This is a genomic window from Paenibacillus sp. PastF-3 (genome assembly GCF_029893135.1).
GTDB classification, from domain to species: Bacteria; Bacillota; Bacilli; order Paenibacillales; family Paenibacillaceae; genus Paenibacillus_AQ; species Paenibacillus_AQ nitricinens.
The window spans coordinates 57,672-110,087 of record NZ_JARXWM010000022.1 but is presented as its reverse complement, the minus strand read 5'-3'; the positions used below and the strand labels follow the sequence as shown (position 1 = coordinate 110,087).

The window sequence follows — 52,416 nt, the reverse complement described above, 5'->3', positions numbered from 1 at the left end:
TGTTCACGCAGCGTCCACTCAAGTGCACACGTTGATCCTAGTCAAAAAAAGGAGGCGTCCCCGAAGCCAGTACTTGGCTTTTGGGACAGCCCCTTTATGTTCAACTATCTTGTCCCTAGAGCGCAATGGTTTTTCAGGCACATTTGTTGAAATTAAGCGGAAAATTCATCAATAATTTCTACAACTTTGATTTTTCCGTTAATCAGCAGCTCAGGAAGTTCGTTATTTATATTACCTTTCCAATATTCTCTTGCTTGTTCGATTTTTCGGGAGAAAGGAATTCCATCTTCCTTTGGTAAAAGACTGCCGTCACCTTCAAAGATAGCCCCAATAACCCGAAGTTTCACTATCTGCAAAACCCTTCGATGGTAAGAATCAAAAAGTTCTTTCCATTTCAGAGCGTCTTGATAGCTTTTCGCAGCGTATAAGCAAGACAATCGTGAAGGATATTCAGGATATTCTTGCAGTCTAACCATTTCAACTATTACTTCTCTAATAGCTCTGATAGTTTGCTCCACATATTTAAAGGCTACATCTGCATTCTCTTTATCTAACTTCAAGCCTTCATTTGTATAATGACCGTGTAAGATTTGAACAAAGTCTTCACTTTTGGAATTCAGCTGTTCATTCTCAAAAAAGAAGTGATACAAGGTATTTTTTTGGTTTTTGTCAAAGCTAATTGTTTGACCTAGGGCCATCTTCTTCCTAGTTACAATGTGATAAACATACAATTCTCTTCCTTGCATAGCCTGCCCCCTATTAAACATTGTTAACAAAGGTGAATTCGGCATTTACTAGCATTATCCTGCCCGTTAGTTGAATAAAGGGCTACCTCTCGGCAACCCTCTCATTTATTGAACTATAGTTCCTCGTTAGTTCAACGTCAATTACCTTGATTAGGTTTCTAACTTATGAATCGAATACTTCCCTATTTGCTTTAACAACATTTTGAATGGAAAATCACCATCTGAAGCTTTGTTTATGGGATAGGTCATTGCCAGCGACCGCTATAGCAATGCGTCCATCCGTCCCTTCAGGAGTCCCATGATGCTCTAGCGTATAGGCTAAGAAATTGTTGAATGCTTTAATGATTGGTCTTCCTAAATGACGCTCTTGGGACTAGATGGAATTCTGCTGTTCCAGCCATCTCAAAATCGCTTTATTTGATTCCTCCGGCTTTTCTTCCTGGATCCAATGACCGCAATCCAGATTGACCACTTCCACATTGGGCACGAACTTTGTCAGGTTTTCAGACTTCGCAACCATATCCCGATCGCCGTAGATCATGAGGGTCGGCTGCTGGATGATTGGGTTCACCTCCGCCAATAAGTGCCAGTTGCGGTCAAGGTTCCTGTACCAATTTATGCTGCCCGAGAACCCTGATGTTTCAAAAGCGGAGACGTAAACGGCCAGCTCGCTTTCGCTCATTACGGGCTCACCGAGCGGTGTTTCCGCGTTGGCGAGATTGATCAACGCCATACCTGGCTCAGGTGCTCTGAGAGGCTCGTTCTTCCGGTACAGGTTACGAAGGAACCTGTACGTATTGTCTTCGAATACGGCGTCCGCGACGCCTGGCTGTCGATTGAAGTGGACGAAATAGAAATTGCCGCCAAGTATTTCTTCCATGAACTCGATCCAGGGTTTTTCTCCGCGCTCTTGGTAAGGCAAGCTCAGATTTATCACTTTATTGACGCGGTTTGGATGCAACAAGGTCAGTCCCCAAACGACGAATGCACCCCAGTCATGACCGACAAAGGTAGCGTCTTCGCATCCGTAGTGATCGAGAAGGGCGACGAGATCACCTGACAAGTGTTCAATGTCATAGTCTGTTACTTCGGTCGGACGGGATGAGTTGCCGTAACCCCGCTGGTTGGGGACGATGACATGGTAGCCCGCTGCAGCAAGTGCGTCCATCTGATGGCGCCAAGAAAAGGCATGCTCTGGCCAGCCGTGGCAGAGTACAATAGGTTTTCCTGCGTTTTCTCGGCCTGCTTCAAACACTTCGAGTTCCACACCGTTGACTGAAATAAGGGTGGGTTTAGGAAAATTGGTTGAATTAAACATTGAATTAATACCTCCTTCTTGTGATACATGTAGTATAATGGATAAACGGTGACATCTTATTGTCACCGTTCTGAAATCATGTAAAAAAGAGGGCAATTATGGACAAAGTGGAGAGACTCATTTCAATTATCATGATATTACTGAAAAAAGAGGTTGTTGCGGCAACGGAATTCTCACAACTATTCAATGTCTCCAAAAGAACGATCCTTCGCGATATGGAAACATTGGGCTTATGTAACATCCCCATCTACTCTGTCATTGGGGTCAAAGGCGGCTTCGGCATAATGGATGAATACAAGGTGGATAAACGCTTATTAAGCAGCTCCGATTTACAGAATATATTAACTGCGTTGGGTGGATTGGAACAAATTCTCCTTACCGAAGAAGTTGAAAGAACGATAAAAAAAATAGAGGCAATGGTTAGTCCATTGTCTCTTAATCGTTCCATTCAACTATCGTTTTATGATTGGGAAGGTCGGTCCGAAATTCTTGAAACCGTAAAGACATGTCAAGAATCCATAACAAAGAAAAGGCTGGTTTCGTTTAATTATACAGATAAAGACGGGGCTGTAACGGATAGAATGGTTGAGCCCTATGAGCTGCATTTCAGCGAATCGAGTTGGTACTTGAAAGGATTCTGTTTACATCGACAGGGATCTCGAACATTCAAGTTATCCCGGATCGATCATATTTCTATGGATGAACGCACGTTTCATCCAAGAGACGATTGGTCTGAGCAAGGACACGAAGCAAGTTATCTACCGCAATTCGTCACCATTAAGGCATGGATATCGCCTAGCATAAAAGATCAAATCATCGAAAGGTATGGTCGAAAAAGTATTGAAGACCATGGTCCTGGACTTTTATTAGCAACCATATATGTCCCTCAAAATTATATGGGATTTCAACTTTTAGCAAGCTTCGGCACTCATCTAAAAGTTGTAGAGCCCAAAACCTACGTTGATGACTTTCGAAATTATTTATCTCAAATGATGGAGAACTATTCCTGATCAAGGTCTCGTTCCGGCCTATATGACCTATTTCACATGAGTTGGGGCTTTACGCGCTTCTTCATAGATTTAGCATCAAAAGCTTCGACCTCAACACGGAATCGAATTACCAAACGTGGTTCTCGGCAACTTCGTTATGCGCTAGTTATGGCCGTCCAGTGTGGACTCATCCGTTCTCGTAATCTGCGAATTAAAGATTTTTATGATCGCAAAAGAGGCGAAGGAAAGCCACATAAAGTAGCTTTAATTGCATGCGAAAATAAGCTGGTTCATTGGCTTTATGTCATCCTTAAAAGTAAAAAATCCTTCCGCACTGCCTGACCCTTTTATATTGGTATAACCTTCCAAGATAAAGGGATTGGAGGGTTATTTGTCATGCCTATTTTTTACTATACCACATGACTTAAGTTCATTTTACTGGTAATCTTGACAAGCTATTAGCTGGTATAGCTTAAAGCCATTACCGCAAAGGTACCATCGACAGCAATATTAATACTCCTGTTTAATTTTTGATAATATATCATAAAAAAAACTATCGAATGGACTTGTCGACAGTCTTTTTTGGGCTATTATTTGAATGGACGCATTGTTGCAGCTATTCCTTTAGGGCATCCACATATTGCTTCGCTTCTAATAGTGACAAACCAAGCACTTCTCTCGCTTTTTTAACAGCTGCTACTTCCTTGCCGTTACGTACGAGCTGGAGAACCTCATTTTGAACAAGATGTGGGGGCAGACCTTCAGACTTGGCAATTTGGTCAACGTTTACCTGCATTGTTTTGATACGAGCTTCCATGGCACTTACTTTGTTATACACAGTTAAACATACAACTAAGGACACAAGTGATATCGTAATTGATAGGTATTCCATTTGCGACACTCCCTTTTATCTCTTCTTTTATTCTAAATGAAGATGTCTGGTTAAACAAATTTATGTCGTGTCCTATTGAACTAACCTGCCCTTTAGTTGAACAAATAAAAAAACGGCTGCCTAAGCAACCGTTTTTCCACTAACGTATCCCTTGAGCTCAATGATTTGAAGAAATTGTTTCACTCAAGCTTTTCCTCAGAAATCTCTACGTACTATCTTAACCCAATTTGACGCCGAAATTAGGCATTAACCTTGCCTAGGGCGAATATCTTAACGGGGAAATACATTAAAAAAAATGAGGCGATACACTTGGGATACTTCGTTACTGTGGAACCGGGCGTAAAAGTATTTATAGAAGACATCAATCCGAAGGGAAATAAAACGATACTTTTTATTCATGGCTGGCCGCTAAACCATAACCAGTTCGAATATCAGTTCAATTTCCTTCCTAAGCTCGGATATCGTTGTATCGGAATAGACTGGAGAGGATACGGCAATTCGGATAAACCATTCGATGGTTACGGTTTCGATAGATTAGCAGATGATCTTCGTATAGTCATCGAAGCCTTACAGCTAAAAAACATAACACTTGCAGGACACTCTACCGGAGGAGCGATCTCAATTCGTTATATGGCTCGTTATAAAGGGTACGGGGTATCAAAACTCGTCCTGATCGACGCTGCGTCTCCATCAAGTGTTCCAAAAGAATTTACGAATAAAATCATCGAAGAGACAAACAATGACCGTCCGAAAATGCTGCAAGACCAAACGGGAATTTTTTTCTTTCAGTACATTTCTGAAGCGAAATCCGAATGGTTCTTTCTAATGGGTTTACAAGCTGCGAATTGGTCGACTTCCGCCATTATGGTCACGCTAAGAGACGAAAATGTTTACAACGATCTTGGACAGATCGATGTGCCCACATTAATTATTCATGGAATTCATGATAAAGTCGTTCCGTTTACCCAAGCTCAGGAAACAAATAAGCTGATTAAAAATTCGCAATTAGTTCCATTCCAATACAGCGGCCATTGCCCTTTTTTGGAGGAGAGTGATAGATTCAACCAATTATTATCTTCTTTTGCATAACGCCTCGGATTAGCCGCACCATCGCTCCCCATAAATTTAGTCCGATAAGCATCCTCATGCCTGTGTTCCCCACATCCCGCGAATCGACTCTGCCTCTTTGACCATCCTGCCCATCAGTTCCGAGACTGTAGGGATATCATGGATCATCCCTGTCACTTGGCCTGCCCAGCCAATGCCCTCTTCTTTGACATCATCATAAATCCAGCGCTTGTTGGCTGCACCGCTAATATATTCTTTTAAGGCTTCATAGGTCGGAGTCACACGCTCAATGTCGAGAATCTTATCTATGTACTCACTACGCAGCACTCGCGCGGGTGCTCCAATAGAGCGTTTGATTACGACTGTATCTGACTCTGAGCTTTCTACTAGGGCTTTTTTATAAGAAGCAGCTGCATGAACACATTCAACCGTAGCAACGAATCGTGTGCCCATTTCAATTCCCTCAGCCCCCAGTGCATGGGCCGCCATCCATCCGCGGCCATCCCCGATCCCGCCTGAAGCAATCACAGGAATATCAACCGCATCCACTACTTGAGGAACGAGTACCATAGTCCCTACATCATCACGCCCCAAGTGGCCTCCTCCCTCCTGCCCAACAACAATAACCGCAGAAGCACCTAATTGTTCAGCTTTTTGGGCTTGTCTGCGTGAAGAGACGAGCACGAGCGTTTTAATATCAGTGTGCTGTAGCATTTCCAGTATAGGGGCCGGATTCCCACCAGTGAGACTCACCACGGGAACCTTCTCGTCGATGGCGACCTGCACCCGATCTTCATAACCGATACCATGCACACCGATGGCAAAATTAACGCCAATTGGATTGTCGGTCAAAGTACGAACCCGTTCTATTTCTGAACGTAAAGCCTCTGCGCTCGGAAGACTCATCGCTGTAACCTGACCCAATCCACCGGCATTCGAAACGGCAGCTGCAAGGTCTGCATAACCTAAATAAGCAAGCCCGCCTTGAATAATAGGATACTCTATCTGCAATAACTCCGTAATACGGGTATTCCATTTCATCTTCATCTACACCTTTCCTATCTTTAACCACAATAGAATCACAGCAAATAAAAGAGCAATTCCCCCTGCCAGATAATCCATTTGCTGAAATTGCAATACCCTATAAGAAGTTCTTCCTGTACCATTTCCATAAGCACGCGCATCAATCGCATAGCTCAGCTGTTCAGCACGTTGAATCGTCGTGAAGAGCAAAGGAATAATAATCGGGACATATGCAAATATCCGTTTAGGCAGTGATAATGCTGTAAGATCATACCCCCTAGCCTTTTGTGCGAGAAGAATACGATCCAGCTCCTCCTTGATGGTAGGAATAAACCGGATCGCAATCACTATCATTAAGGAGAATTGTTCTACAGGTACCCCCATTTTGGATAGAGGTGCAAGCAGCTTTTCAAGACCATATGCTAAGTCTAGCGGTTTAGTTGTTAACGTTAATACTGAGGCTAATAAGATGAGCAATACAATACGCCAAACAAAACGTAATCCTGTTCGCAGTCCCTCTTCAGTTACCTCAATAAATGACCAAGACCAGAGGATAATCGTTCCTTTGGTGAACACGGCATTGTACATGAAGGTAAACAGCAAAATAAATAATAGCGGCCGTAGTCCTCGCCAAAAGAATTGAATAGGAACCTTTGACAGCAGTAAAATTCCGATTACAAAAAAGGTTGCAACTGCATAGCTAAGCCCTGTTCCAAGCATCAGAAAGCTAAGCATGAGAATCATGATACTAACAAGTTTTGTACGGGGATCTAAACGATGGAAAATCGAATACGTCTCCACATATTGACCCACAATTACGGAATCAGTCATGTTGACGCCCCCTCGAATGCCAAATGGGCAGAACAGCATCGAAGATATCCTGCTCTTTACAGCTAGAAATCTCAATTTTTTGACCGGATAATTCCTCTACTAGCTTCAAAAGCTGTACGGGTTCAGGTATGGACAAGCCCAGCTCCACCAATAATTCTTCCTTTTTCATAAATAGTGTTCTGGGGTCAAAATGTCCTTCCAGCTGACCTTTATGGAAAACCAAAACCTCATCCGAGTACTCAGCAACATCCTCCATCTGATGCGAAACGAAGAGAATGGTGCGCTGATTTTGTTGCTGCCAAGTCTTCAGTAGCTTCAGTAAAGATACTTGACTAGCAGGATCTAGCCCAGCTGTCGGTTCATCCAAAATTAGTAGCTTAGGATTCGTCATTAGCACGGAGGCAAGAGCTACACGGCGTTTTTCTCCACCGCTTAGTTGGAATGGATTTAAAGGGAGAATGCCCTCTGACAGACCCACTTGCGGCAAAATCCTTTCAATTTCCTCCGTGATTTGCTGACGTGAAGCACCCTGCAGATTCAGTGCAAAAGCAAGCTCCTTTTGCACCGTGGTTTCGAATAGCTGATGCTCCGGATATTGAAAAACAAAGCCCAGCTCCGGGACCACCTTTAATTGTCCTTTGGCATCTCTGGGAGCAGGCTGCTGATCAATGGAGTAATCTCCTTTTACGGTGGGAATCAAGCCCTTCAGCACTTTGACAAAGGTAGACTTTCCTGCGCCCGTGGGACCGATAATCGAAATCCATTTGCCCGCAGTAATAGTGCAGTTAATATTGTGTAAAGCTATATGATCAGCATAGTTTACACTTAAATTATCTAATTGGTAGACCATTGTGATCGAATGTTCCCCTTCCAATCTGCTGTTGGCGGCGCTGCTGAATGTAGCAATGTTTGTACGCGCACGGCAAAGGGTAGTTGTAATTGATAGTCCGCAACAGGCATCATTTCAAAAAAGGCCAGTGGAGCACCATCATACTCAAGTCGCCCTTGATGCAGGAGTAATAATCGTTCTGCTGAAAGCACTTCCTCCATATGGTGAGTGATCTGAATAATGGTCAGACCTTGACGATGCAGCTCTTGCATAATAGCAAGCACCTGCTGCCTTCCCTGAGGATCAAGCATAGAGGTGGCTTCGTCGAAAATAATGACTTGCGGACGCATCGCCAATATAGCCGCAATAGCGACACGTTGCTTCTGACCTCCAGAGAGCTGATGTGGCATCGCGTCCAGATAATCCTCCATATGAACAGCCTGCAAGGCATGCTCCAATCGGCTGCGCATTTCCTCCCTTGGTACACGAAGGTTCTCCAAACCAAAAAGCACCTCATCCATAACGGTTGTGGTGATAAATTGATCCTCTGGATTCTGAAAAACAAAGCCAATTTGCTGATGAATAACTGCAAGCTCAGCTGGCTTTGCGGTATCTAGGCCCTTAAACTGTATCGACCCTTTTCGAGGCAGCAGCAAACCATCCATGAGCTTTGCAATGGTGGATTTGCCAGAGCCATTCGCGCCAACAATCGCCACAAACTCACCTGCATTTATCGTAAAGCTGATATCTTCTAGGACAGGCTGATCCCTTTTATAATAAAAATGAACTTGATCGAAGGTAAGCATTTATTCACTCCCCTTTTGACGGTGCCACGTAGCGAAAAATGCCCCGATGCTGTTCTCAGAAAATGCAGGAGCAGGCTTCTCCCATTTCGTCACTTTTGATCCATTCACAGCAAAGATTTCACCGGTTAAATCCGCATCGTTCTCACTCAATAATGCATTTACGAAAGAAGCAATATCCTCTGGAGCACCTATTTGCCAGAACTCCGGGAACGGTTCATTACGGCTGGCATGTTTCACTTTCAAGTGATCAATGACAGGTCTGGTCATATCCGTTAACGCGGCTGGTGAAATCGCATTGACCCTAATTCCATCGCGTTTCAGCTCCGCTGCGAGTGTCCACATCATTCCGAGTATTCCAGCCTTGGCTGCACTATAATTCACCTGACCGACAGAGCCTGTTAATCCAGCCGTTGAGGTCATCAACAGGATATCACCACCTGTCTGGCGCATATGTGGCAGTACACGTTGAATGCTGTAATAGGCACCATTTAAATGCACATCCAGCACAGCCTTCCATTCTTCATCCGTCATCCGTAGACATTTCTGATCTTGTAAATTTCCAGCGTTCGCTATCAACACCTCAATACGACCGTATTGAGCAATAACCTCATCTACCATTACCGAGACCGCGACTGGATCTGCTACATTAGCAGAGTAGCCTAATGCTTCACCACCTGCCTGTCGAATCTCGTGGACAACTTCATCGATCAAGACTTGTTTTGTACCATTTACAACCACTATATAACCGGACTTGCCGAGCTGCACGGCAATACTACGCCCGATCCCTCTGGTTGCTCCAGTAATTAAGGCTACTTTGTTCATCACTACACCTCTTTCACTGAAAAAGCTCCCGTAGCAATAACATCGCCAGCTTCTGTTGTAAGGGTCACTTTCACAAGAGCATCATCATCTGCATAATCAAACATCACAACATTGTCGACCTCAACAGGCTGATGAAATTTCATCTCATACTGAGTGATCCACTGTGCCTGATGCTCCTCGATATATAAGGATTGGGCTAATCCCATTAGATACATCCCCTGCGCAATGGGCCGCTTAAATCCAGCCTTAGCTGCTGCATCCTCATCTAGATGAATAGCGGCCAGATCTTGGGAAGCTGCTGCATATAATCGGATGGCCTCAGCCGTTATACATTTTCTCATCATGATCCTCACCTACCTGAATTAACACTGTTTCTGCGGTGACTATAAGCTCGTCTTCACATTTACAAACCAGCGTATGTGTGTAAAAGGTCAGTTGGCCCTGCCGGCCATCTTTTTGCGCCTTGCTCGTTAATGCTAATTCACAATCTAACGTCATCCCTGCCGTAATCGGTGCTTGATATGAGAATTTCTGAGTGCCATGAAGCAAAGGCTCTCCCTTGCTAAGCCAAGGAATATCGAAGGCCTGCCAAAAAATAATAGGCATCGTAGAAGGAGCAATCAGATTGCCCTTATACGTCTGCACGGGTGCCTCAATACTATGTGCATAATCCGATATCCACTCCGCAGTCACATAAATCTGATGATGAATGCTGTTCATTCTACCGCCTCCACAAGAGTAGCCAAACCGATACCTCCGCCAATACCCAAAGTGGCAAGTCCCCTTTTATAAGCCGTACGCTGCATTTCAGCACATAAGCGAGTCATTAAAATAGCTCCGGACGCCCCATATGGATGACCGATAGCTAATGCGCCTCCTCCACGATTGACCTTTTCCTGTGGGATCTGAAGCTCATTCAGTGAGGCTAGCACTTGCGAAGCAAAGGCTTCATTAAACTCTACGATATCTAAATCGGCTATGGTCAGCTGTTGACGATGTAATACCTTTTGTACAGCTGGAACGGGCCCCATACCTAAATAATTCGGATCTACACCTGCCGCTTGCGCATCCACGATACGCAGAATCGGGTTAAGCTTGAGTTCCCTACATTTCTCACGGGACATCATTAATACAAGCGCCGCACCATCATTAATAGGACAGGCATTTCCAGCGGTGACAGTGCCTTTTTCTTCAAAAATTGAAGGGAGCATTCGCAGCTTATCCAAGCTCGTATTAGCCCTTGGACATTCGTCGGTGTTCACCCACTCCCCCTCAACCAGAAAAGGTACAATCTCCTGCTGAAACCGGCCGCTTTGCTGAGCATGAACAGCCTTTTGGTGGCTTTTTAAGGCATATTGATCCTGCTCTTCTCGTGAAATCCCGTACTTCCGCGCTACATTTTCCGCAGCAATCCCCATATCCGGATCACCGTAAGCGCTTGGTGTAAAATGAGCACGGGTATATAGCTGTGGAACCCCCATCAAGGTTTGGGGCTTATTCATTTTCCAAGGGGCACGACTCGTGCTCTCAACGCCGCCAGCTAAATAAATCTCACCTGCACCGCTTTGAATAAGCCTTGCTGCTATATTAATAGCCTCTAGCCCAGAACCGCACTGCCGATCCACAGTAACGCCCGGAACCGAAACAGGAAGCCCAGCTTCAAGCGCAGCGACCCGGGCAATATTTCCACCCGGACCAACCACATTTCCAATAATGACATCATCGATCATCTCTTTAGCTAGGCTCGTCTCTGCCACAATATGCTGAATAAGCGGCGCCAGTAATGCTTCCGGCTCAAATGTACTTAATAAGCCGCCCATCCTGCCAATCGGTGTACGTTTTGCCATAACAATTACTGCTTCTATCATACCATCGCTCTTTTCACATAGTCTTTCATCGCTTGCCGGGCAATTTTGCCACTGCTTGTATAAATAAACTCTTCAACTGTCAGCAGCTGCTTCGGCGATTTGTAGCTTGCTAAATACTGGCGACAATAATTCTTTATTTCGTCTATAGATAAGTGCTTTTCACCATTCCATTTCACGAGCACGGCCAACTGTTCTCCCCAATAATCGTCAGGGACGCCAAGCACCATTACTTCTTCTATTTCGGGAAGATGCTCTAACACTCGCTCTATTTCCTCTGGATAAACGTTCAGCCCACCGGTGATAATTCTATTTTTCAAACGACCTGCCAGATATAAGTACCCCGATTCATCCTGATAAACATTATCTTCCAAAATAAGCCATCCGTCTCGAAAAGCTGCTGCAGTCTCGTTCGGCAATTGATGGTAGCCTAGAAATATCATATCACTTCGCACATATAACTGCCCAATCTCCCCCGCAGGGACTTCATGGAACTCTTCATCACGAATGGAAATTTGTACTCCGGGATAGGGCTTGCCTACAGAGCTCGGATTATGCTCTTCCAGAACATCCAAATAACTAATATAACTCGCTTCTGAGGAACCATAGGATTCATAGAGACGCGCTCCAGCGAACACTTCTATGCCCCTTTTTTTGGACAACTCCGACCACTTTGCACCTGAGCTAATAATCGCATCAATCTGCGTCTGCCCAGGAACAGCCTGCCGCATCATGGATTCAAGCATTGTTGGTACAACAAACAACACCACACCCGGAATCTGCTTGCACAGCTCTAACACCTGTGTGGCGCTAAATTTTTGCGTAATATGAAAGTTTGCTCCGCCATACAGACTCTGCATTACAGCGAACAAGGACAGCGAATGCACAAACGGACCCGGTGCTAAAACATCCTTCATAGCGTCCAATTTAAAGGCAGCACTCGATACCTCAAAGCTCTTTAACCACGATAAATGGGTACGCATATATCCTTTGGGCAGTCCAGTTGTGCCTGAAGTGAAGCCGATAAATAATAATTCATTCGTCTCATCCAATTCAGCTTCTGGCTTCAGCGCATCCAGCCACTGATCATAGGAGCCTGTCCGATCTTTTGTAAAAATCATTGTTGGGATCGCTTGCTCCCTGAAGACCAAATTCTTTGCAGCTTCCGGCTCGGCAAAAATCATTGTCGGCTGGCACTGCTCTATAATAACCTGCAGTTCGTTTGCACTCCACTTGGGATCTAAAGGGATGGGAACACAGCCTGCATAAATAGCCCCCAAGAAAACCTCAACAAATTCAATGCGATTCGTAGATAAAATAGCGATTTTGTCATGTCTCAGACCCTTTTGCTGTAGACCATTCGCAATTCTCCGCATCGCTTGTACTAATGTTGCATAAGTATGACCCGCTTGGTTATGGGTTAAGGCAATACTGTCGGGCTGCTGTGCTGCATGACGCAGTATAGGAACTACTAGATTCATCCTTCATCACACCTGTTCGTAATTTCTGTGTCTACCGATTATGCACACCTCTGAATTGCATGGGATACAATTGGAATGGCTACGATAGCTTATTTTAGCTTTATATTAATTTTATGTACATATTTATATGGAACGATTAAGCCTCTTACGACTGGAAAAATCAAACAGCGCGCATCGATTATGATCGGTACGCGCTGGCTGTATTGTGTTTAATTTTTCTTTTGAGCGGATGATAATGCCCCATCTTCAGCAAAAGTAAAAGTTCGGGCGATATATAAGATAGGTGTGCCGACTGCGGTTAGTAAGAATTTCGCCAGATACGTTGTAAGCAAAATTTCAAACCACACACTCCAGTTATACAACCCAGCAAATGCAATGGTGCAGAAGATTAGTGTATCCACAAAAGAGCTAACCATCGTACTACCGTTCGAACGGATCCACAGCTGACTTGAGGTGCTGTAATATTTGCGAATCCAGGAATACAACCGAACATCTAGGAACTGACTAATGAAATAAGCAGTTAAACTACCCAACGCTAGTCGAGGCATCAGCCCAAAGATCGTCTCCAAAGAAGACTGAGCAATATCGGTCTCTTGTGGCTTAAATACTAGTACCATCTGCATAATGACTGTCGTCATAAGCAAGGTGAAGAAACCAAACCAAACCGCTTTACGTGCTTCTGCTCTTCCATACTTCTCATTAAGCAAATCGCTGGTCATATACAAAGTGACATACATCGTATTTCCGAGTGTCATCACGATATCAAATGGCATAGCAATCGTCTTAGCTACCTGAATATTAGCAATTACAGTAGCGATACCTACCCAGGCATACATTCCACTTTTGCCGAACAGGCGGTAACAGAGCAGAAAAAAAGCAAAATTGACAATAACAAATAAAACTCCCCACAACAAATTAAACATATTACTTAAACTCCTCCTAGTTTTGTTTACGCGGGATGGTTACGAACCGCGGCTTACATTAAGTTTTGGAACAAAACATTAATACTCTATCACACTGTCGTCAAACAATCCATAAAAATAAACAATTTATGAAATGGGTATTTATACCCATTTTTATTAACTAAAAATAAAAGTGTCAGTAATAATTCATCTTTTTCAGAAAAATATGCTCTATAAACTAAAACTTTCACTATTCATCCAGAGGTTAATTCTATAGAATAGTATCAAACACTTCATTCCCGATCCATTTAGTTGATATATTACATAACTATGGAATATATTGCAGGTTGCCAGTCACTAGCAGTCGGTAGGGATATAAAGAAATGGGGCTTCACTGCCCATAAAAAGGGGGAGAACAATATGTTTCGTTTCAAGCAGTCGATCAGTCGCAGATTTACGCGTTTATTATTTGTAGTTCTATTACTCACGTCTCTTTTGTTAAGTACCAGCTTCTACTTTATATCCACCAGTATTTTCAACAGCTATGTCATGCCACAAATCAATCAAATTCTAACTGCAGCTGCTCAGGACGTATATAAGAACATAAATACAATGCATGCTCAGCAAGCACTAAAGAAGAACGAACAAGCAGCCACCAATCTTGAATTCTATTTTCAGGATAAGAGAAAGCAGCATGGGGTTGAGACTATTTTTCTACTCAATCTAAAAGGCAAGGAAGCTGAGGTTCTGTCCGTAGATCATGATGCAAAATTAAAGCCCGAGGAAATTGTTAAGGTATCCTCTGCAATGCAGCAAGCCCTTAAAGGAAAGAGTGGACTAAGCGATACATACAAGGACTCGCATGGTGTACATAAGTCAGCTTATATCGGAATTCCCGGAAGTACGATGGTTATCGGAATCAGCAGTGATGTAAGCTTTATTCAAGAAAAAACTGACAGTATCCTGTGGACCAGCGCGGGGATCACTCTGCTAACGCTGATCATAGGGTCAACTGGCGCCTGGTTTATGAGCATGCGGATAACCCGTCCTATCTCAAAACTTGCAGCTTACAGTGCCCGTCTTGCAGAGGGAGATTTCACAGAGGAATTAACGGTTCAAGGCAGTGATGAGGTAGCTCAGCTATCCAGAAGCTTCCAAGCGATGACCCTACGCCTAAAAGAAATGATCGGACATGTACTCGTCACCTCAAACACCGTGGTCACCGATTCCAATTCTTTAAGAGAACGTGTTGAGGTCTTAAATGAAATGGCAGACCACTCTAGTACTTCTGTTGTAGAAATTGGAAGAGGTAGTACAACCATCGCGAGCAGCGCTCTAGATAATTCAAAAGCTATGGAAGAAATCAATTTCGGCATTCAGCATATTGCTTCAGCAGCCACCGAAGTCACTGAGCAAATTAGTGAAGCTTCCGCTGAAGCGATTGGCGGTAATGAGATTGCCCAAAGCGCCGTTCTGCAAATGCGCCATGTTGAACGCGCCTCCCTGCAGTCGCTGGAGCAACTACAAGTTATGAACGAACGTTCAGTAATGATCGGAGAAGTCGTTCATAGTATTACTGAAATTACGAAGCAAATCCAAATGCTGTCGCTCAATGCTTCGATCGAAGCAGCACGTGCAGGAGAACATGGACGCGGCTTTGCCGTTGTTGCCGGAGAAGTACGCAAGCTTTCCGAACAATCCCGTAATGCGAATGAGCAGATTCGTGATTTCCTACTCGGACTTCAGGAAGATATGAATCGCTCCGTTACTGAGATGAACCATGTGAATTCAGAGGTAGCCTCCGGGGTAGGCAAGGTGGCAGAAGCGGGCGACGCCTTCAATCACCTTCTGATTCTGATCCAAAGCATCAATCAGAATATTCAATCTGTATCTGCGGCGACGCAGCAAATCTCAGCAAGTACAGAAGAAGTTAGTGCTTCCGTTGAGGAAACCGCACAAATTACTTCAAGATCCCAAGAAAATGCGGACACACTATCCGAGAACTCGGAGCGTCAACGTATAGAGCTTGAAGGACATGCAGTAACCGTGCAGCATCTATATGAGCAGGCTAAGAAGCTTCAGGAAGCTGTGCAACAATTTAAGATCTAAAGCTTAGGCTTATATAACCCCCCGTTCACACGAAAGTGTTGAACGGGGGGTTTTGTTAGTGTCTCGGCGCCCAAAGAATGACCGAAACGCCGATCACACAAATAACAGCACCAACCCAGTCATATACATCGGGTGTTTTCTTGTCTACTAGCCAGCCCCACAACACAGCGAGCACGATAAATACCCCGCCTTAAGCTGCATACACTCTACCGAAGGATGGAAACTTCTGCAACGTAGGAATAATACCATAGCTTATCAGAATCAAAGAACCTACCAAACCGTACCATAGAGGTCTTGATTCTCTTAGCCATAACCATACTAAGTACCCGCCTCCGATCTCAGCAAGGCCGGCAATTACAAATAGTAGAATGGCAGCAACCATGTCATCCCTCTTTCCTATTGAACTCTAAAAAATCAAAATGATTGGCGAAATATGATACAACGTCATCATAGGAGCCACTCACATGAAATTGTGCTGGAGCAACACTAACACTAGTAGCAGCACCGCCTCTAGCAGCTCATTCAGCGCACCGTACACATCGCCGCTGAGCCCGCCGAGCCGGCTGCTAATCCGCCGCGCAGCCACGGTGCCGCTGGCCAAGGCCGCAGCCGGCAGCAGGAACGCTGCCGCCAGATGCAGCGGCCACGCGGCTAAGCCAGCGCCAAGCGCCAGAGGCGCAGCGGCTGCGGCTAGCGAGAGCAGCGCGGCTATCGCCAGCGCGCGCCGCTCATGCGAGGGAGCGAGGCCGGCGAAGCCCGCGGCCAGCCCCTCGTTCCCGCGGGCAATGGGATAATGCACCATTGCCCGCACCATATACCAGCGGCTCCAGATCGCTGGCAGCAAGAGCAGTGGCAGCTCGTAATAGGCGTAGCCTTCGATTAATGCTGCCACTAATGAAGCCTTTAACAGCAAGAGAAGCACGCAGGCGAGCACACCCATCGCACCCACACGGCTATCCTTCATAATCTCCAAGATCCGTTCCCTCGGTCGGTAGCTTAGCAGACCATCCGCACTGTCCATCCAGCCATCGAGGTGCAGACCTCCGGTGAGTCCTACCCATAGAATGAGGGTAATAACAGCGGCTGGCCAAGCTGGTAAAATCAATCCCGTCAAAGCTGCCCCAGCAGCTACACACAGTCCGATAGCTGCACCCACCACGGGATAGAACAACACACTTCGGCGCAGCAGCTCAGGAGAAAATCCGGGATCACTCTTTACAGGAAACCGGGACAAAAACTGAAAGGCAGCCGCGGCAGCATCCCTGCGCTCCCTCATAAACGATACTCCCTGCTCTTAAGTTCAATTGGAATGCCAGCAGTCACTAAAAAAACCTGCTCGCATTGCCGAGCAAGCAGCGCGTTCATACGTCCTGCCAGATCACGGTACAATCGGCCAAGCTCATACTCCGGAACAATACCGTCTCCAACCTCATTAGTGACCAAAATGAGGTTTCCTTGAAATGTGCGTACACTGTCTTCAAGTCTTGTAATCTCGCTCTCTATCAACTCTTGCCTATCCGTAAATCCTTCCATGGCTAGCAGTACATTCGATAACCACAACGTTAGGCAATCTACGAGAACCGCCTTTTCACCAGATAAACGCTTAAGAAGATCTGGCAAATCATAAGGCTCCTCTAACGTCTCCCAAGCATATCCGCTTTGCGAGCGCTGTTGCTGATGCAGTGCAATCCGTTCATTCATTTCATCATCAAACGCTTGTCCGGTTGCAACATAGAAGGCCTGATCTGCCAGTGACGACATCAATTTTTCTGCAAAACCACTTTTCCCGCTACGCGCGCCTCCCGTTACAAGAATACTCATTGTTTTCCAGCTCCAGAGATGCCTGCACTTTCAAAGGTGGCCATTTCGCTTAAAATACGGCATATCGCCTCAATTAAATGAAGGGACAATACGCCTCCAGTTCCTTCACCCAAACGAAGACCCAGGTTAAACAACGGTTCAAGACCAAGCTGCTCAAGCATCAGCTTATGTCCTTGTTCTCCTGATAGATGAGAGCCAATCATATAAGCAATGGATTCTGGTGCAAGTGCCTTCGCCACAAGAGCCGCCGCGCCCGAAATAAAACCATCCAGAATGACAGGTACCCTAGCAGCGGCTGCGCCAAGAATCAGACCAGTCAAACCGGCAATTTCCAATCCCCCTACTTTGGACAATACATCCAGCGGATCTGCCGGATTCGGCTGATTCACCTTTAAAGCGCGTTCCACAACAGCAATCTTATGTAGTAAACGTTCATCATCAATTCCCGTTCCTCTTCCGACGGCTTCTTCAGGTGCTATCCCTTTTAGAGCACACAGAATGGCAGCGCTAGCCGTTGTATTTCCTATGCCCATTTCACCTGTAATAAAAATCTCCGTCCCGTTCTCAATCGCTTCTTGTGCGATACTTATTCCTACAAGCATAGCACTCATCGCTTCTTCACGACTCATCGCAGGTCCCACGGCTATATTATCCGTTCCACGGCGCACTTTACGATCAATCAGATCCTCATGACTAAGATCACCGTTAACACCGATATCTACGAACTTCACCTCTGCCCTAGCTTGACGTGCCAGTACATTCACCGCCGCTCCCCCGCTGAGAAAATTATAGGCCATCTGCATGGTGACTTCCTGTGGAAATGCACTAACTCCCTCGCAGCATACACCGTGATCGGCAGCCATCACAACTACCGTTCGTCTGGTGAAACTAGGCTGCTCCGTACCCGAAATTCCAGCGAGCTTAACGGCCAGCGTCTCCAATTGTCCCAGGCTGCCCGGTGGTTTGGTTAGAATGTTCAAGCGGTGCTCCGCCTTGAGGAAAGACTGTTCATCCGCTGGTGTGATTCGTTTAATTACTTCTTGAATAGTTGAAATCATATTTTAACCTCCAATTAAGATATCCATATTATATATTCTATCTTATCTACATAGAAAAGCCCCCATCTATGATAGATGGGGACCACTTGAATTACAACTTCACTTTCATAAAACCTTCGATTCTCTCCAACGCTTCCGTCAATTTTTGTAGAGAAGCTGCATAGGAGCAGCGAATATGCCCCTCTCCACCTGCTCCAAACACATGGCCCGGGACCGCAGCAACACCAACCTCCTTGAGCAGCTGCAAAGCGAAATCCTCTGACTTCATTCCGGTATTAGCGACGGAAGGAAAGACATAAAATGCACCCTCCGGCTCGTGGCAAGGTAAACCAATAGATCGAAATCCATTAACCAGCAGCTTTCTTCGCTCATCGAAGCATCGTTTCATATGTTCCTTATGTTCCATACCGTTCCGTAGTGATTCAATGGCAGCGATTTGACCTAGTATTGGAGCACACATCGCAGTGTACTGATGGATTTTGAGCATCGCAGCAATTAATTCCTGATCACCACAAGCATAACCTACTCTCCAGCCAGTCATCGCAAAAGCTTTGGAGAAGCCGCTAATAACAATTGTTCGTTCCAACATCCCGGGAAGTGCGGCAATGCTGACATGCTGACGATCATAGGTTAGCTCGGCATAGATTTCATCTGATATGACAAGTAAGTTATTCTCTTTTACAATCTGTGCAATGGGCAGCCAATCCTCGTAAGTCATTACTGCCCCTGTAGGATTAGTCGGAAAATTAACCATAAGAATCTTGGAACGCGGGGTAATTACCTGCCGCAACGCTTCAGGAGTAAGCTTAAACCCCTGCTCGGCTGAAGATTCAACCTCTACTGTAACCCCACCGTTCAAATGAGTAATCGGCGAATACGCAATATAGCTCGGAGAAGGGACGATAATCTCATCCCCGGGTGTAATAAAGGCCCGCAGAGCCAAATCCACGGCTTCACTGCTTCCCACTGTAACCATAATCTCGTTAGTTGGCTCATAGCGGAGATTGAAGCTTGTATGCAGATAAGAGGCGATCTCTTCTCTAAGCTCCAACAAGCCGGAATTTGGTGTATACATCGTCTCCCCATTATTCAAAGCACGAATACAGGCAGCTCTTACATGCTCCGGTGTAACGAAATCAGGCTCGCCTACACCAAGCGATATAATATCCTGATTCCCTGTACTTAGGTCAAAAAAAGCCCGAATCCCCGAGGGAGCAATCTCCCGTACACGCGGAGTAATCCATTCATTATGCATGACTGAGCACCTCTTCTTTCGGACTCTTTTCTGTTAGGGAAAGGGAAATAATCTCGTCCAGCAGTCCGCTAAAGGTGTAGCCTGCCGCTTGCGCGCTTTTTGGTAAAAGACTCGCCTTCGTCATGCCCGGTAATGTATTCACCTCCAGCACATACGGAATACCATCCTTGATTAGCATATCCACCCTTGCATACACACTGCATTTTAGTGCTTTGTAGCAAGTTAAGGCTGCATTACGTACTCGCTCATACACCTCAGCTGGTAGGTCAATGACCCGTTCGTCTGCCCCGCCATCATCGTATTTCGCGCTGTAATCGAACCACTCCGCATGTGACGAGGTGATTCCCAAAACGGGCAGCATCTCCCCATTTAGAATAGAACAAGTGATTTCCTGACCTTGAATATAGCTCTCGATCAGAATTGACTGATCACAGGCAAAAGCCTTCTGTACTGCGCTCAACAGCTCCTCGCTACAGCTCACCTTTTCCATACCGATACTCGAACCGCCTGAACATGGCTTCACCATAACAGGATATCCAATCCGCTCTACGGCTTCTTCAGAATAATCCTTCATACTATCCCAGCACAGCCAATCCGCTGTATGGACGCCTGAGCAGCGCATAAGCTTTTTGGAAAGATCTTTATCCATACAAATGCTGCTAGACAAAACGCCACTACCCGTATAAGGAATCCCCATCGTCTCCAGCGTCCCCTGAACCGTACCGTCCTCTCCGTAAGCTCCGTGGAGCGCAAGCAGCGCGATATCGATTCCTTTCACCTGCTCAATAAGCTCTTCACGCTTAGTGATCTCTATTGGAGTAACTTCATATTTATTGGGATCTAGATTCTTCAAAATCTCTCTACCGCTATTCATGGATACCTCATATTCTGAGGACACCCCGCCCATAATCACGCCTACCTTCATCTTCATCTCAAGCACCTCTTTATCCCATTAGTTGTCGTGCTGTTGTGCCAATAATCTCGATCCCCTTGCGGATATCCTCATCCGTCACTCTGGAGAAACCGATCCGTATCGTATTTTGACCTTTACCGTCTGTGAAGAATATATCTCCTGCTGTAAAAATAACCCCTTGCTCATGACAGGCCGCCAGCAGCGCCCTTGTATTAAACCCCTCCGCGAACGTTACAAAAAGATGCAATCCGCCATCCCCTGATAACGCCATATAAGGAATAAACTCCTTACAGCATTGCAGGGTTAATTCATATTTCCGTTTATATTCCGCTCTGGCTTTTTTCAAATACTTCTCTAAATGTCCACCCAATAAGTATTGATACAAAATGGATTGATCCAGTGTAGAGGTATGAATGGTACGTGCGCGCTTGACGCTTTCAAGGGAATAGATCAGCTCCTGATCTGCCAGCACCCAACCTACGCGTAGTCCCGGAAAAAGTACTTTTGAGAAGCTACCTAGATAGATTACGCTGTTGCCGCTACCTGCTGCTGCGATAAGTGGAGCCACATGTGAGCCCGAATAGCGTAATTCCTCGTTAAAACCATCCTCGATCACGGGGATTTGGTACCGATTCATCAGCTTCATTAGCCGCTGTCTTTTCTCAGGAGACATTACAATACCGGTCGGATTATGATAAGAAGGGACAAAGTAAGCACAGTCAAAAGCTTGCTCCAGCAATGCCTTCTCCAGCTCAACCAGATCAATCCCATCACGCTCCATAGGAATCCCGGTGATCTCAAAGCCGTTCAGCTTGAGATTTTTGATCGCCGTATGATGCGTGGGATTCTCACAGATGACCGAACCATTCTTTTTGCTAAGTGCAGACAATACAATATCGAATCCCTCTGTAAAGCCGTTGGTAATCAATATGTCCTTGCCCTTCATTTCAACGCCTTTGTGCTCCATGTATTGCTTCAAATAGTCTATTAAAGGCTTATACCCTTTGGCATATCCATAATTTAGTAAGACGTTGCCTTCCACCGACATACGATCCATAAAGGAGCGTTTCACATTATCTAGATCAAAAAGACTCTCATCAGGCGCGATGCTCGTAAAGGAGATCGTCCCCTTTTCCGCTCGTATGCCGCGCTTCATGATATCCAGATCCTCCGCCAGCCGCGCATGATCATTGATACGCGACTTCCAGTCCATCGTCCAGGAAGAGATTGTTTCACTGCCAGGAGGTGTAGGTGCCACATAACTTCCCTGACCCTGCACGGCATACGCAAATCCATCATCCTCAAGCTCTGCATAAGCAGAGATTACTGAGTTACGGCTAACCTTGAGCAGTGTACTGAGCTCTCTTGTGGAGGGCAGCTTTTGATTCCCTTGCAGACCGCCTTTTATGATTAAGTGCTTCATATAGTCTTTAATTTGTATATACACCGGCCGTCCGGCTATGAGCTTTAAATCCTTAAACATCTCTTTGGTCGCCTCCATAGCTATCATGGCACAATCACTCGCTTAAAAAAAGAACCACAGCCAAGGGATTTTTCTCCGGCTGTGGTTCTATGCGCGATGTTCTTCAATTAATTGCTTATAATCGATCCGTCTTTGACGCAGCCAAGAGCTGAAATCGACGATAACATGCTTTTCACTCAGCACAATAAAGCCTCTCCCTTTTACATTTAAACATCGAAAATATCGTTTAAGATGTATATAATGTAAGGGTAACTCATCGTTACAAAATAATTTCTCGAGAGATTGGGATGAGGATATGGTGAAATCAGTCCAGCAAACCTCCTAAAAATGAAATAATTTTTAGGAGGTCATTATAAATGATTTTTAACCCGATTGTCATTGATAACTGGAATAGAAAACCCTATTTCGAACACTATTTAAACAATGTCAAATGCACCTATAGCATGACCGTAAATATTGACATTACCCTTCTACTGTCAGAGCTTAAAAATATGGAAATTAAACTGTACCCAGCAATAATCCACATGATAACTACGGTTGTAAACCGCCACAGTGAATATCGCACATGTTTTGATTCCGAAGGCAGATTAGGTTATTGGGATAGCTTGTCGCCTAGTTTTACAATTTTCCATGATGATGATAAAACTTTTTCAAGCATTTGGACTTTATACGGTGAAGAATTTAATGTTTTCTACAGCCGTTATCTGGATGATATGAAAATGTACGGAAATGTTAAACAATTATTCGCTAAAGCAAACGAACCACCTAACACCTTCCCTATTTCTAGCATTCCGTGGGTCAGCTTCACATCCTTTAACCTGAACGTGTATAACGAGGGAAACTATTTACTACCCATATTTACTATGGGGAAATATACTCAACATGACGAAAAAATACTATTGCCAATATCAGGACAATTCCATCATGCCGTTTGCGACGGCTACCACGCCAGTTTGCTGTATAATGAACTGCAATCACGAGCAGACACGTGTAAGGAATGGTTGCCCAACCATTAATTAACCACGTTATTCTGCTGTTGGCGAACGATAGTTTAAACATAAAGGGTTCCACATATTAGGTATGCTAATATGTGGAACCCTTTTTTATTTAATTTTCTCATCAAACTCTCGAAATATCTGCCGACCATTGCCCGTTCTGCCAAAATAGCCTGAGTACCAATGCTGTTCCCGGAGAAGGTGCAACTGCGCTATAGAATGTGACACCAGGAATTAACTGTGCAAGGAAATTCCGAATAACACCACCATGTGTGACTACCAACACCCTACTTGTTATTATCTTATCCATGTCCTCCATAATTGCAGCTTGCATAAATGTATCCTCAGCAGCGCGTCCCAAATCTAATAGGAAGCTGCATAGACGCTCATCGAACTGTGTCCATGATTCTCCTTCTGGTGGTGTAATCTTTGAAGGATCATCAATCCAACATGTATATAGAGAGTTCTCTTTCAGCTGCTTATAGGTGCAACCTTCCCAAACTCCAAAGTTCATTTCACGGAGTCGCTGATCGTAGACAGCCACCTTCTCTAAAGAAGGAGAAATATAAGCTAGAGTCTCCCGACATCTAAGCAAATCGCTGCAGAACACACGCCAAAAGCCACCGGATAACTCATGCTGCTGTTCAGTCAAAGTCAACCCATCAAGCTGCTGCTTAAGCTGAGATAGCTGCTCTACTGCATCAGTAAGCAATGGGAGATCCGTATGTCCTAAGTAACGATGCTCAGCATTCCACTGAGTATGCCCGTGGCGAATAAGTACTAATTCTAGCTCTATACAAGGAAACGCCATGTCTAGCATCAGCCTCCAATCCATATCCAAGCTAGGGCTGCGCAGATAGTAACGAATATTGAAGAGCAGAGCATCATCATCCGCGAGGTCTGAATAATATCGTCCGGCTCCATCGGTCGTACGGGATCACCCATATAAGCTCGGAATGAAGCGACACCGTGATATACATTCTCTCCTCCGAGACGGATACCAAGTGCGCCCGCAACAGCGGATTCCGGATAACCGCTGTTAGGGCTTGGATGAAGGTGCGCATCCCGCTTGACCATTTGCAGACAATTGCGCCAATCCAGACGAAGCAGCCATGCACACAGTGCTAAGAGCAATGCCGTAATCCGTGCCGGAATGAAGTTGGCGACATCATCGAGCCGAGCGGATGCCCAGCCGAGATCACGGTATTTATCGTTCTTATAGCCAACCATGGAATCAAGCGTATTTACCGCCCGATAGGCCATAGCTAGCGGCGCACCGCCGATGAGCGCGTAGAACAATGGGGAAATAATCGCATCGACGATGTTCTCTGCTACGGTCTCTACCGTGCCGCGCACAATTTCCGGGGAATCTAACGAAGTCGTATCACGCCCCACGATCATTCCCAGTGCCTTGCGAGCAGCAGGAATATCTCCTTTACGGAGTTCCACGTACACCGCCATGCCTGCATCCTTCAGTCCCTTGGAGGCAATCGTCGTCGAAATCAACCAAGCCTCGGCTATCCAGACGAGCCAAGGTGAAATATATGACAGCAGCCATAGCAGAATGGCTGTAAGTCCCCAAGCACCGCCGGCTACACATAGCGGCAATAACACCCCGGCTCTGCGCAGGCCTTGCGGGCTTGACCATATAAGGCGGATCACCCGCTCCAGAGCCGTGATTGCTTTGCCCATACCAATTACGGGATGGGGCAGGCTGCGCGGATCACCTACAATCCGGTCAATCACATAAGCCGCAAGCAGTACCAACGCGATTGTCATAGACGGTCACCTTTGAACACTCTTCTACACCTCCAGCTATCTCTTCTCATTAGCTGTCCTTCCTTGCCTGCACCGACAGCAAGCTGCCCTTCACTGCGCTATATACAAGGCGTCCGATTGCGCCCCCAAGGTCGGTAGCGGTTCCGGCATAGACATGCTCTGCGCTGTATCGCCCGCTTTGGCTCACAGCGAGCACGATGGCATCCGTTGTTGTTCCGGTTGCGATCAGCCCATTCTCGGGATCAGTAATCCCGAGATCGGCCAGAGCAGCAGCTTTCGCTTCGACAGCTGTCTGCACAGCATTGACCATGGCCGCCGGTGTCAGGCGGCCATCAATACCTAACATGATGTTAATCGTACCTGGTCGATAAACAGCCAGCACATTGCGTTCCACACCCGCGCGCGCAGCATTTCCTGCGGCAGCAGTAACGCAGACAAAAATACCCGCTGAGCCTGTGTCTTCCTCAGCTACCGCTGCATGCTCTAACGGTACAGCCGTCATCAGACCGGCACAGCCAGATAATGAATAACCCCACTCGCGGAGCTTATTCTCCATATCTTGAACAGGATCACTACATTCATAATTACGGTCAACATATAAATTAACGGCCCGCTCTAACCGATTCATTCCTCCACCATAGAACGCACTCGATAATCCATCTGCTTCAGCAGGCAGCTCAAGCAGCAGATGGTTTCCCTTCCACTGCAAAACAAGCCCCGGCCATATGGCCGAATGGTACTCTTTAACACCTCCTGCGAGGTCAAATGGAATCTTTATTTGCACCATATCTCGATCTGCTCCTTCCACAGCTCATTACTTTCATCCATTCATCCAACAAGCTTGGCTGTCGCTTCTTCTCTTTCCCAGAAACCTCACCCAAAAGCCGCCTAATCTTCTATCTCAGCAAATGACTATCTGCTCTAAAATCCACTACAACACATACCTCTAATATCCACCTAAAAATCCGTCCCTCACCCATCTATTGCACTTTATACAACAGATTCAGCTAGAAACACTAGCAAAAGCCATTCTGCTGTATTTCTTGCAATAGAATGTCACGAAAAAATCTAATTCACATCATTCTCCAAATTTCTATTGTACAAAGTGCTATAGAATCGAATTCCTGCGCCAGCAAAACGAATTCTGTTGTACGATATACAACGAATGCACTTTGGAGGATGTCCATCAGAAGCTACCTCACCAAACTTTGTCACAACCTAATGATGCGAGCTGAACCCTGACATCTGGTATCAAATCCCAACTTCTGCGCGCTTGAGTCACTTAGGCAATAGAATTTCAGCCTTCTCTATGCCACCCGAGTCACTTACGCTACAACAGTCACTTAACGCAGCCCTCTAAGCTACATAGGTCACTTATCCGCCAGCATTTCCTTCATCTGTTTGAGCAGCCGGACATTATCCTCATGTCCCTTAACGGCTACTCGGATATGCTCGTCTCCTAGACCGGGGTACATAGCACAGCTGCGCACCAGTATACCGACACGCCCAAGACGGGTCTGCATCTCAGCCGCACTCCACGGCGAAGGCAGGCCACAGAGCAGAAAGTTGGCTTCGCCTGGCGGCACATCGCAGCCTAGCTGCATAAGGCCTTGCCGCAGCAGGTCCCGTTCCGTGGCGATCAGTTCGCGTGTGCGACGTCCATATTCGTGTCCACACTCCAGGCAGGCTTCGCCCGCCAGCAGCGCCAAACCATTCACGCTCCAGGTAACCTGCTTTCCGGTCATCGCCTTTGCCAGCTCCGGATGCGAAATGGCAAACCCGAGACGCAATCCGGGAATTGCATAAAATTTCGTCATCGACCGCACCAAAATCGTATGCGGAAACTGATCCAGATCCGGCAAAAGCGTATTTCGTTCTGCTTCTGGAATAAAATCAATAAAAGCTTCATCTACAGCCAAATACGTCCCGTAGCTTTCAGCCTTCTGCGCTAACCAGCGCAGCTCATCCACAGTATACTGAACGCCATTAGGGTTGTTCGGCTGTCCAAGGAACAGCAGCTCAACCTTCTCCAGCAGCCCGGCAATCTCGTTCACTCCAGCTCGGAAGTGCTGTTCCCTTGTACCTTGAACAGATAATACTTCTGCGCCGAATTGCACAGATAGCTGCCGGTACTCAGAGAAACAAGGTTCTACGATACCTACCTTTTGCGGAGAAATCGCAAGCAGCAACAATGCCATAGATTCTGCGGCTCCGTTGCCTACTGTCAACCAACTACTATGTATACCAAGGTCCTCTGCTAGCAGACTTTTGAAGCGTCGATGTCCAGGGTCAGGGTAGGCAACCACCGTAGACAACGCTGTTCTGAGTAGCTCTAAGACGGCTGGCGGAGGGCCGAGAGGATTGATGTTTGCACTGAAATCAAGAAATGTGCCACCAGCCTCCTCATAAAGTTCCGCAGCTGTTAGCAAATCACCGCCGTGGCCGTATTTTTCAAGCATATTTACACTCCCTCTATCCACTTTCGTTTGTTCGATATGTATCTCATTGCCACCATTATTGCGTCTTTGCCGGGAATACGTCAATGCTCACTAAAGGAATCACCTGAATAACCGCTTGCCTCAAATCGACATTAAAATCTACGAGATGTCAAAAGATAATAAAGTTCTAGACTGGCAGTCTCATCAGATCTATGGACACGCTGTCCCAGAACCCGCTTCAGCTTGAAGATGGAAACGGGATATCGTTTACATGATCGCCTGTACGAATAAAGAAAGCTGCTATGCCGAATACAAAAAAAAGAAGTCGACCATTTCGTTGGTCGACCTCTAATTTTTCTATTGCGCGGTCAAAATTTGTGGACCTTCAGCCGTGATGGCGATCGTATGCTCGTATTGGGCGGCGAGCTTGTTGTCCATCGTCCGTGCGGTCCAGCCGTCCGGATCGATGGTCATGAAGTAGGTACCTTCGGTGATCATGGGCTCAATCGTGAACACCATACCTTCCTTGATACGGGGGCCTTTTCCAGGCTTGCCGACATGCATATAAGTCGGCTCCTCGTGCAGGTCGCGGCCGATGCCATGAGCGAGAAGGTCGCGCACGACGCCGAAACCGTGTGATTCCGCATGCCGCTGAATCGCGCTCGTCACATCGCCGAGTCGATTGCCGGGCTGAGCCTGCCCGATGCCCAGGTCAAGACATTCCTTCGTGACACGCATCAGCTTCTCGGCCATCGGCGAGATCTGCCCGACCGCATAACTCCAGGCCGAATCGCCGAGCCAGCCATCGAGCTCAGCGACCGTGTCGATCGTCACGATATCGCCTTCCTCAAGTGGCTTATTGCTAGGGAAGCCATGCGCGATTACATCGTTGGCGGAGGCACAGGTTGCATATTGATAGCCCCTATAGCCTTTCTGGTATGGCTTTGCGCCGTGCTTCAACATAATGTCCTCGAATATGCGCTCAATATCGTTTGTGGTAATACCCGGTTTGATAAGCGGGGCGATGGTACGATGACATTCAGCCACCACTTGGCATGCCTTGCGGATAGCCTCAATTTCATGCTTGCTTTTTAAAATGACCATGTTCGTATCAGGACCCCTTCGTAATAGCTTGAATAGCGAGCCGGGCGATTCGATCAACGTTCAGATCGGAATTGCCCGCATAGTAGTGCAGCCCACAGCAACCGACCAGCACGGCAAGCATATGGTCGACGCTGTCGTCTTCGCACTGGGCGATCGATTGGAGTGGAACGTACAGGCGTTCCATAAATTTTCTTTTGGCGTGGTGTCGATCCCTTTCAGGCAAGCCTACATAATGTTCCGCCGCCATTTTGTAGACTAGATATGCGCGGGCGTCCGACTGCCACAGCTGGAGCAGCGCTTTACAATACATCAACAGCGGCCAATCATCCGGTGGGCTGCCGCTGATGTTCGCCCATTTTGCGATAACTTGCTCACATCGCTCAAAGCCGCTTTCTAACACATCTTCTATTAATAAATGCTTGTTGGGGTAATAATGGTATACTGTGCCGTACCCAAGTCCGGCTTCGCGGGCGACGTCGCGAATATCAAAGCTGCCGCCCGTGCGAAAGTAGGAGCGTGCGGCGACGTCCAGGATCTGTTCTCTACGCTGTATGCGTATGAGCTCATTTTGTTCTTTGGTACGGGGGCACATAGCGTGTAACCTCCTTATTTAGACCTGCAAATTTGTCAATATAAAAATAGTACCGCATGGGCTGGAGAAATGCAAAAGATTTGTTGATGTAATTCTACTCACCGAAACACGAAGTGATCTCTTTTGTTAAAAAACTGCTTTTGGTTTAAAATGAGAACTGTAATCAATTTTGCTGCAACGGAGGAATTCACTATGATTTTTATTGATAACACAGGGATTACTGACGCTTCCATCAATTTGGCGATTGAGGAATATGCGCTGAAACACTTGCCGATGGACGAGAGTTACCTGCTTTTTTATATTAACAGCCCATCTATCATCATCGGTAAACATCAAAATACGATTGAAGAAATCAATCAGGAATATGTTAAAGAGAATGATATTAAGGTTGTGCGGCGTTTGTCTGGCGGTGGAGCGGTCTATCACGATCTCGGAAATCTTAACTTCAGCTTCATTACTAAGGACGACGGCCAATCCTTCCATAATTTCCTGAAATTCACCCAGCCGGTGATCGACTACTTACAAAGCATGGGTGTTAACGCTGAGCTTAGCGGACGAAATGATCTTCAAGTCGGTGAACAAAAAATTTCCGGCAACGCTCAATTCTCCACACGTGGACGCATGTTCAGCCATGGCACACTGATGTTTGATCTCAATTTGGACAATGTACAAGCCTCGCTAAAAGTAAATCCAGAGAAGTTCAAATCGAAGAGCACCAAATCCGTACGTAGTCGCGTAGCCAACATCAAAGAGCTGCTAGGTACAGACAAGACCATTGAAGAGTTCCGCTCCGGTCTCCTGCGTTCGATCTTTGGCATGGAGCCATCCGAGGTCCCTCAGTATAAACTTCAGGAAGCAGACTGGGACAAAATCCACGAAATCTCCAAAGAACACTACCAGAACTGGGATTGGAACTACGGTCTATCGCCAAAAAGCAATGTCAAACACACACGCAAATTCCCTGCCGGAATTATTGATATTCGTATGGATATTGAGGATTCCCTCATTAAGGACATCAAAATCTATGGTGACTTCTTTGGGGTTGGTGACGTAGTAGATGTTGAAAATGCACTTCGCGGCAAACGTTATAATGAAGCAGAGGTTAGAAAAGCATTAGCTGATCTGGATTTGAAGCATTATTTCGGACGTATTGAGCCGGAGGACTTTATCGGACTGGTTTTCCTAGAAGAATAGCTATACAAAAATAAAGGGGCCTGCTTATCCTATGCGCAATTTGCGTAAAGAATAGACAAGCCCCTCTTTCATATTCATTTTAGTTCAAGGAGAAAGTATAAATACATAGACAACGAACGCTAGAGTCAGCATGATGCAGATGTTCTCTACGGCTCCACCTTTTTTCGTGCCTGTACTCATTAGCTTTAGACGCAGCTTAAAGGGTATTGGCGGCAATGGTGTAATTCCTCTTTGAGTAAGGGAGTCTGCCAGTAGATGAAGTGCATACGACATACCGCCAGCTATCCACAGACTGCCACCATCATTTATACCCGCTGAGGCAAAATACAATAAGGCGCTCCAGCCCGCAACTCCATACAATGTATGTGTCAGTCCACGATGAGGAACAAGCGATGAGACTACAAGCACGCACGCTGCAATGTAGTTCCATGGATCATAGGCTTCCCCGAAGGCAAAGAGTGCTATGGCAATCAAGATCATGACCAAATGGCGCAGCTTTCGACTGGGAAGGAAAGATACACTTCCAACTAGCAGTGCAAGCACAATATTCCAAGGACGTTCCACGATTCCGGCAAAATAGAGGTAGATCGCCGCGCCTATCAAAGCAATTTGCAGCACTCTTAATAGAAACTCTGGAATCGCTTTGCGCACGAGCAGCGAATTCGGTTCGTCAATATCAGGCAACAAAGAGCTCAATGCTGCGACCGCAATCACTGGAATTGTAATCTCATGTGCCATCAAACTCATTACAGATAGGGTAACCCCAGTGCTGATTATTAAATGGGATCTGCCCATCATGGTGAAACCGCTCCTTTCTAAGATGCGAAAAACAAGAACAAATGTGCGGTTATCGAAGTATATCAAGACCCTGTTTTTTTGTCTAGCCTTATCCCTTAAATCCCTTTAAACCTTTGAGCGATTCCTATCTTGTCCTCCCCATGATTATACGATACAATTTGGACAACTTGACCTTGTCGTTCTTACAAGGACGGCATTTGCCGAAGAGAGGATGACCTAAGAAGTGAAGCGTTCCCGTATGGCCGATTTCAGCCTGCTACTTGTGGCGATGATGTGGGGATGCACCTTTCTGATTGTTCAAAATGCTGTCAAAGTGCTCCCTCCACTCGCGTTTAACAGCATCCGCTTTACAGGTGCTGCCCTGTTGCTGGCTCTAATCACTTTTATTTTTTACCGCAAGGAGTGGAAACAGCTAAGTTTCCGCATGGTACGCGATTCTCTGCTGCTAGGCCTTTTTTTGTTTATGGGCTATGGCTTCCAGACCATGGGACTTCTATATACAACCACCTCCAATACCGGGTTTATTACCGGTCTGTCGGTCGTATTGGTTCCGTTTCTCTCTCTGGCGCTACTAAAGCATTCCATTTCACGTTACACTTGGTTCAGCGCGGCGCTTGCCGCAATAGGTCTTTATCTGCTGACCTTCACCGGCTCTGCCTTGTCCCTGAATAAAGGCGATGCTTTGATCCTGCTCTGCGCCATAGCTTTTGCGCTCCAAGTCGCATACACTGGCGTTTATGCACCTCATTATCCGGCGTTGCCGCTGGTAACCTTGCAGCTCGCCTTCGTTGGACTGTTCAGCATAGTCGCTTCGCTTATCTTTGAAGGAGCTGCACCGCTTGCCCACAGCGCAGAGCTTATCAAGGACCCGGACGTTCTCTGGGCACTTTTAATCTCTATTGGTCCTACCAGCGCTTTTGCCTTCTGGATTCAAACCGCCTGCCAGAAGTACACTACGCCTTCCCGGGTAGCCATTATTTATGCCACAGAACCTGTATTCGCTGTTCTGACAGGCTTAGCCTTTGGCGGCGAAACGCTTGGGTTGTCCGCTCTGCTCGGTTGTGGTTGTATTCTGGGAGCTATGCTTATGGCAGAGCTGAGTCCGGAACCGGGTCAGAATCAACATAAGAAGAATTATTTTTCCAAATTACATTTATTTAGAAAGAGATAAGGAGAGAGACAAATGTACAAATTGATCGCGATTGATATTGATGACACTCTAATTAACGATGACAAGGAAGTAACACCCGCTACACAGACTGCGCTTGAAGAGGCTGTAGCCGCTGGCGTTGTTGTAACCCTTGCTACAGGCCGAGCTTATGCTTCTGCGCAAGCCATTGCACGTCAAACTGGACTTAACGTGCCAATCATCACTTACCAAGGCGCACTCGTTAAGAACTTGCTCGATGAAAAGGTACTATATGAGCGTTACGTGCCACAAGATGCGGTACACAAGCTGTTCACTTACTGCGTGGAGCATAATCTGCATTTGCAAACTTACATTGACGACAAGCTGTATGCCCGTGAAGACAACCAGAAGATCAAAGATTATACAGACCTGAACAAAACGCCATATTATATTGAACCAGATTGGGAAAAACTTGTCCCACAAAAAACACCAAAAATGCTGATTATCGACGATCCTGCATTTTTGGATGAGCTGGCTCCAATTCTACGTGAATTGCTCGGCGATTCCGTGCATATTACCAAATCCAAACCACAATTCCTAGAAATCATGCATCATGAAGGAACCAAGGGAATTGCGCTTGAATTCCTAGCCAATCATTTTGGTTGTGATCTCTCCGAGACTATGGCTATGGGTGACTCTTGGAACGACCATGAGATGCTTGAGGCTGCTGGTCTTGGCGTTGCTATGGCGAACGCTATTCCTGCGCTGAAAGAAATTGCTGATTTCATAACCCTAAGCAACAATGAAGATGGCGTAAAATACGCGATTGATAAATTCATACTCAATAAAGTGAATTAAATCGGCTGAACTTAATAGTTTTATATACGTTAAACTTAAGATTTTTCTATTCAGGTAAGTGCGAGACTGCGGGGAATGTTTGGACTTCCGGCCACTGTTGTCACCAGATTTCCCCTCCTTCACTTTTCCCTTTTTAGAATATTTTAAAGTTCAACTTATATAGAGTTAATGTTCAATCTATATAAATTCACTTTCTTAAGCAAAAGGGTGTTGCTACGCCATATTTTATGACGTGCAACACCCTTTTGTTATTTCAGCAAGCTCGGTACTCCTGTAGATGCAAACTCCAATGACTCTTGCTCACCCTCCCCAGCCTCTTCCTCTTCCAGCTGAGAATAGTACAAATCATGATATCTTCCTTCTGCCGCAAGTAGCTCCTGGTGGGTACCACTCTCTACAATTTCACTGTTCTCCATCACTAGAATGACATCAGCGTTCTGAATCGTTGATAGACGGTGAGCGATAACGAGTGTGGTTTTGTCTCCTATTAATTTACGAATCGCTTGCTGCACCAGCTTCTCCGATTCATTATCAAGCGCAGCAGTAGCTTCATCCAGCAACAAAATTGGAGAGTTCCTAAGAATCGCTCTCGCAATCGATAGTCGCTGGCGTTGTCCACCGGACAGGCGCGAGCCTTCCTCACCAATATCTGTATCGAGACCCTCCGGTAACTCCATTACAAAATCATAAGCGTTCGCTTGCCGCAAAGCTTCCAGAATTTCATGCTCATCTGCATCTGGATTTCCATTTCGGATATTATCACGGATACTTCCTGTATAAAGCCCTGACTCTTGCGGCACATAAGAGAAGTGGCTCCTAAGTTTAGCTAAACTCATCTCGCTTGTCTTCTCATTATTTATAAATACATCACCCTCATCAGATTCATACAACCCAAGGAGTACCTTAAAAAGCGTAGATTTCCCTCCACCGCTCGGTCCCACAATTGCCATTTGAGCCCCTTTTTGAAGCTCTAAGCTGATTTTGTACAAACTACGTCTCTCCGCTCCCGGATAAGAGAAGGATACCGAGGACATGACCATACGCTCAAATTCAGGCTGCTTCGTAGCTGCTTCGGGTAAAGCCTCCACTTCTACAGGGCTATCCAACACTTCAAAGATCCGTCCCGCCGCCCCAAGTGATTGCTGCATCGAATTGATCAGTCCTGGCAATGCCGAGAACGGCATCACTAAATAATTCATGAGCTGGATGAAAGCAATCATCGCACCGACCTCAAGGGATCCTTTTGCCACAAAATAACCAGCCACGACCAGCGCCAGAAGAAACGTAAAGTTTCCCAGAAAAGAGGAGAATGAGCCAGTAGCTCCTTCAATTCTTCCCCGTTTTAATTCTTCGGAAGTGATATTCTCACTATGTTCCTGATATTGCTTCATTAGTCTGCGTTCAATGTTAAAGGATTTAAACACCATACTACTGCCTAGAATGTCATGCAAAAAGGAAGTAATCTTGCTCATATTAGTCTGAATCTTCACACTGTTCTCACGCATCGCTGAACCAAAAATTTTTCCCGTAAGGAACATCAAAGGCCCCATTGCAAAACAGATCAATGCCAGTAGCCAGTTAATATAGAGCAAATAACCAAAAGCCGCGAGAGCAAGCAAAGGGTTACGGATTAAATCAATCATTACCTCGCCGGTAGCATTACCCACAGATTGATTATCATTAGTAAAGCGGGACAACAAATCTCCGGAGTGATTACGGTCAAAATAAGACTGAGGAAGAGCTAAAGCATGTCGCATCATATCTAGCCGCAGTTCATTTCTGATCTTGGCTGAAATTTTATTTTTGAGATATCGATCGATGTAACCGTTGATTGCACTCACTAATAAGTAGATTAATCCGAATATAACCAGACCCTTAAAAGCTTTCACATCAAGTCTAACCGCCGCATCCGTAATTACTGATAGCAGCCAAGCAATCGTTAAATCCAGAACAATACCAAATAAAGTCGTAAATAATAAAACCGTATATAAGAGCTTGTGCCTTAACATGTATGTACTTAATCTTGAGAAAACACCTTTCTGCTTCAAACTACCAACCCTCTCCCAAAATCCGCATATATAACTGATTACACTTTAAAAAATCCAGTCTGGCCTTTTCAGCTATAGCCACATTCATACTGGCTCCATCCCCCTACAAAGGGGCGCGAATAAGCAGACGCTCGGGTTCAAAGCTCTCTGAAAATTCAATCAGAATCGGATCAACAGGATTATTCATCAGGTATTTCCCTTCCTATCGTTGTTAATTATTCTATATTTGTAAATATAAGACGGTTATCTTTTCTGATTATAAAGCATATACCTGTTTCTGAATACAGAATGAAATAGAAATCACAAAAGGGACATCCACAGGCTGGATTTGCCCGAATGATGTCCCCGTTATATCATAGAAAAATCACAGCTGAAGCCATATCGTAGAGGTTTCTAGTCAAATCGCATATATATTGTTGCTGTCTTTTTCATGTATACTAGAACCAGTTTGATTATCTTAACAAAAATAGAGGAGTAACTTCACAACATGATCAAAAGACTTACTGCACTATTTTCAATTCCCTCTTACGCCTTACTCTTTTTATGTATGTTACTGCAGGGAATGGGGATTTCACTCAGCGCACCCTTCTTATCCATTTATTTCACGGAACAGCTTGGCGTATCTGTCGGATTGTTTGGTATTTTTCTAGCCACCACGTTAATTGCCGGAATATGGATCAGTACGCTAATCGGGAGACGCTCGGACCTTGGTTTGAATCGAAAGCACATTTACCTTGTTGCCACGCTCTGTAATGCGCTGGCTTATAGCGGGTACTTGCTCATTCAGGATTTCACGATCTTGTTCATCTACATGATTGTGTTCACCGCCCTCGGTGCACCAGGGATGCCTCAATTGTTCGCCATTGCTAGAGAAGCAGTGAATAAGAGCAATTTTACGGATACTGCGTTTGCTAATTCTACCTTGCGTTCTGCTTTCTCTCTCGGCTTTATTACAGGTCCTTTAATCGGCACCCTGCTAATCGCTGCTGTTGGGTTTAAGGGGATTTTCACGGGTACGATCGGAGTATTCCTACTTGTTGCCTTACTCGTTTTCTTATTTCTCAAATCAAATACAGAGCTGAGCAGCAACAAGGCTGAAGTAAAAGTGAATTCTTTCCGGCTCAGTCAGAACCGCAATATTCTGTTGCCTTTTCTGATTCTGATACTCATGTATGTAGCTCACTGGACGAGCAGCATCAATACGGCCCTCTTTATCACAAACAATCTGGGGGGATCAACAAGTGATGTCGGTCTAGTCAGCAGTATATGTGCTGCGCTGGAAATTCCATTTATGATTATGCTCGGTCTACTCAGTGCGAAGTACAGCAACCGAGCCTTGATGATGTGCGGGGCCATTTTAGGAGGAGCATATTATCTCGTTGTCATTTTCTCAGGATCGATGTGGCAGATGCTTGCAGCCCAAGTTCTACTCGCCGTTTTCGTAGCTGTTATTTCAGCGATTGGCATTAGCTACATCCAGGATCTGCTGCCAACCATGCCTGGGTATGCATCCACGCTTTACTCTAATTCATCCACAATTGGCAGACTGATTGGTAGTCTTGTTGGCGGGGGATTAGCCAGTATTGTTGGTTACCGGTATTCATTTGTACTCTGTTTTATACTCATCAGTATTTCCTTAATCATGCTTGCAGTAAGCGGACGTCACCCTTTAAATGAACCAGAACAATTAACTGTTTAATCCGTTTATTTCTACTTGCCCATTCTCTTCTAAAGTGAAGAGAATGGGCTTTTGTTTATTGCAATTCTCATACCTGTCTGGGCTAGAGTAACGTTCTCCGGTAAAATATATGCTTCTCTCATATCTACATCATGCGACATATGGGTGTAAACTGCCTTTTTAGGCTTCACGATTTGCAGCAGCTCCGCTGCCTCGGTCATGTCGTACACAGAGCGAGTGGATAGCTCCGCCGCTTCGTAATAGAAGCTTGTACCTAGAACCAGCAAGTCGGCACCATGCATCAGGCGTGTCTCCTCAGCCCCTAAAGAAATGGAATCAGGACAATACACCCATGTATAATCATCCTTCTCTAGCCGAAAGGCATACGAATAACCATTCTTACCATGGTTTACTTTCCAGGTATCTATCTTCCAGCCGTCCAGTTCTATTCCTTCATCACAGGGAATCATCTCGATGTGATTTCGCAGCCAAGGGTATTGCCGTTCGATAATAGGAATAACTTCTGCTGGAGTATACAGTTCACCCTTAATGCCAGTCCATCGGCAAGCATCTGCCCATTCCGGTAGCCCGCCAATATGATCAAAGTGAGCATGTGTCACCAGCAGTCTTCGCATATACCGTACTCCCTGCGCCTCCATCTGACGTCGCCAGTCTGGCCCGCAATCAATCACTAGAAAGTCACTGCCATTATCTATAAGTACAGAGGAACGCAGCCTTGTATTGCTCCCATGCTCCCTTGCTTCTGTGCAGGTCTCGCAGCTGCAATATATCCGTGGAACACCCATGGCATCCCCAGTACCCAAAAATACTAACGTATCCATAATCTATCTCTCCTTCAGTTCCCATCAAGGAAGTCTTAAATTATCATATGTCTATCTTAAATATGCTCACCAAAATATCCCCACAAAGTGGAGCTTTGCTTCGATGCGTACTCAGGTACTTTGCGGGGGTCCCAAATATATACTCTCGTCAAAAAAGTCATCCCTTAAGCAGGAGCCCTGCTAGGATGACTCTATTTTTACACGTCTACCTATATTCCGGCAAGTACCTGATACCAAATCCCCCGCTTGGAATAAAGCGTGCTTCGCACCTCATCCCAGCCCCCTAAATAATTGATATCGAAGAGACCCGCTGGATCCGGGTAGCGGCTTTTGTTCTCCGCATAGACCTGTTTATCTACGGGACGAAAGCCATATTTTGCAAAGATCTCTTGTGCCTGTGGGGTCACCAAGAATTCAACTAATGCTTCTGCTGCCGCGCGTGTCCCATGCTTATCCGCATACTTCTCTACGACAGCCGCTGGGTTCTCAATCAGAATTGTATTTTTAGGAATAATGATTTCATATTTAACACCCTGAGCAATCCGGGCCAGCAGTTCATTCTCATAGGTGACAATGACATCACCCACTCCATACTCGAAGGCAGCCATGGACGCACGTCCGCTCTTATCCAGAGACTCCACGTTCGCATGTACACTTTCTAAAAAAGCTTTGGCAGCTGCTGGATCCTTAACACCTTCTTGCTCCTCTGAGAGCTTCAGACCCGCCCCATAAATTGCGTTGATATCCCACTGCGCACCACCGGATGTTTTGGGATTTGGGTATAACACTTTAACTCCTGGCTTCGCTAGATCCGCAAAATCGTGAATTCCTTTGGGATTGCCCTCACGGGTACCAAGTGCGACTACGGAACGTGTCACCATACCTTGTTCACCCTGCACTTTCCACGTTGGCGCTACGAGTCCAGCCTTAACCAGCTTCTCGACATCACCTTCCATGGCTAGCAGTGTAACATCCGCTTCGAACCCGCCTACGATTGCACGCGCTTGTGTTCCGGAAGCTTCATAAGACTGCTGAAAACTAATGTCCTGCCCAGTATCCGCTTTCCATTTCGCTGCAAATAACGGCAAAATGTCTCCCATTGCATCCTTAGCCACACTATATGCGCCAATGACCAGCGTAACATCCCCTTGCTTCGAAGGATCTGCCATCGTCGTAATCGCCTTCTCATTCCCGCAACCGACTGCTGCCAGCGTGAGTATGGCCAACATTAGGGCAGCAAAACATCCGTGCAGTTGTCTGCTCCTTTTGAAATTCATTGCGGCCCACATCCTTCGAGATAATGATTTTAAATATTTCTTTGAAAGTAGCTCTACGGCTGAATCTGAAAATCAAGTAACTACCGCTTCCACTCCATTACTTCATACCTTCACATCAGTTCCTCTAATCCTTCCTCATCACATTCGCTACTTTTCAAAAAAATTGAAAATCATTTTATTTATTTTTATTTTAAATAAATATCGGCATCGGATCTTCTTTCAGGTTGTTCTCCTGAATCCAGCTTCGCTCATCATTAAACAGGTAAGCGCGGTGCACAAGGACTGAGATGTCCTGTCCCGGCTGCAAGGTTTCTTTCTCCAAGGAACGGTAAGTAACCAGCTTATGACCATTAACTTCAACCTCAACGAGCCATTCGCTTCCACGGAAATGCAGATGCTTTACGACGCCTTTTTCCGTAGCTGAAGCCATCTTGAACTCATGCAGGTTACCAACTTCAATATACTCAGGACGAATAAGTGCTTTGGTTGGCTTACCGTCTCCAGCGCCTTTAAAGCCTTTCACCTCAGAAGCATCTTCAATCAGTGTCGACTCCCCGATAAAAGTTGCCACGAACGGTGTTTTAGGCTCCTTATAAATATCCCAAGGTGTACCCTTTTGTTCCAACTGCCCTTGGTTGATGATCATAATCTCGTCCGCAACTTCAATCGCTTCGTCTTGGTCATGCGTTACGAAGATGGAAGTGATGCCAACACGCTCAATCAGCTCACGCAGCCAAGCGCGCAGCTCCTGCCGGATCTTCGCATCAATAGCTGCAAACGGCTCATCTAAGAGCAGTAGCTGTGGTTCAGGCGCAAGTGCACGGGCAAAGGCCACACGTTGACGTTGTCCACCAGATAGCTGATGCGGATAACGCTTCTCGAAGCCTTTTAACCCCGTAAGCTCCACCAGTTCCATAACACGGTCACGAATGGCAGTTTTGCTGGCCTTTTTAACTTTTAATCCAAAAGCAATATTATCAAAAACAGTCATATGCTTAAATAATGCGTAGTTCTGAAAGACAAAGCCGATCCCGCGCTCTTGAGGAGGAAGATTATTAACCGTCTGACCATGAAAAATAATCTCGCCATTATCCGGTGTCTCCAGCCCTGCGAGCATACGAAGAATCGAGGTTTTACCGCCACCACTCGGGCCAAGCAGTCCGATCAGATGACCTTTTGTAATGGTGAAATTGACATCCTTGACCGCATGAAAATCTCCAAAATGCTTATTTAATCCCCGCACTTCAACATGCATATTACTGCACTTCCTTTCTTCTCTTGGTCCATTCCATCAATAACAGTAGACCTGCGGAAAATGCAGCCAGAACTAGCGCTATTCCTCCAGCAGCCGTTACATTAAAATTCTCAACATCCTGATAGACTAGCGTCGTCGCCGTCTGGGTTTTGTTCATAATGTTACCCGAGACCACGAGCACCGCCCCGAACTCACCTAGTGAACGAGCCACCGTAAGGATGACCCCGTACACAACCGCCCAACGAATCGAAGGCCATGTCACCTTCCAAAATATTGTCCAGCTACGAGCGCCCAGTGTAGAAGCAGCTTCTTCCTGCTGTGAACCAATCTCCTGAAGCACCGGCATTACCTCACGCACCATTAAAGGAAAGGTTACGAACAAGGTGGCGATGATCATTCCAGGAATGGCATAGACGATCTTCAGCCCAATCCCTTCAAAAATCGCACCCAAGGTGCTATCCGGACCCAGCAACAGAACAATCATCAGCCCGCCAATAACAGGGGACACAGCATAAGGCAAATCAACAACACTGTTAAGCAAGCCCTTTAGACGTCTATTTATCCAGTTCGCCCGGACAAGATACAGCGCCATCATAATTCCAAACAACGTATTTAATAACGTAACTACGATCACAACAAGCCCAGTCATCATAAGCGCATGCAGCGCTTCAGGCCTAGTCAGGGCATTCCAGAAACCACCAAATCCTTCACTAAAAGCACCTATAGCCATTTTCCCTAGTGGCGCAGCGATTAGCAGAAAAAACACCAAGTAAGTGAGACCGATCCACAATTTTCTCATGAGCGTCTCCCCCGCATCTGCAGCATATTAATGAGCCAAAGAATGAGAAAAGATAAGGTCAAGAGAATGACAGAAACCGCTGCTGCGGAAACTGGATTATCACTTTCAACTTCACCAAAAATAAAAACAGAAGATACGAGTGTACGACCTGGAATATTGCCTGCTACGAGGACTACAGCGCCGAATTCAGCAAGTGCCCGCGAGAAGGCGAGCATTCCACCGCTGATCATCCCAGGAGCCATAGAGGGGAGAATAACATGCCAGAAGACTCTAGTTCCCTTGGCACCCATTGTATATGCCGCTTCCTCCTCGGATGGATCAAGTTCCTCCAGCAAGGGCTGAACCGCTCGAATCACGAAAGGAAAGGTTACGAAGACCATAGCAATTACGATAGCCGGTTGATGAAAAACTATTTCAAAACCAAGCGCTTCTGCAGCCTTGCCGATAAGACTACCAGGTCCAAGCAAGAGTAAAATCATCAAACCACCAACTGCCGTCGGCAGTGCAAATGGTAAATCCACAAGACTATTAAGCAATGCTTTACCAATGAATTGATAACGAATAAGAACCCAGGCAATCATTGTTCCTAAAAAGACATTAATTAAAGTAGCGATGATCGCCAGCTTTAAGGTTAACAGCACCGACTTCCAGGCAATCGGGTCGCTTATGCTTTCCACAAAATTACCGAAACCCAGTGAAAAAGAGTTGTAATAGACCCCAAGTATAGGCAGCACGATCAATACAACAAAATAGAGCAAAATTGTAGTTCGAAAACCCCAAGTCCAACCTTTGTGTCTAAGCAGCGAATTCAATGATTTTGCCCTCCCACCTCCGGATAACCGGTCGGTATACTAACCAACGTCTCCATTAATTATTCCTATTTATATACTTGGTTTTATAATATTACTACTTTACCAAATCCTTCTCGTTGTCGTCAATTACTTTCAAGTGAATTTGGGGTAAAATATATATAACACAGATTAGGAAAAAGTGGCACATCACAGGAAGGGGAATGATTATGCTGCATACACTGGAGATCACTACAACGAAACGGGATGAATTACGGGATATTACGCGTGAAGTCATTTCTTTTGTGAAAAAAAACGGGGTGCGTACCGGGGTGATCGTAGTTTATTGTCCACATACCACCGCAGGAATTGCAATCAATGAGAATGCAGATCCTGATGTGAGGCATGATGTTCTGATGCGTTTGGATGAAGTCTACCCTTGGGAGCATCCGAATTATCGACATGCTGAAGGCAATACTGCCTCCCACCTTAAGTCTATTACATCCGGACCTTCCCAGAGCATAATCATCCATGATGGCGAACTATTACTTGGTCGTTGGCAGGGTATTTATTTTTGTGAGTTTGATGGACCAAGACGTAGACAATGTTTCTTAAAGATTATTGAAGGATAACAATGAATGGCCGCTTCCGTTATTGCTACGGAGCGGCCATTAAAATATAACTAGAATCAAATATTACTTTGACCAAGCAGAGAAGTAGTGTTATACCAATGCACAGCTTTAAAGTGTAAACTTATAAAAAAAACAGCATGTTAAAGGCTGCGACATAAAACCTTGATATGAGCTGATGCTGCCTCTTTTACATCCTCAAACAATACTTTATCTTGGATATAATAAGATATAAATCCGTGAGCGGATAAGAACAAGGTTAGCGGAACGTTCTGCCAATCCTCGGATACATATCCCTCTTCCTTCATATGACGGCGTACAATACTTGAGAATAAATCAAAACATCGTCCCTGCTCTGCTCTACAATAAGCCAGCAGCTCTTCATCACGAATCATGAACATAATTTCATACTGATAAGGATGATCTAATCCAAACCTTATAAACTCCATAATCAGCTGCTCTACTCGAGTCATACCTTCTTCAGGTGGCTTATTCATTACTTGGCTCAGTAAAGCAGCCACATGATTAAAATCTTCGACAACAATGGCGTAGAACAACTCTGCCTTCTCTTTGAAATGATAATAGAGAGAGCCGTGGCTGTATCCCAAATGCTGACCGATGCTTCGCATTGAAATCGCTCGATACCCTTTGGTAATAAACAGATGCCTAGCGGCCTCTAGTATTCTTTCCCTCGACAACTCCTGCTCCACTGCTCTCCTTGCCATATACCTAATCCCCTTCGCTGTAGTAAATCCGCCGCCCTTCTGTTACCAAGGCTTGCCCTTGGGTTAGATCTGTTATCCATGCCATAAATGCGTCTCCCTCATCATTTCGCGGTAAACATAACAACGTTACTTTATCGGTAAATAAAGTCTCGCCGGTCTGAATACCCCTTCCCCGAAGTTCGTTCTCCACCTTGCCTAGCCAAGTGTAATCAATTTCTACGAATACCTCTCGTCTTAGCACACGGGTGATTACTTCTCCTGCTTCAAGCGCAAGCACTGCCCCATCCGTATAAGCTCTAATCAGCCCTCCGGCACCCAGCATAATGCCTCCGAAATAACGGGTAACAACAATTGCGACATTTTTAACTCCCTGGTTGCGAATTACTTCCAAAATCGGTTTGCCGGCTGTTCCACTCGGCTCCCCGTCGTCCGATTGCCTCTGGATTTCGTCTCTCTCCCCAATCACATAAGCAGAACAGTTATGCGTTGCGTCCCGATGTTTCTTCTTGATGTCTTCGATAAACAACAATGCTTCTTCTTCATTCTCAACCGGCATAACATGACCAATGAAGCGAGATTTGCGGATTACGACTTCCTTGGAACCGGAAGAGCGCACCGTTCGATATTGTTCTAACATAATTATTCCAGTCCTTATATACATATGATGTCTTCATATAATGTCAGGAGCAGCCCCCGGTATTGGATTACCTATGGACTGCTCCTGGTGACTTACACTAGTATGAATGGTCTCTAAAATACTGCTGCAATACTATTCAGTAAGTCTTGCTTCCAGCTCTGCCTTTTCTTTTTCGTAACCCGGTTTGCCAAGTAGCGCAAACATATTCTTCTTGTATGCTTCAACGCCTGGTTGGTCGAATGGGTTAACACCGAGAAGGTAACCGCTGATGCCGCAAGCTTTTTCAAAGAAGTAAACCAAATAACCAAATGTGTATGGTGTTTGATCAGGAATAGTAACGATAAGGTTAGGTACTTGACCATCTGTATGCGCAAGCATCGTACCTTGGAAAGCCTTCTTATTTACGAAATCCATAGTCTTTCCTGTTAAGAAGTTCAAGCCATCCAGATCATCCGGATCGTTCTCAATGGTCACATGATGAGCCACTTGATCTACTTGGATTACCGTTTCAAAAATATTACGGTTACCTTCTTGGATAAATTGACCCATGGAGTGTAGATCCGTAGAGAAATCAACGGAAGAAGGATAAATTCCCTTGAAATCCTTACCTTCACTCTCGCCAAACAATTGTTTCCACCACTCCGATACAAAGTGTAAGGAAGGCTCATAGTTAACGAGGATTTCAGTTGTCTTACCTTTGCGATACAGCGCATTACGAACTGCAGCATATTGATAAGCTTGGTTAGTAGCTACATCTGGATTATTGAACTCATCCGCAGCGGCAGCAGCACCTTGCATCATCTCTTCAATGTTAATACCTGCTACAGCGATTGGAAGCAAGCCTACAGGTGTCAATACGGAGTAACGTCCGCCTACATCGTCTGGAATGATGAAGGATTCATAACCTTCTTCAGTAGCCAATTTCTTAAGGGCACCTTTTTCCTTGTCTGTAGTAGCGTAAATACGTTTGCGAGCTTCTTCTTTACCATATTTCTTCTCCAGAGCTGCGCGGAAAATGCGGAAAGCAATGGCTGGCTCAGTCGTAGTTCCTGATTTGGAGATTACGTTCACGGAGAAGTCTTTGCCTTCTACTAAATCAAGCAAATGCGTGATGTATGTAGAACTGATGTTATTACCAGCGAAATAAACTTCTGGAGTTTTGCGCTTATCTTTAGAAAGGTTATTGTAAAAAGAATGCGAGAGCGCTTCAATCGCTGCACGTGCTCCCAGATAAGAACCACCAATACCAATTACAATCAGTACTTCGGAATCGCTCTGGATCTTCTTTGCGGCTTGCTGAATGCGTGCGAATTCTTCCTTATCATAAGCTGATGGAAGATCAATCCATCCAAGATAGTCGGAACCTACACCAGTCTTATTATGCAACTGTTCGTGCGCTAACTTAACTGGAGCGGCAAGGTTGTCAATTTCTTGTTGGTTAAAGAAAGAAAGGGCTTTGGTGTAGTCAAAATTAATCTTCTTAGACATCGGTAATGGAAACCTCCTGTTTATCTCTTTAAATTTGAAACCGCTTGTTACAACTTTATAATTAGGATACTTTAATTTGCCTTGACTGGCAAGGTCTTAGGGCACATCCCGGGCTTTAGAACCAAGTTTTCGAAAGTTTCATGGAAGCGTTTCCCGCATCATTAGGCAAGGCTGAGCTGTGGTGCTGGCCTAAGTGCCGTGATAGAATGAAGAAAACGGAAGGTGGCTATATAAATGAAACAAATCGGTTTTATCGGACTTGGAACAATGGGAGCGCCAATGGCTTCCAACTTGCTTCGTGGCGGCTTTCAGGTGACAGTGTACAACCGTACGGCAGCTAAATGTAAACCTCTTGAAGCAGAAGGTGCCCTGACCGCTCTAACGCCACGTGCTGCCGCTGAAGGTAAGGATGTTATTATTACCATGATCAGTAATGATGATTCGGTTCGTGAAGTGTTTTATGGTCAGGATGGTATTCTAGATGCGCTTAAGCCAGGCGGCTTAATTATTGATTCCAGCACAATTTCTCCAGGACTAGTTCACGAAATTGCCACTGCTGTAGAAGCCCGGGGCGGACATTTCCTTGACGCACCAGTAACTGGTAGCAAACCGGCAGCTATTGACGGAACCTTGGTGTTCATGGTTGGCGGCAGTGCTGAAGTTATAGAACAGCATCGCGATATCTTCGATACTTTGGGCAAAAAGCTGATACATATGGGTGAGAACGGCAGTGGTGCTGTAGCCAAACTGGCTCATAATGCTATGGTCGGCATTCATAATGTTGCCCTGGCTGAAGGGTTCGCTATCGCTGTAAAATCAGGTGTTCCAGCTGACAAGTTCCTCGAACTAGTGCAGCTTGGTTCTGCGGGTAGCAAACAAGCAGAGCTTAAAGGCCGTAAAATCATAGAAAATGATTTCAGCAATCAGTTCTCCCTTGCATTAATGTTAAAGGATTTGAAGTTAGCCTCCGCCCACAGCGATTTCACAGGCGTCCCTTCTCCAATGCTGGGACTAGCCAAAAGTATGTTCCAAGCCGGGTTTACCCAAGGCTATGGCGACGAAGACCTCTCCGCTGTAGTGAAATGCTATGAAGAGTGGATCGGACAAAAAATGGGTTCTACTGTATCCGATAAATAAATTCAAAAACTAAAACCTACTCTAGTTAGAAACATTTACGACCGCTTCACACATGACTATTCAAATGTGTAAGGCGGTCTTTCTATATGGGAATTTTATTTGTTAATGGAAATATGCTAGAGTAACTTTTGCAGCAACAAGCCACAGCCATTGCTATCGGTCACAGCTGACTCTGCATCGCCACAAAAAATCAAAAAGCAGCGGTTCTCCATTAACAGGAGAATCGCTGCGTTGCTGTCTTTATGATTTTCAAAACACTTATAGAACCGGGTAAGAACAGCAATAATCAGTTACTTCAAATACTTCCAACGCAAATTTTGAGTTGCCAGGGACATTGAACGTTGCCGCTCCCTTAATCTCCTGCCAACCCTCAGTGCCGGGAAGCAGCACTTTAAGATCGCCGGACAGAATCTCCATAATTTCAGGACCATCCGTACCAAATTCATATACACCAGGCAACATGATACCAAGCGTCACCTTAGTTCCATCCTGCAAGATTACCGTACGGCTGGTTACTTGTCCGCCATAATATACATTGGCTGCTTTTTCAATCGTTGCGTTGTTAAACTGACTCATTACTTGTTCTCCCCCTAATGATTATTCAGTTAATTACAGAAGTGCTTTCACACGGCTAACTACATTCTCAACAGTAAAGCCGTATTCTTTCATTACTCTGTCTCCAGGTGCGGAAGCTCCGAAAGTAGTGATGCCGAGGATATCGCCTTGGTCACCAGTGTAACGTTCCCAGCCAAAGGTTTGTGCCATTTCGATTGCAAGACGAGCCTTAACTCCTGGAAGAATAACGGAATCACGGTATTCTTTATCTTGTTTTTCGAACAGATCCCAGCTTGGCAAGCTGATTACACGAACATCGATACCTTCTTCAGCCAAAGCAGCTTGTGCTTTAACAGCCAGCTGTACTTCAGAACCAGTAGCGATCAGTTGTGCTTGTGGAGTGCCATTCTTGGAATCAGAGACAACATAACCACCACGTTTGATGTTTTCACGAACGCCATCAACTGTTCCAGCAAGAATTGGCAAGTTTTGACGAGTCAGAACCAAAGCGACCGGATTGTCTTTGTTTTCCATAGCGTAAGCCCATGCTGCTGAAGTTTCGTTAGCATCAGCCGGACGAATAACAGTCAGACCTGGGATGATACGCAGGGAAGCCAATTGTTCGATTGGTTCATGCGTAGGACCATCTTCACCAACTGCAATACTGTCATGTGTCAGTACATAGGTTACTGGCAATTTCATGATCGAAGCCAAACGAATGGCTGGACGCAGGTAGTCTGTGAACACGAAGAATGTTCCTCCGAATACTTTAAGACCCGTGTGCAGTGCAATGCCGTTCATGGCAGCAGCCATACCAAACTCACGTACGCCGAAGTAGATGTTGCGGCCATCATAAGATTCTGGTGTGAACGATGTCAAACCATTCAAATGTGTCATAGTGGAGCTTTCCAAGTCAGCAGAACCGCCCACAAGCTGAGGAACACCAGCAGTCAGACCGTTAAGTGCACTACCGGAAGCTACACGAGTAGATACTGCTTTATCTTCAGTAGTGTAAGTTGGAAGGTTAGCATCCCAGCCTTCTGGAAGATCGCCGTTGATTACTGTTTCAAATTGTGCAGCAAGCTCTGGATATGCTTTTTTGTAAGCCGCAAATTTGTCATCCCAAGCTTTGTTAGCTGCGATTCCGTTTTTCTTCACTTCTGCAAAATGAGCACGAACTTCGTCAGGTACATAGAAATCTTCTTCGTATACCCATTTGTAGAAATCTTTGGTAAGCTTAGCTTCTTCTGCTCCAAGTGGGGAACCGTGAGTACCGCCATGGCCGCCTTTACCTTGTTTGTTAGGGCTACCATAACCAATAACAGTTTTCACTTCGATCAATGTCGGTTTGCTAGTCTCAGCTTGAGCTTCAGCAATCGCTTTGGCGATAGCAGGAAGATCATTTCCGTCTTCAACGCGAAGTACTTGCCAGCCATAAGCATCAAAACGTTGAGCCACGTTCTCAGAGAACGAAAGGTTCAATTTACCATCAAGGGAAATATCATTTGAATCATACAATACAACCAATTTGCCCAATTTCAAATGACCAGCGAGTGAAGCGGACTCGGAAGAGATCCCTTCCATCAGGTCACCATCACCACAAATAGCGTAAGTATAGTGGTCAATCACTTTATGTTCATCTTTGTTGTAAGTAGCACTGAGTTGCGCTTCAGCCATAGCCATACCAACAGCCATACCAATACCTTGTCCAAGTGGACCTGTTGTAGCATCAACACCAGCGGTATGCCCCACTTCCGGGTGACCTGGAGTCAAGCTGCCCCATTGACGGAAATTTTTCAATTCTTCCATAGGAAGATCATAACCACTAAGGTGCAACAAGCTGTATAGAAGCATAGAACCATGTCCTGCGGACAATACAAAACGGTCACGGTTTACCCATGTCGGATGATCAGGGTTGTGTTTCATTGTTTTTGCAAACAATTGGTAGCCCATTGGTGCAGAACCCATTGGCATACCTGGATGGCCGGAGTTTGCTTTTTCAATGGCGTCAATCGCCAAAGTACGAATCGTTGTAATGGACAGGTTATCTACAGTTGAGTTTTCTTCCTTTTGAATCGCTTGTTCTTGTTCACTCATTTAATAGTTCCTCCTCTGAAATCTCAAGAATGTCATTTTGACTCTTATTGTATCATTAGTGTGGAAGCAATTCCAATTGTTTTTAAAAACTCTTTATTTGAACAGCTTATCTTTTGCAATATCGACGTATTTATATACACACATGAACTATGAGACAAGCCAGAATTGCACTAGTCTATGGTCTAGTTTTTAATTACGACTAAAGATTGTTTTACAATGCTCAAATATACAGTAAGATGGAGTTAGTTAAGCATAATTTTCATGCATTACCCAACATTTCCTAGTGGAAAGGAATTTTGAACATGAGTTCGAATAAGGACATCTTTATTGTGCTTACCGGTACAGGTACGGCCTTTAGTGGTTTTATAAAGTGGTTTACAAAAGCCGATCTGAATCATGCTTCGATCGCCTTTGACTGTGAACTGCGGGAGGTATACAGCTTCGGAAGAAAAAAAATGCACAATCCATTTGTGGCAGGACTAATCCAGGAGAACTTTATCGACCCTTTTTATAACAGTGCTAATTGTTCCATCTATCAGTTGCGTGTTAGCGCTGAGGAATACGATACGATGTACAATCACGTCCAAGGGATGATGCAAAATCAGGAGCGTTATAAATACCATCTTTTAGGATTAATAGGTGTGCTTCTAAATATTAAAATCGATAGAGAAAATGCTTATTTTTGTTCCCATTTCGTTGCCTCTTTATTTGAAGAAACTGCAGTTCAGCCTGTGAATAAGCCTTCCTGCTTCGTTACACCGGAAGATTTCGCTCTTTCACTCTGTGCACATAAGATTTTTACTGGCAAGCTATCGTATTATTTACGTAGAGCTCAGAGAGCCTCTGCCCGTGCATCTTCTTTACCATTACATAATACTTCGGTTGCCGCACGAATGATGCGAATAAATGAAGACCGGACTGAAGGGGTCGTATAAAAGGCTCAATGCTTGTTAAAAAGGACTAAGCGGAATGTAATTCCGCTTAGTCCTTTTTAACCATCAAATAACGAATTCAACCATGTACTGACTGCACATGAGTTCATAACCGATCGATTGATATAGAGAAATTGCACCTGTATTCTCTTCAAGGACATTCAAATACACGTTGGAGGTAACCCTTCTCCCCGCTCGGGTGAGCTCTGCGCAGATCTTTTTTCCGTAGCCTTGCCTTCTCCATCTTACATCCGTGCCGATGTTCCCCAATTCAACGTAATCCTCGCTATAAATATGGTATCCACCTACCGCAATCAGCTCATGTTGTTCCATCACACCATAGAACGGATACTGCAATTCTTCTTTTGAAAAAGCCATTGTTTCTAAATCGGCCATTTTCGACTCAATAAGCTCAAAATAAGAATGACCCAAAGGTAAAACGCTTTTATCCACCGGTGGCAACGCTTCTTGATGGATATGCTTCATTAGAAGCAGCTTTTTGGGAGACTTAACAAGCTCAAGCTGTGAATCAAGTACATCCATAACTTCTTCATTAACGATTGCGCTACCGACAGCATTGTCAGGTAAATTCAGTTGTTCTTTCATAAATGAAAGCACGGACCGGAGACAAAAAGACTTCTCCACAGGGAATACGGAAAAAGCATAGAATGGGAGCCCCCTTAAAAAGGCAAATACAACGAGCAGCTCCCCCTGTTCAGTAAAATGTCCATAGTGTACCGAATTATGCTTACGAGCTGTAAGGTATGAATAGTATAAAAAATGTTGTTCCCTATTTATCAAACTCAAGATTGATTTCATTTCGGCTGGTGTTAACTCTCGAATCATATCTCCTACCCCTATCAATGTTTGATACAATGCTTCAACATTAACATGATCCTGTGAAGTCACGCAAAAAAGAAATGGGATAGGTGATATAGGCCCTACTCTACTTTATTCGATGACTTTGGAAATACTCCGCCCAATCTGATGATATAACAACTGTAACGGTATCCGTTTTGGTGTTGTACGCATTCTGAGCCGTAAAGGTAAAAGTAACAGGGCCATCGGGTAGCTTTTCAAAAGAGCTATCGTACATTTCACCTGTCCAGAAGGTTTTATCGTCGTTAGTTGGGCTGAGCTGCGTAGTAAACCCTCCGTTCATAGTCACTTGCACAGTATCTGGGAGACCTGTTGCTGTACCTTGCAGAACAAAACGTTCACCTGCCCAAAATACATTGTATCCTCTTGGACTCTCCTCATTGCCGCTCTTTTTCAGATTATAACCTTTACGGTTGTTGTTCCACTCTTCAGTGTGCTTCACTCCACCTTTTATACTTAATAGATTAACCATGAAATATTTACGTGCAGAAACATTGCCCCAGCTGAACCCGTCAAAAACTTCAACCTCGACTGCATACTTCTCGTTTTCGATCAGTGAACCAACTGGAATCTGCCATTGCTTAGCGCTTGATACTTGCTCACCAGATTGTACCTTGATTACACCTGTGGCCAAGTTAATAATTCGCACCTTATAACGTTGCTGAAGATCTCCGTCTTCATCTTGATAATCCCATTTAATGATCGGGGTAAGTGTGCTTGCGATTGTCGGGTTAGATGGATCAACACTGGTTGGGTACGTTATTGTAGTCGTCGGTATCCGGTTGACTACTGTAATGTTCTGCGAAAGCTCACGTTGCAGACCCAATGAATCTGTAACGATTTGTCTAAAGGTAAAGACACCATTACTACTAAACTGCTTCGTGAAGTCCTTTTGAGTGCTCGCTAGGGCTTCTGTTCCACTTGATGGTTTTAAGAAATACTTGTGGCTGATTATATCTCCTTTTGGTTCGTCCGGATCAGAGGCGGTACTCTTAATGTTCAGAACGTCCGTCCTGTAGATCGGTACCTTAGCCGCATCTTTACCAGTATCTGTGATCAGAGTGAATCCCGGCTTAGGTGCGTTATCGATGATGAATGTTTTTTCATTTGATACATCTGACCATGAAAATTTGGAGTATGACCGACCTTGCACTGTAAAGTATTCAAACCGTTCAAATGTATTATTTGGGATTTGATATTGTCTGAGCAATCCTGTAGGATCCGGATTTTCTATCGTGGAGACTAATAGACCATCCTTCGTAAAGAACTCTAACCTGTATTTCTCTTGTGAATCATTTTCCGGATCTGCGTAAGTCCATTTAATTAATGGATCGCCTTGATCCGCATCAATCACAGATGGGTTTGTTGCTGTACCTGAAGGGCTAGTTAAAGTCATAGTAGGCGCCAAATTCTCTTTCACTTGGACTTGCAATCCAGCGATATTCGACTTATCTCCTATTTGATCGATTGCCCAATGTTCTAACGTATATACCCCTGGATCTGAGAAAGTAAGTGTAATGTCGCGAGTAAGATATGATTTCATTTCACCCGT

The 52,416-nt window shown here is 45.2% G+C and carries 50 protein-coding genes, 3 pseudogenes and 1 riboswitch (1 of these 54 cut by a window edge); of the genes and pseudogenes, 12 read left to right on the top strand and 41 right to left on the bottom strand.

Annotated features, from left to right (window positions below; translation table 11 throughout):
* Window positions 1–152 precede the first annotated feature (152 nt).
* The 3 genes and pseudogenes from M2444_RS29400 to M2444_RS29390 form a co-directional block, all read right to left on the bottom strand.
* Complete coding sequence (locus M2444_RS29400) at window positions 153–746, bottom strand: DUF2441 domain-containing protein (RefSeq protein ID WP_280788766.1); 594 nt, start codon at window positions 744–746, stop codon at window positions 153–155.
* Window positions 747–975: 229 nt separating this feature from the next.
* A pseudogene (locus M2444_RS29395) lies at window positions 976–1,107 on the bottom strand (3-hydroxyisobutyrate dehydrogenase); the annotation flags it as partial.
* A gap of 12 nt (window positions 1,108–1,119) precedes the next feature.
* Window positions 1,120–2,064, bottom strand: a complete 945-nt coding sequence (locus tag M2444_RS29390; RefSeq protein ID WP_280788765.1) for an alpha/beta fold hydrolase — start codon at window positions 2,062–2,064, stop codon at window positions 1,120–1,122.
* A 98-nt stretch (window positions 2,065–2,162) separates the two neighbouring features.
* Here M2444_RS29390 and M2444_RS29385 point away from each other — a divergent pair, with 98 nt between their 5' ends.
* Entirely contained in the window at window positions 2,163–3,074 is a 912-nt protein-coding gene (locus M2444_RS29385; RefSeq protein WP_280788764.1) for a helix-turn-helix transcriptional regulator, read from the top strand.
* An 87-nt stretch (window positions 3,075–3,161) separates the two neighbouring features.
* A pseudogene (locus tag M2444_RS29380) lies at window positions 3,162–3,395 on the top strand (transposase); the annotation flags it as partial.
* Window positions 3,396–3,669: 274 nt separating this feature from the next.
* Here M2444_RS29380 and M2444_RS29375 read toward each other — a convergent pair.
* Window positions 3,670–3,945, bottom strand: a complete 276-nt coding sequence (locus tag M2444_RS29375; RefSeq protein WP_042189381.1) for a hypothetical protein — start codon at window positions 3,943–3,945, stop codon at window positions 3,670–3,672.
* 309 nt (window positions 3,946–4,254) lie between these two features.
* Here M2444_RS29375 and M2444_RS29370 point away from each other — a divergent pair, with 309 nt between their 5' ends.
* Window positions 4,255–5,034: an alpha/beta fold hydrolase gene (locus tag M2444_RS29370; RefSeq protein WP_280788763.1), complete on the top strand. Its 780-nt coding sequence runs from the start codon at window positions 4,255–4,257 to the stop codon at window positions 5,032–5,034.
* Window positions 5,035–5,088: 54 nt separating this feature from the next.
* Here M2444_RS29370 and M2444_RS29365 read toward each other — a convergent pair whose 3' ends face one another.
* The 10 genes from M2444_RS29365 to M2444_RS29320 form a co-directional block, all read right to left on the bottom strand.
* Complete coding sequence (locus M2444_RS29365; RefSeq protein WP_280788769.1) at window positions 5,089–6,054, bottom strand: NAD(P)H-dependent flavin oxidoreductase; 966 nt, start codon at window positions 6,052–6,054, stop codon at window positions 5,089–5,091.
* A gap of 6 nt (window positions 6,055–6,060) precedes the next feature.
* Window positions 6,061–6,867, bottom strand: a complete 807-nt coding sequence (locus tag M2444_RS29360; protein WP_280788762.1) for an energy-coupling factor transporter transmembrane component T family protein — start codon at window positions 6,865–6,867, stop codon at window positions 6,061–6,063.
* Entirely contained in the window at window positions 6,860–7,717 is an 858-nt protein-coding gene (locus M2444_RS29355) for an ATP-binding cassette domain-containing protein (RefSeq protein ID WP_280788761.1), read from the bottom strand. The genes M2444_RS29360 and M2444_RS29355 overlap by 8 nt, the downstream gene beginning before the upstream one ends.
* Window positions 7,702–8,502, bottom strand: a complete 801-nt coding sequence (locus M2444_RS29350; protein ID WP_280788760.1) for an energy-coupling factor transporter ATPase — start codon at window positions 8,500–8,502, stop codon at window positions 7,702–7,704. The genes M2444_RS29355 and M2444_RS29350 overlap by 16 nt, the downstream gene beginning before the upstream one ends.
* Window positions 8,503–9,324 carry an SDR family oxidoreductase gene (locus M2444_RS29345; RefSeq protein WP_280788759.1) on the bottom strand — a complete coding sequence of 274 codons (822 nt, stop codon included), beginning with the start codon at window positions 9,322–9,324 and terminating at the stop codon, window positions 8,503–8,505.
* Between the two features lie 2 nt (window positions 9,325–9,326).
* Entirely contained in the window at window positions 9,327–9,668 is a 342-nt protein-coding gene (locus M2444_RS29340; protein ID WP_094876751.1) for a MaoC family dehydratase, read from the bottom strand.
* The gene (locus M2444_RS29335) at window positions 9,643–10,044 is read right to left on the bottom strand and encodes an FAS1-like dehydratase domain-containing protein (RefSeq protein WP_280788758.1); all 402 of its coding nucleotides are present in this window, start codon (window positions 10,042–10,044) and stop codon (window positions 9,643–9,645) included. The genes M2444_RS29340 and M2444_RS29335 overlap by 26 nt, the downstream gene beginning before the upstream one ends.
* Window positions 10,041–11,192 carry a thiolase family protein gene (locus M2444_RS29330; protein WP_280788757.1) on the bottom strand — a complete coding sequence of 384 codons (1,152 nt, stop codon included), beginning with the start codon at window positions 11,190–11,192 and terminating at the stop codon, window positions 10,041–10,043. The genes M2444_RS29335 and M2444_RS29330 overlap by 4 nt, the downstream gene beginning before the upstream one ends.
* A complete protein-coding gene (locus M2444_RS29325) occupies window positions 11,189–12,670 on the bottom strand; it encodes an AMP-binding protein (RefSeq protein ID WP_280788756.1) in 1,482 nt (493 codons plus the stop codon). Before M2444_RS29325 ends, M2444_RS29330 begins: the two co-directional genes overlap by 4 nt.
* A 209-nt stretch (window positions 12,671–12,879) precedes the next feature.
* Window positions 12,880–13,593 (bottom strand): queuosine precursor transporter, encoded by a 714-nt coding sequence (locus tag M2444_RS29320; RefSeq protein ID WP_094870625.1) that lies wholly within the window; start codon window positions 13,591–13,593, stop codon window positions 12,880–12,882.
* 10 nt (window positions 13,594–13,603) lie between these two features.
* Window positions 13,604–13,649: riboswitch (PreQ1 riboswitch) on the bottom strand.
* Between the two features lie 343 nt (window positions 13,650–13,992).
* On the opposite strand from M2444_RS29320, the gene M2444_RS29315 reads away from it, so the two are divergent.
* On the top strand, window positions 13,993–15,681 hold the full coding sequence (locus tag M2444_RS29315; protein WP_094870626.1) for a methyl-accepting chemotaxis protein: 1,689 nt from the start codon (window positions 13,993–13,995) through the stop codon (window positions 15,679–15,681).
* A 55-nt stretch (window positions 15,682–15,736) separates the two neighbouring features.
* On the opposite strand, the pseudogene M2444_RS29310 reads toward M2444_RS29315, so the two are convergent.
* The 7 genes and pseudogenes from M2444_RS29310 to pdxR all read right to left on the bottom strand — a co-directional run bounded on the left by M2444_RS29310 (window position 15,737) and on the right by pdxR (window position 22,211).
* Window positions 15,737–16,063, bottom strand: a pseudogene (locus tag M2444_RS29310) (YnfA family protein).
* Between the two features lie 78 nt (window positions 16,064–16,141).
* Window positions 16,142–16,957 (bottom strand): adenosylcobinamide-GDP ribazoletransferase, encoded by an 816-nt coding sequence (gene cobS, locus M2444_RS29305; RefSeq protein ID WP_280788755.1) that lies wholly within the window; start codon window positions 16,955–16,957, stop codon window positions 16,142–16,144.
* Window positions 16,954–17,502, bottom strand: coding sequence for a bifunctional adenosylcobinamide kinase/adenosylcobinamide-phosphate guanylyltransferase (gene cobU / locus M2444_RS29300; RefSeq protein WP_094876991.1), 549 nt, complete (start codon window positions 17,500–17,502; stop codon window positions 16,954–16,956). Before cobU ends, cobS begins: the two co-directional genes overlap by 4 nt.
* On the bottom strand, window positions 17,499–18,560 hold the full coding sequence (gene cobT, locus M2444_RS29295) for a nicotinate-nucleotide--dimethylbenzimidazole phosphoribosyltransferase (RefSeq protein ID WP_280788754.1): 1,062 nt from the start codon (window positions 18,558–18,560) through the stop codon (window positions 17,499–17,501). The genes cobU and cobT overlap by 4 nt, the downstream gene beginning before the upstream one ends.
* Before the next feature lie 91 nt (window positions 18,561–18,651).
* Entirely contained in the window at window positions 18,652–19,815 is a 1,164-nt protein-coding gene (locus tag M2444_RS29290; RefSeq protein ID WP_094870630.1) for an aminotransferase class I/II-fold pyridoxal phosphate-dependent enzyme, read from the bottom strand.
* Window positions 19,808–20,740: a D-alanine--D-alanine ligase gene (locus tag M2444_RS29285; RefSeq protein WP_280788768.1), complete on the bottom strand. Its 933-nt coding sequence runs from the start codon at window positions 20,738–20,740 to the stop codon at window positions 19,808–19,810. Before M2444_RS29285 ends, M2444_RS29290 begins: the two co-directional genes overlap by 8 nt.
* A gap of 19 nt (window positions 20,741–20,759) precedes the next feature.
* Window positions 20,760–22,211, bottom strand: coding sequence for a MocR-like pyridoxine biosynthesis transcription factor PdxR (pdxR, locus tag M2444_RS29280; protein ID WP_280788753.1), 1,452 nt, complete (start codon window positions 22,209–22,211; stop codon window positions 20,760–20,762).
* A gap of 356 nt (window positions 22,212–22,567) precedes the next feature.
* On the opposite strand from pdxR, the gene catA reads away from it, so the two are divergent.
* Window positions 22,568–23,227: a type A chloramphenicol O-acetyltransferase gene (gene catA, locus M2444_RS29275; protein ID WP_280788752.1), complete on the top strand. Its 660-nt coding sequence runs from the start codon at window positions 22,568–22,570 to the stop codon at window positions 23,225–23,227.
* Window positions 23,228–23,330: 103 nt separating this feature from the next.
* Here the strand turns inward: catA and M2444_RS29270 are convergent, their stop codons facing one another.
* The 6 genes from M2444_RS29270 to M2444_RS29245 form a co-directional block, all read right to left on the bottom strand.
* Complete coding sequence (locus M2444_RS29270) at window positions 23,331–24,017, bottom strand: histidine phosphatase family protein (RefSeq protein ID WP_280788751.1); 687 nt, start codon at window positions 24,015–24,017, stop codon at window positions 23,331–23,333.
* A gap of 8 nt (window positions 24,018–24,025) precedes the next feature.
* Entirely contained in the window at window positions 24,026–24,985 is a 960-nt protein-coding gene (gene cbiB / locus M2444_RS29265; RefSeq protein ID WP_094870634.1) for an adenosylcobinamide-phosphate synthase CbiB, read from the bottom strand.
* Between the two features lie 49 nt (window positions 24,986–25,034).
* The gene (locus tag M2444_RS29260; protein ID WP_094876985.1) at window positions 25,035–25,772 is read right to left on the bottom strand and encodes an adenosylcobinamide amidohydrolase; all 738 of its coding nucleotides are present in this window, start codon (window positions 25,770–25,772) and stop codon (window positions 25,035–25,037) included.
* Between the two features lie 583 nt (window positions 25,773–26,355).
* Window positions 26,356–27,444 carry a pyridoxal phosphate-dependent aminotransferase gene (locus M2444_RS29255; RefSeq protein ID WP_280788750.1) on the bottom strand — a complete coding sequence of 363 codons (1,089 nt, stop codon included), beginning with the start codon at window positions 27,442–27,444 and terminating at the stop codon, window positions 26,356–26,358.
* A gap of 336 nt (window positions 27,445–27,780) precedes the next feature.
* Window positions 27,781–28,527 (bottom strand): type I methionyl aminopeptidase, encoded by a 747-nt coding sequence (map, locus tag M2444_RS29250; RefSeq protein WP_280788749.1) that lies wholly within the window; start codon window positions 28,525–28,527, stop codon window positions 27,781–27,783.
* A 7-nt stretch (window positions 28,528–28,534) separates the two neighbouring features.
* Window positions 28,535–29,119, bottom strand: a complete 585-nt coding sequence (locus M2444_RS29245) for a TetR/AcrR family transcriptional regulator (RefSeq protein WP_280788748.1) — start codon at window positions 29,117–29,119, stop codon at window positions 28,535–28,537.
* Between the two features lie 192 nt (window positions 29,120–29,311).
* Here M2444_RS29245 and lplA point away from each other — a divergent pair, with 192 nt between their 5' ends.
* Window positions 29,312–30,313: a lipoate--protein ligase gene (gene lplA, locus M2444_RS29240; RefSeq protein ID WP_280788747.1), complete on the top strand. Its 1,002-nt coding sequence runs from the start codon at window positions 29,312–29,314 to the stop codon at window positions 30,311–30,313.
* A gap of 84 nt (window positions 30,314–30,397) precedes the next feature.
* Here the strand turns inward: lplA and M2444_RS29235 are convergent, their stop codons facing one another.
* The gene (locus M2444_RS29235; protein WP_280788746.1) at window positions 30,398–31,111 is read right to left on the bottom strand and encodes a metal-dependent hydrolase; all 714 of its coding nucleotides are present in this window, start codon (window positions 31,109–31,111) and stop codon (window positions 30,398–30,400) included.
* 223 nt (window positions 31,112–31,334) lie between these two features.
* Here M2444_RS29235 and M2444_RS29230 point away from each other — a divergent pair, with 223 nt between their 5' ends.
* Window positions 31,335–32,282 carry a DMT family transporter gene (locus M2444_RS29230; RefSeq protein ID WP_280788745.1) on the top strand — a complete coding sequence of 316 codons (948 nt, stop codon included), beginning with the start codon at window positions 31,335–31,337 and terminating at the stop codon, window positions 32,280–32,282.
* 12 nt (window positions 32,283–32,294) lie between these two features.
* Window positions 32,295–33,098, top strand: a complete 804-nt coding sequence (locus M2444_RS29225) for a Cof-type HAD-IIB family hydrolase (protein WP_060624902.1) — start codon at window positions 32,295–32,297, stop codon at window positions 33,096–33,098.
* Between the two features lie 248 nt (window positions 33,099–33,346).
* Here the strand turns inward: M2444_RS29225 and M2444_RS29220 are convergent, their stop codons facing one another.
* A complete protein-coding gene (locus M2444_RS29220) occupies window positions 33,347–35,146 on the bottom strand; it encodes an ABC transporter ATP-binding protein (protein WP_094876981.1) in 1,800 nt (599 codons plus the stop codon).
* Window positions 35,147–35,633: 487 nt separating this feature from the next.
* Between M2444_RS29220 and M2444_RS29215 the strand changes: the two genes are divergently transcribed.
* Complete coding sequence (locus M2444_RS29215; RefSeq protein ID WP_280788744.1) at window positions 35,634–36,845, top strand: sugar efflux transporter; 1,212 nt, start codon at window positions 35,634–35,636, stop codon at window positions 36,843–36,845.
* 29 nt (window positions 36,846–36,874) lie between these two features.
* Here M2444_RS29215 and M2444_RS29210 read toward each other — a convergent pair whose 3' ends face one another.
* The 5 genes from M2444_RS29210 to cysT all read right to left on the bottom strand — a co-directional run bounded on the left by M2444_RS29210 (window position 36,875) and on the right by cysT (window position 41,809).
* Window positions 36,875–37,666, bottom strand: a complete 792-nt coding sequence (locus M2444_RS29210; RefSeq protein ID WP_280788743.1) for an MBL fold metallo-hydrolase — start codon at window positions 37,664–37,666, stop codon at window positions 36,875–36,877.
* A gap of 209 nt (window positions 37,667–37,875) precedes the next feature.
* Window positions 37,876–38,943 (bottom strand): sulfate ABC transporter substrate-binding protein, encoded by a 1,068-nt coding sequence (locus M2444_RS29205; protein WP_280788742.1) that lies wholly within the window; start codon window positions 38,941–38,943, stop codon window positions 37,876–37,878.
* 190 nt (window positions 38,944–39,133) lie between these two features.
* Window positions 39,134–40,198, bottom strand: coding sequence for a sulfate/molybdate ABC transporter ATP-binding protein (locus M2444_RS29200; protein WP_042124940.1), 1,065 nt, complete (start codon window positions 40,196–40,198; stop codon window positions 39,134–39,136).
* A 1-nt stretch (window position 40,199) separates the two neighbouring features.
* Window positions 40,200–40,997, bottom strand: coding sequence for a sulfate ABC transporter permease subunit (locus tag M2444_RS29195; protein WP_094870645.1), 798 nt, complete (start codon window positions 40,995–40,997; stop codon window positions 40,200–40,202).
* A complete protein-coding gene (gene cysT, locus M2444_RS29190; RefSeq protein ID WP_042185592.1) occupies window positions 40,994–41,809 on the bottom strand; it encodes a sulfate ABC transporter permease subunit CysT in 816 nt (271 codons plus the stop codon). Before cysT ends, M2444_RS29195 begins: the two co-directional genes overlap by 4 nt.
* Window positions 41,810–42,015: 206 nt before the next feature.
* Here cysT and M2444_RS29185 point away from each other — a divergent pair, with 206 nt between their 5' ends.
* Entirely contained in the window at window positions 42,016–42,417 is a 402-nt protein-coding gene (locus M2444_RS29185) for a secondary thiamine-phosphate synthase enzyme YjbQ (protein WP_094876977.1), read from the top strand.
* A 140-nt stretch (window positions 42,418–42,557) separates the two neighbouring features.
* Here M2444_RS29185 and M2444_RS29180 read toward each other — a convergent pair whose 3' ends face one another.
* The 3 genes from M2444_RS29180 to M2444_RS29170 all read right to left on the bottom strand — a co-directional run bounded on the left by M2444_RS29180 (window position 42,558) and on the right by M2444_RS29170 (window position 45,264).
* Entirely contained in the window at window positions 42,558–43,139 is a 582-nt protein-coding gene (locus M2444_RS29180) for a TetR/AcrR family transcriptional regulator (protein ID WP_094870647.1), read from the bottom strand.
* A gap of 4 nt (window positions 43,140–43,143) precedes the next feature.
* Window positions 43,144–43,776: a YigZ family protein gene (locus tag M2444_RS29175; protein WP_076284084.1), complete on the bottom strand. Its 633-nt coding sequence runs from the start codon at window positions 43,774–43,776 to the stop codon at window positions 43,144–43,146.
* Window positions 43,777–43,908: 132 nt separating this feature from the next.
* Complete coding sequence (locus tag M2444_RS29170) at window positions 43,909–45,264, bottom strand: glucose-6-phosphate isomerase (protein ID WP_042124930.1); 1,356 nt, start codon at window positions 45,262–45,264, stop codon at window positions 43,909–43,911.
* Window positions 45,265–45,498: 234 nt separating this feature from the next.
* Here M2444_RS29170 and M2444_RS29165 point away from each other — a divergent pair, with 234 nt between their 5' ends.
* Window positions 45,499–46,401, top strand: a complete 903-nt coding sequence (locus tag M2444_RS29165) for an NAD(P)-dependent oxidoreductase (RefSeq protein ID WP_280788741.1) — start codon at window positions 45,499–45,501, stop codon at window positions 46,399–46,401.
* A gap of 258 nt (window positions 46,402–46,659) precedes the next feature.
* Here M2444_RS29165 and ppnP read toward each other — a convergent pair whose 3' ends face one another.
* Window positions 46,660–46,977 (bottom strand): pyrimidine/purine nucleoside phosphorylase, encoded by a 318-nt coding sequence (ppnP, locus tag M2444_RS29160; protein WP_094870650.1) that lies wholly within the window; start codon window positions 46,975–46,977, stop codon window positions 46,660–46,662.
* Window positions 46,978–47,010: 33 nt separating this feature from the next.
* A complete protein-coding gene (gene tkt, locus M2444_RS29155) occupies window positions 47,011–49,053 on the bottom strand; it encodes a transketolase (RefSeq protein ID WP_094876976.1) in 2,043 nt (680 codons plus the stop codon).
* 302 nt (window positions 49,054–49,355) lie between these two features.
* On the opposite strand from tkt, the gene M2444_RS29150 reads away from it, so the two are divergent.
* Complete coding sequence (locus M2444_RS29150) at window positions 49,356–49,988, top strand: hypothetical protein (protein ID WP_179281616.1); 633 nt, start codon at window positions 49,356–49,358, stop codon at window positions 49,986–49,988.
* Window positions 49,989–50,051: 63 nt separating this feature from the next.
* On the opposite strand, the gene M2444_RS29145 is transcribed toward M2444_RS29150, so the two are convergent.
* A complete protein-coding gene (locus tag M2444_RS29145; protein ID WP_094876975.1) occupies window positions 50,052–50,831 on the bottom strand; it encodes a GNAT family N-acetyltransferase in 780 nt (259 codons plus the stop codon).
* A 100-nt stretch (window positions 50,832–50,931) separates the two neighbouring features.
* Window positions 50,932–52,416, bottom strand: the 3' end of a protein-coding gene (locus M2444_RS29140) for a PKD/REJ-like domain-containing protein (RefSeq protein ID WP_280788740.1). It continues 2,343 nt past the right edge of the window; only the last 1,485 of its 3,828 coding nucleotides appear in the window; the start codon falls outside the window, past its right edge; its stop codon occupies window positions 50,932–50,934.

What these genes read in the sequence shown, in the direction of transcription:
- M2444_RS29400 (WP_280788766.1), bottom strand. Translation starts at nt 746, where the DNA reads ATGCAAGGAAGAGAATTGTATGTTTATCACATTGTAACTAGGAAGAAG.
- M2444_RS29390 (WP_280788765.1), bottom strand. Translation starts at nt 2,064, where the DNA reads ATGTTTAATTCAACCAATTTTCCTAAACCCACCCTTATTTCAGTCAAC.
- M2444_RS29385 (WP_280788764.1), top strand. Translation starts at nt 2,163, where the DNA reads ATGGACAAAGTGGAGAGACTCATTTCAATTATCATGATATTACTGAAA.
- M2444_RS29375 (WP_042189381.1), bottom strand. Translation starts at nt 3,945, where the DNA reads ATGGAATACCTATCAATTACGATATCACTTGTGTCCTTAGTTGTATGT.
- M2444_RS29365 (WP_280788769.1), bottom strand. Translation starts at nt 6,054, where the DNA reads ATGAAATGGAATACCCGTATTACGGAGTTATTGCAGATAGAGTATCCT.
- M2444_RS29360 (WP_280788762.1), bottom strand. Translation starts at nt 6,867, where the DNA reads ATGACTGATTCCGTAATTGTGGGTCAATATGTGGAGACGTATTCGATT.
- M2444_RS29355 (WP_280788761.1), bottom strand. Translation starts at nt 7,717, where the DNA reads ATGGTCTACCAATTAGATAATTTAAGTGTAAACTATGCTGATCATATA.
- M2444_RS29350 (WP_280788760.1), bottom strand. Translation starts at nt 8,502, where the DNA reads ATGCTTACCTTCGATCAAGTTCATTTTTATTATAAAAGGGATCAGCCT.
- M2444_RS29345 (WP_280788759.1), bottom strand. Translation starts at nt 9,324, where the DNA reads ATGAACAAAGTAGCCTTAATTACTGGAGCAACCAGAGGGATCGGGCGT.
- M2444_RS29340 (WP_094876751.1), bottom strand. Translation starts at nt 9,668, where the DNA reads ATGATGAGAAAATGTATAACGGCTGAGGCCATCCGATTATATGCAGCA.
- M2444_RS29335 (WP_280788758.1), bottom strand. Translation starts at nt 10,044, where the DNA reads ATGAACAGCATTCATCATCAGATTTATGTGACTGCGGAGTGGATATCG.
- M2444_RS29330 (WP_280788757.1), bottom strand. Translation starts at nt 11,192, where the DNA reads ATGATAGAAGCAGTAATTGTTATGGCAAAACGTACACCGATTGGCAGG.
- M2444_RS29325 (WP_280788756.1), bottom strand. Translation starts at nt 12,670, where the DNA reads ATGAATCTAGTAGTTCCTATACTGCGTCATGCAGCACAGCAGCCCGAC.
- M2444_RS29320 (WP_094870625.1), bottom strand. Translation starts at nt 13,593, where the DNA reads ATGTTTAATTTGTTGTGGGGAGTTTTATTTGTTATTGTCAATTTTGCT.
- M2444_RS29315 (WP_094870626.1), top strand. Translation starts at nt 13,993, where the DNA reads ATGTTTCGTTTCAAGCAGTCGATCAGTCGCAGATTTACGCGTTTATTA.
- cobS (WP_280788755.1), bottom strand. Translation starts at nt 16,957, where the DNA reads ATGAGGGAGCGCAGGGATGCTGCCGCGGCTGCCTTTCAGTTTTTGTCC.
- cobU (WP_094876991.1), bottom strand. Translation starts at nt 17,502, where the DNA reads ATGAGTATTCTTGTAACGGGAGGCGCGCGTAGCGGGAAAAGTGGTTTT.
- cobT (WP_280788754.1), bottom strand. Translation starts at nt 18,560, where the DNA reads ATGATTTCAACTATTCAAGAAGTAATTAAACGAATCACACCAGCGGAT.
- M2444_RS29290 (WP_094870630.1), bottom strand. Translation starts at nt 19,815, where the DNA reads ATGCATAATGAATGGATTACTCCGCGTGTACGGGAGATTGCTCCCTCG.
- M2444_RS29285 (WP_280788768.1), bottom strand. Translation starts at nt 20,740, where the DNA reads ATGAAGGTAGGCGTGATTATGGGCGGGGTGTCCTCAGAATATGAGGTA.
- pdxR (WP_280788753.1), bottom strand. Translation starts at nt 22,211, where the DNA reads ATGTTTAAGGATTTAAAGCTCATAGCCGGACGGCCGGTGTATATACAA.
- catA (WP_280788752.1), top strand. Translation starts at nt 22,568, where the DNA reads ATGATTTTTAACCCGATTGTCATTGATAACTGGAATAGAAAACCCTAT.
- M2444_RS29270 (WP_280788751.1), bottom strand. Translation starts at nt 24,017, where the DNA reads ATGGCGTTTCCTTGTATAGAGCTAGAATTAGTACTTATTCGCCACGGG.
- cbiB (WP_094870634.1), bottom strand. Translation starts at nt 24,985, where the DNA reads ATGACAATCGCGTTGGTACTGCTTGCGGCTTATGTGATTGACCGGATT.
- M2444_RS29260 (WP_094876985.1), bottom strand. Translation starts at nt 25,772, where the DNA reads ATGGTGCAAATAAAGATTCCATTTGACCTCGCAGGAGGTGTTAAAGAG.
- M2444_RS29255 (WP_280788750.1), bottom strand. Translation starts at nt 27,444, where the DNA reads ATGCTTGAAAAATACGGCCACGGCGGTGATTTGCTAACAGCTGCGGAA.
- map (WP_280788749.1), bottom strand. Translation starts at nt 28,527, where the DNA reads ATGGTCATTTTAAAAAGCAAGCATGAAATTGAGGCTATCCGCAAGGCA.
- M2444_RS29245 (WP_280788748.1), bottom strand. Translation starts at nt 29,119, where the DNA reads ATGTGCCCCCGTACCAAAGAACAAAATGAGCTCATACGCATACAGCGT.
- lplA (WP_280788747.1), top strand. Translation starts at nt 29,312, where the DNA reads ATGATTTTTATTGATAACACAGGGATTACTGACGCTTCCATCAATTTG.
- M2444_RS29235 (WP_280788746.1), bottom strand. Translation starts at nt 31,111, where the DNA reads ATGATGGGCAGATCCCATTTAATAATCAGCACTGGGGTTACCCTATCT.
- M2444_RS29225 (WP_060624902.1), top strand. Translation starts at nt 32,295, where the DNA reads ATGTACAAATTGATCGCGATTGATATTGATGACACTCTAATTAACGAT.
- M2444_RS29215 (WP_280788744.1), top strand. Translation starts at nt 35,634, where the DNA reads ATGATCAAAAGACTTACTGCACTATTTTCAATTCCCTCTTACGCCTTA.
- M2444_RS29210 (WP_280788743.1), bottom strand. Translation starts at nt 37,666, where the DNA reads ATGGATACGTTAGTATTTTTGGGTACTGGGGATGCCATGGGTGTTCCA.
- M2444_RS29205 (WP_280788742.1), bottom strand. Translation starts at nt 38,943, where the DNA reads ATGAATTTCAAAAGGAGCAGACAACTGCACGGATGTTTTGCTGCCCTA.
- M2444_RS29200 (WP_042124940.1), bottom strand. Translation starts at nt 40,198, where the DNA reads ATGCATGTTGAAGTGCGGGGATTAAATAAGCATTTTGGAGATTTTCAT.
- M2444_RS29195 (WP_094870645.1), bottom strand. Translation starts at nt 40,997, where the DNA reads ATGAGAAAATTGTGGATCGGTCTCACTTACTTGGTGTTTTTTCTGCTA.
- M2444_RS29185 (WP_094876977.1), top strand. Translation starts at nt 42,016, where the DNA reads ATGCTGCATACACTGGAGATCACTACAACGAAACGGGATGAATTACGG.
- M2444_RS29180 (WP_094870647.1), bottom strand. Translation starts at nt 43,139, where the DNA reads ATGGCAAGGAGAGCAGTGGAGCAGGAGTTGTCGAGGGAAAGAATACTA.
- M2444_RS29175 (WP_076284084.1), bottom strand. Translation starts at nt 43,776, where the DNA reads ATGTTAGAACAATATCGAACGGTGCGCTCTTCCGGTTCCAAGGAAGTC.
- M2444_RS29170 (WP_042124930.1), bottom strand. Translation starts at nt 45,264, where the DNA reads ATGTCTAAGAAGATTAATTTTGACTACACCAAAGCCCTTTCTTTCTTT.
- M2444_RS29165 (WP_280788741.1), top strand. Translation starts at nt 45,499, where the DNA reads ATGAAACAAATCGGTTTTATCGGACTTGGAACAATGGGAGCGCCAATG.
- ppnP (WP_094870650.1), bottom strand. Translation starts at nt 46,977, where the DNA reads ATGAGTCAGTTTAACAACGCAACGATTGAAAAAGCAGCCAATGTATAT.
- tkt (WP_094876976.1), bottom strand. Translation starts at nt 49,053, where the DNA reads ATGAGTGAACAAGAACAAGCGATTCAAAAGGAAGAAAACTCAACTGTA.
- M2444_RS29150 (WP_179281616.1), top strand. Translation starts at nt 49,356, where the DNA reads ATGAGTTCGAATAAGGACATCTTTATTGTGCTTACCGGTACAGGTACG.
- M2444_RS29145 (WP_094876975.1), bottom strand. Translation starts at nt 50,831, where the DNA reads ATGATTCGAGAGTTAACACCAGCCGAAATGAAATCAATCTTGAGTTTG.